At 61.4% G+C, this 45,806-nt stretch carries 43 protein-coding genes and 1 pseudogene; 28 read left to right on the top strand and 16 right to left on the bottom strand.

What is annotated here, in order from left to right; all coding sequences use genetic code 11:
* The coding region (locus NKH35_RS25140) for a cupin domain-containing protein (protein ID WP_352916747.1) at window positions 1-201 on the top strand (201 nt) is incomplete at its 5' end.
* A 21-nt stretch (window positions 202-222) separates the two neighbouring features.
* Here the strand turns inward: NKH35_RS25140 and NKH35_RS25135 are convergent.
* From NKH35_RS25135 to NKH35_RS25125, 3 genes are all read right to left on the bottom strand, one after another.
* Window positions 223-960, bottom strand: a complete 738-nt coding sequence (locus NKH35_RS25135) for a transporter substrate-binding domain-containing protein (RefSeq protein WP_352916745.1) — start codon at window positions 958-960, stop codon at window positions 223-225.
* Window positions 957-2,204 (bottom strand): cytochrome P450, encoded by a 1,248-nt coding sequence (locus tag NKH35_RS25130; RefSeq protein WP_352916744.1) that lies wholly within the window; start codon window positions 2,202-2,204, stop codon window positions 957-959. Before NKH35_RS25130 ends, NKH35_RS25135 begins: the two co-directional genes overlap by 4 nt.
* Before the next feature lie 107 nt (window positions 2,205-2,311).
* Window positions 2,312-2,902 carry a hypothetical protein gene (locus NKH35_RS25125; RefSeq protein WP_352916742.1) on the bottom strand — a complete coding sequence of 197 codons (591 nt, stop codon included), beginning with the start codon at window positions 2,900-2,902 and terminating at the stop codon, window positions 2,312-2,314.
* A 310-nt stretch (window positions 2,903-3,212) separates the two neighbouring features.
* Between NKH35_RS25125 and clpP the strand changes: the two genes are divergently transcribed.
* The 4 genes from clpP (at window position 3,213) to NKH35_RS25105 (ending at window position 8,566) form a co-directional block, all read left to right on the top strand.
* Window positions 3,213-3,842: an ATP-dependent Clp endopeptidase proteolytic subunit ClpP gene (gene clpP / locus NKH35_RS25120; protein ID WP_023682306.1), complete on the top strand. Its 630-nt coding sequence runs from the start codon at window positions 3,213-3,215 to the stop codon at window positions 3,840-3,842.
* 295 nt (window positions 3,843-4,137) lie between these two features.
* Complete coding sequence (gene clpX / locus NKH35_RS25115; RefSeq protein WP_023682305.1) at window positions 4,138-5,412, top strand: ATP-dependent Clp protease ATP-binding subunit ClpX; 1,275 nt, start codon at window positions 4,138-4,140, stop codon at window positions 5,410-5,412.
* 273 nt (window positions 5,413-5,685) lie between these two features.
* Window positions 5,686-8,097 (top strand): endopeptidase La, encoded by a 2,412-nt coding sequence (gene lon, locus NKH35_RS25110; RefSeq protein ID WP_023682304.1) that lies wholly within the window; start codon window positions 5,686-5,688, stop codon window positions 8,095-8,097.
* Window positions 8,098-8,293: 196 nt separating this feature from the next.
* On the top strand, window positions 8,294-8,566 hold the full coding sequence (locus tag NKH35_RS25105) for an HU family DNA-binding protein (protein ID WP_023669423.1): 273 nt from the start codon (window positions 8,294-8,296) through the stop codon (window positions 8,564-8,566).
* Window positions 8,567-8,656: 90 nt separating this feature from the next.
* On the opposite strand, the gene NKH35_RS25100 is transcribed toward NKH35_RS25105, so the two are convergent.
* Window positions 8,657-9,679 carry an aldo/keto reductase gene (locus NKH35_RS25100; protein ID WP_352511337.1) on the bottom strand — a complete coding sequence of 341 codons (1,023 nt, stop codon included), beginning with the start codon at window positions 9,677-9,679 and terminating at the stop codon, window positions 8,657-8,659.
* Between the two features lie 184 nt (window positions 9,680-9,863).
* On the opposite strand from NKH35_RS25100, the gene NKH35_RS25095 reads away from it, so the two are divergent.
* Together NKH35_RS25095 and NKH35_RS25090 are read left to right on the top strand one after the other, a co-directional pair.
* Window positions 9,864-10,430: an SIS domain-containing protein gene (locus NKH35_RS25095; protein ID WP_023689464.1), complete on the top strand. Its 567-nt coding sequence runs from the start codon at window positions 9,864-9,866 to the stop codon at window positions 10,428-10,430.
* 3 nt (window positions 10,431-10,433) lie between these two features.
* Window positions 10,434-11,177 carry a creatininase family protein gene (locus tag NKH35_RS25090; protein ID WP_023689463.1) on the top strand — a complete coding sequence of 248 codons (744 nt, stop codon included), beginning with the start codon at window positions 10,434-10,436 and terminating at the stop codon, window positions 11,175-11,177.
* A gap of 233 nt (window positions 11,178-11,410) precedes the next feature.
* On the opposite strand, the gene NKH35_RS25085 is transcribed toward NKH35_RS25090, so the two are convergent.
* The 3 genes from NKH35_RS25085 to NKH35_RS25075 all read right to left on the bottom strand — a co-directional run bounded on the left by NKH35_RS25085 (window position 11,411) and on the right by NKH35_RS25075 (window position 15,216).
* The gene (locus NKH35_RS25085) at window positions 11,411-12,328 is read right to left on the bottom strand and encodes a carbohydrate ABC transporter permease (RefSeq protein WP_023669427.1); all 918 of its coding nucleotides are present in this window, start codon (window positions 12,326-12,328) and stop codon (window positions 11,411-11,413) included.
* A 9-nt stretch (window positions 12,329-12,337) separates the two neighbouring features.
* Window positions 12,338-13,453: a carbohydrate ABC transporter permease gene (locus NKH35_RS25080; protein WP_023689462.1), complete on the bottom strand. Its 1,116-nt coding sequence runs from the start codon at window positions 13,451-13,453 to the stop codon at window positions 12,338-12,340.
* Between the two features lie 98 nt (window positions 13,454-13,551).
* Window positions 13,552-15,216, bottom strand: coding sequence for an ABC transporter substrate-binding protein (locus NKH35_RS25075; protein ID WP_023669429.1), 1,665 nt, complete (start codon window positions 15,214-15,216; stop codon window positions 13,552-13,554).
* A gap of 273 nt (window positions 15,217-15,489) precedes the next feature.
* Here NKH35_RS25075 and NKH35_RS25070 point away from each other — a divergent pair, with 273 nt between their 5' ends.
* The 5 genes from NKH35_RS25070 (at window position 15,490) to NKH35_RS25050 (ending at window position 19,813) form a co-directional block, all read left to right on the top strand.
* A complete protein-coding gene (locus NKH35_RS25070) occupies window positions 15,490-16,542 on the top strand; it encodes an ABC transporter ATP-binding protein (protein ID WP_023711517.1) in 1,053 nt (350 codons plus the stop codon).
* A 42-nt stretch (window positions 16,543-16,584) separates the two neighbouring features.
* The gene (locus NKH35_RS25065; RefSeq protein ID WP_023711516.1) at window positions 16,585-17,037 is read left to right on the top strand and encodes an RbsD/FucU family protein; all 453 of its coding nucleotides are present in this window, start codon (window positions 16,585-16,587) and stop codon (window positions 17,035-17,037) included.
* Window positions 17,038-17,041: 4 nt separating this feature from the next.
* Window positions 17,042-17,971, top strand: coding sequence for a ribokinase (gene rbsK, locus NKH35_RS25060; protein ID WP_352916738.1), 930 nt, complete (start codon window positions 17,042-17,044; stop codon window positions 17,969-17,971).
* Window positions 17,972-18,202: 231 nt separating this feature from the next.
* On the top strand, window positions 18,203-19,048 hold the full coding sequence (locus NKH35_RS25055) for an alpha/beta fold hydrolase (protein WP_245262720.1): 846 nt from the start codon (window positions 18,203-18,205) through the stop codon (window positions 19,046-19,048).
* Between the two features lie 129 nt (window positions 19,049-19,177).
* Window positions 19,178-19,813 (top strand): SGNH/GDSL hydrolase family protein, encoded by a 636-nt coding sequence (locus NKH35_RS25050; protein ID WP_023689458.1) that lies wholly within the window; start codon window positions 19,178-19,180, stop codon window positions 19,811-19,813.
* Window positions 19,814-19,873: 60 nt separating this feature from the next.
* Here NKH35_RS25050 and NKH35_RS25045 read toward each other — a convergent pair whose 3' ends face one another.
* Window positions 19,874-20,887: an NADP-dependent oxidoreductase gene (locus NKH35_RS25045; RefSeq protein ID WP_023689457.1), complete on the bottom strand. Its 1,014-nt coding sequence runs from the start codon at window positions 20,885-20,887 to the stop codon at window positions 19,874-19,876.
* A gap of 92 nt (window positions 20,888-20,979) precedes the next feature.
* Between NKH35_RS25045 and NKH35_RS25040 the strand changes: the two genes are divergently transcribed.
* From NKH35_RS25040 to NKH35_RS25020, 5 genes are all read left to right on the top strand, one after another.
* A complete protein-coding gene (locus NKH35_RS25040) occupies window positions 20,980-21,912 on the top strand; it encodes a LysR family transcriptional regulator (RefSeq protein ID WP_023689456.1) in 933 nt (310 codons plus the stop codon).
* A 195-nt stretch (window positions 21,913-22,107) separates the two neighbouring features.
* Entirely contained in the window at window positions 22,108-22,503 is a 396-nt protein-coding gene (locus tag NKH35_RS25035) for an MAPEG family protein (RefSeq protein ID WP_023689455.1), read from the top strand.
* 656 nt (window positions 22,504-23,159) lie between these two features.
* Entirely contained in the window at window positions 23,160-24,065 is a 906-nt protein-coding gene (locus tag NKH35_RS25030; protein WP_023689454.1) for an SMP-30/gluconolactonase/LRE family protein, read from the top strand.
* Window positions 24,066-24,133: 68 nt separating this feature from the next.
* Window positions 24,134-25,306 carry an alpha-hydroxy acid oxidase gene (locus NKH35_RS25025; RefSeq protein WP_352916734.1) on the top strand — a complete coding sequence of 391 codons (1,173 nt, stop codon included), beginning with the start codon at window positions 24,134-24,136 and terminating at the stop codon, window positions 25,304-25,306.
* Complete coding sequence (locus NKH35_RS25020) at window positions 25,299-25,988, top strand: RraA family protein (RefSeq protein ID WP_023689452.1); 690 nt, start codon at window positions 25,299-25,301, stop codon at window positions 25,986-25,988. Before NKH35_RS25025 ends, NKH35_RS25020 begins: the two co-directional genes overlap by 8 nt.
* 13 nt (window positions 25,989-26,001) lie before the next feature.
* Here the strand turns inward: NKH35_RS25020 and NKH35_RS25015 are convergent, their stop codons facing one another.
* From NKH35_RS25015 to NKH35_RS24980, 8 genes are all read right to left on the bottom strand, one after another.
* Complete coding sequence (locus NKH35_RS25015; protein WP_023669440.1) at window positions 26,002-26,955, bottom strand: response regulator; 954 nt, start codon at window positions 26,953-26,955, stop codon at window positions 26,002-26,004.
* 64 nt (window positions 26,956-27,019) lie between these two features.
* A complete protein-coding gene (locus tag NKH35_RS25010) occupies window positions 27,020-28,039 on the bottom strand; it encodes a chemotaxis response regulator protein-glutamate methylesterase (RefSeq protein WP_023669441.1) in 1,020 nt (339 codons plus the stop codon).
* A gap of 22 nt (window positions 28,040-28,061) precedes the next feature.
* Window positions 28,062-30,335, bottom strand: coding sequence for a hybrid sensor histidine kinase/response regulator (locus NKH35_RS25005; RefSeq protein WP_023689451.1), 2,274 nt, complete (start codon window positions 30,333-30,335; stop codon window positions 28,062-28,064).
* The gene (locus tag NKH35_RS25000) at window positions 30,332-31,036 is read right to left on the bottom strand and encodes a chemotaxis protein CheW (RefSeq protein ID WP_084012982.1); all 705 of its coding nucleotides are present in this window, start codon (window positions 31,034-31,036) and stop codon (window positions 30,332-30,334) included. The genes NKH35_RS25005 and NKH35_RS25000 overlap by 4 nt, the downstream gene beginning before the upstream one ends.
* Entirely contained in the window at window positions 31,036-32,277 is a 1,242-nt protein-coding gene (locus NKH35_RS24995; protein ID WP_023689449.1) for a CheR family methyltransferase, read from the bottom strand. The genes NKH35_RS25000 and NKH35_RS24995 overlap by 1 nt, the downstream gene beginning before the upstream one ends.
* On the bottom strand, window positions 32,274-32,741 hold the full coding sequence (locus NKH35_RS24990) for a chemotaxis protein CheW (protein ID WP_023689448.1): 468 nt from the start codon (window positions 32,739-32,741) through the stop codon (window positions 32,274-32,276). Before NKH35_RS24990 ends, NKH35_RS24995 begins: the two co-directional genes overlap by 4 nt.
* A 23-nt stretch (window positions 32,742-32,764) precedes the next feature.
* The gene (locus NKH35_RS24985; protein ID WP_023689447.1) at window positions 32,765-34,402 is read right to left on the bottom strand and encodes a methyl-accepting chemotaxis protein; all 1,638 of its coding nucleotides are present in this window, start codon (window positions 34,400-34,402) and stop codon (window positions 32,765-32,767) included.
* 353 nt (window positions 34,403-34,755) lie between these two features.
* Window positions 34,756-34,938: a hypothetical protein gene (locus NKH35_RS24980; protein ID WP_156936023.1), complete on the bottom strand. Its 183-nt coding sequence runs from the start codon at window positions 34,936-34,938 to the stop codon at window positions 34,756-34,758.
* Window positions 34,939-35,513: 575 nt separating this feature from the next.
* Between NKH35_RS24980 and nanR the strand changes: the two genes are divergently transcribed.
* From nanR to NKH35_RS24925, 11 genes and pseudogenes are all read left to right on the top strand, one after another.
* Window positions 35,514-36,221 (top strand): transcriptional regulator NanR, encoded by a 708-nt coding sequence (gene nanR / locus NKH35_RS24975; protein WP_023682279.1) that lies wholly within the window; start codon window positions 35,514-35,516, stop codon window positions 36,219-36,221.
* On the top strand, window positions 36,221-36,526 hold the full coding sequence (locus NKH35_RS24970; RefSeq protein WP_023669450.1) for a putative quinol monooxygenase: 306 nt from the start codon (window positions 36,221-36,223) through the stop codon (window positions 36,524-36,526). Before nanR ends, NKH35_RS24970 begins: the two co-directional genes overlap by 1 nt.
* Window positions 36,527-36,573: 47 nt before the next feature.
* A complete protein-coding gene (locus NKH35_RS24965; RefSeq protein WP_023807875.1) occupies window positions 36,574-37,350 on the top strand; it encodes an HpcH/HpaI aldolase family protein in 777 nt (258 codons plus the stop codon).
* 14 nt (window positions 37,351-37,364) lie between these two features.
* Window positions 37,365-38,417 carry an NAD(P)-dependent oxidoreductase gene (locus NKH35_RS24960; RefSeq protein ID WP_023689444.1) on the top strand — a complete coding sequence of 351 codons (1,053 nt, stop codon included), beginning with the start codon at window positions 37,365-37,367 and terminating at the stop codon, window positions 38,415-38,417.
* 120 nt (window positions 38,418-38,537) lie between these two features.
* A complete protein-coding gene (locus NKH35_RS24955; RefSeq protein WP_023689443.1) occupies window positions 38,538-40,193 on the top strand; it encodes an extracellular solute-binding protein in 1,656 nt (551 codons plus the stop codon).
* Window positions 40,194-40,276: 83 nt separating this feature from the next.
* The gene (locus NKH35_RS24950) at window positions 40,277-41,218 is read left to right on the top strand and encodes a carbohydrate ABC transporter permease (protein ID WP_023669455.1); all 942 of its coding nucleotides are present in this window, start codon (window positions 40,277-40,279) and stop codon (window positions 41,216-41,218) included.
* Window positions 41,218-42,066: a carbohydrate ABC transporter permease gene (locus NKH35_RS24945; protein WP_023827582.1), complete on the top strand. Its 849-nt coding sequence runs from the start codon at window positions 41,218-41,220 to the stop codon at window positions 42,064-42,066. The genes NKH35_RS24950 and NKH35_RS24945 overlap by 1 nt, the downstream gene beginning before the upstream one ends.
* 12 nt (window positions 42,067-42,078) lie before the next feature.
* The gene (locus NKH35_RS24940; protein ID WP_023669457.1) at window positions 42,079-43,173 is read left to right on the top strand and encodes an ABC transporter ATP-binding protein; all 1,095 of its coding nucleotides are present in this window, start codon (window positions 42,079-42,081) and stop codon (window positions 43,171-43,173) included.
* On the top strand, window positions 43,170-45,143 hold the full coding sequence (locus NKH35_RS24935; RefSeq protein ID WP_023689442.1) for a D-apionate lactonase family protein: 1,974 nt from the start codon (window positions 43,170-43,172) through the stop codon (window positions 45,141-45,143). The genes NKH35_RS24940 and NKH35_RS24935 overlap by 4 nt, the downstream gene beginning before the upstream one ends.
* A gap of 97 nt (window positions 45,144-45,240) precedes the next feature.
* Window positions 45,241-45,546 carry a DUF6894 family protein gene (locus NKH35_RS24930; protein WP_023689441.1) on the top strand — a complete coding sequence of 102 codons (306 nt, stop codon included), beginning with the start codon at window positions 45,241-45,243 and terminating at the stop codon, window positions 45,544-45,546.
* Window positions 45,547-45,582: 36 nt separating this feature from the next.
* Window positions 45,583-45,806: pseudogene (locus NKH35_RS24925) on the top strand (YidB family protein); the annotation flags it as partial.

The following is a 45,806-nucleotide window of genomic DNA, read 5'->3' as shown; positions in this document are numbered from 1 at the left end:
CCACCACTCGTTGCGCGCTTGTCTGGTGGGCTGGGTTTTGTGTATAAGAGACAGAGCCTGTCGGGGGGCGGGGGGGTGGCGGTGGATGGCGGCGCGGCGCGCAGGGGGCGCGCCGGCGACAGCTTCGTGCTCAGGCCAGGCTTCAGGGGCAGTTGGGAAGTGCTTGAAACGACCCGCAAGGAGTATGTGATCAAGCTCTGACCGCTCGGTCGCGCTTGGACTTCACAAAAGCCGATCGATGTCAGTGTCGGAAAAGCCGTATCCGCTCATCATCTCCCTGTGCCAGGGACTTCCAAGCAAATCACTGAGACATAAATCGACGCGCTGGAGCAGGGTGGCACTGCCTTTGGCGAGAGCGAAAGCGCCGGGCGCTGGCTGTTTTTCGACTGCCGGGACGTCGACGACGTCGAGAGGCGCGTCGGGTCGCCGGCTCAGATAGCCGCGATGCGCGAGCGCTGCACTCGCATAGGCATGCACCACGCCGGCCGCGACGGCGTTAGCTGCTTCGGCCTGAGTGGCAAATATCCTTAGCCGTTCGGGCTGAATAGCGTTTTGCAGGGCCGTCCGGTGCTGGATCTGGCCCGATATGACGCCGATCAGCGCCGTCCGATCATTGGCGACGGACCGATAGCCATCGAAGGCGCGGGGATTGTCTTTCGCGACCAGCAATCCATTCGCCAGCATCCAGATCGGCCTTGTGAAGTCGACCAGCTTCCGGCGGTCGTCGGAAATGAACAGGCCGGTGGTTATGTCCCACCGATCTTCGGCAAACCCAGGCAGCAGCTCGGCAAACTCGGTCTCGATGGGCAAAAGTTCCAGCCCGAGCGTCAGGCAGGCCCTCTTGGCCAGTGGGCATCGCTGCCGCCCAGACGTCCCGATCCGTCGATAAAGCAGAAGGGTGGTTCCTGTAGAAAGGCGAATCTCATTTTCTCGGGCATGCGTCGGCTCCGCCGTCCTCACAAGCTCACAATGAGCTTTTCCAGCCCATGGAAATGATAGGTGTCGCGGAAGCGCGGCTGCTCCGCAAGATGGAGTTGCGGCTGCCGCTCGAACAGGGTTTTCAGCGACACCTGCAATTCGAGCCGCGCCAGCGGTGCACCGATGCAGAAATGGATACCGGCGCCGAACGAGACATTCTTCTGGTCCAGTCGGCCGGGCCGGAAGGCGCCGGGTTCGGCAAGGGCAAGCGGATCATGATTGGCCATGCCGAGCAGCAGGCCGACCGTCTCGCCCGGTTGTACGACAACCCCTGATGCCACCTCGACCTCCTGATAGGCGTAGCGGGTGAACATGTGCAGCGGCGCGTCGAAGCGCAGGCACTCCTCGACCGTCGCAGCGGTTGCTTCCGGCGAGGTGAAGAAACGGCCGGGGTCGCCGCCTTGCGCCAGCAACGTGCGCACGGCGTTGCCGGTTTGATGGACGGTCGCCTCGTGGCCGGCATTGAGCAAAAGGACGGCGGACGACACCAGTTCGTCCTCAGAAAGCTTCTGGCCATCCTCCTGCGCCGCGATCAGCAGCGACAGCAGGTCGTCGCCAGGCTTCTTGCGCCGCTCGGTGACATAGCCGCGCAAAAAGTCGGAAAAATCGCGCGCGGCGCGATTGGCCGCTTGCTCGGTCTCGCGCGTGCGGCCATGCATGTACATGGCCACCATCCGGTGCGACCAGTCGAGCAGTTGCGGCCCCATTTCGACCGGCACACCGAGCATTTCGGCGATGATGGTGATCGGCAAAGGCGCGGCGAAGCTGGGCAATAGATCGACCTGGCGCGGTTCGAAACGGTCGATCAGTTCATTGGCCAGCGCTTCGACGCGCGGTCTCAGCTGCTCTACCTGGCGCGAGACGAAGGCGCGGTTGACCAGGGTTCTGAGCCTGGTGTGCACCGGCGGCTCCAGCTCCAGCATCGAATTGGTCTCGATGCCGTCGAAGGCGATGAGGTGCGAGCGATCCTCGCCGATGCCGCGGCTGTCGGGAATGCCGGCCGGGTTCTGGCGGCCGAAGCGGCGGTCGCGCAACAGCCGGTTGACGTCGTCGAAGCCGCCAAAGCACCAAAAGCCGAATTCCTCCCAGAAGAAGGCATTCGATGCGCCATGCAGGAAGGCATAGGCGTCGTAGGGGTTCTGGAAAAACGCCGGTTCGTGCGGATCAAGCCGCAGGCGGCGCGTGGCTGGATCAAAGGCGAGGTAGGGCGGCATGGATGTGGTCATGCCAGACCATTAGCGCGGCTTGCCAGCTTGGTGCCAGACCGGATGTTGGCCCCCGACGGGCCTATGAATTGAGCCAACCGAGACGGACCTCGGCGAAGTACCGAAGTCTAATCCTGGCAATGCCTGGCAATATGCACGCGGCGCCAGCTGGTCGAGCCTTCCTGCACCACCACCCGGCGCGCCACCCTCTGGTATGACGGCGCTATCTGGGTGACGTGCCGCCGCTCGGGCCGCACCAGCACTTCATGGGCGACGCTTTCATATTCGGCCGGCAGCACAACCCGGCGTGTGCGCTCCGGTTCAAGCATCACCGTTTCGGCGACACGCGCGTAGCGGGCCTTGCGCCACACCTTGCACAGCACCTTGCGGCCCTGGATGACGCGCCATTCCCAGGCATAGCCGCCATCGTCGACCTGGACCGTGCGGTAAACGGTGCGGGTTCTCGCCGGTACGATGTCATAGGTGACTCGGGGCGGCGCGATCTGCTCGACGCGCTCCATGGTGCCATAGATCGGCGGATCATAGTCGACCAGCTGCCCGCCGGGACTGACCATGACGTCTTCATAGACGGTGTCATAGAGCGCCGGCCTGTGCACCGGCTCATAGCATTCGGCGGCCCGGCCGTCGGCAACCGCATCGGACACCATGCCGAGACCAGCAAGGCCGGAAATGGCGAGGCAAACAGTTTTCCTGATCATGGCACTCCCCCTGTTTGAACGCGAGAAGGTGAGGTTCAACGTTGAACTGTAGGGGATGGTTCTCCGGGGGAAAGCGGTTTCGCCGCGTTTCGTTAAGCGACGCGGTTAAGGAATTGCTACACCGCAAAAACGCCGTTGGCCGCGTTCGGACTTTCCCTTGCGCGGAAACCTTGATTCGACTTAACCAGATGGCTAGGAGAGGCGGCCTTGCGCTAGGGTGAGCCGGCATCCTATTTACATTCTAACCATCAAGAACCGATTCTGCCCGATTTCCCGGCGCCGGAATCCCCATCTCCAAAAAGGGTAGTCCATGAAGAACCCCGTCGAAACCTACATGAACCTCGTTCCGATGGTGGTCGAGCAGACCAATCGCGGCGAGCGGGCCTACGACATTTTCTCGCGCCTGCTGAAAGAGCGCATCATTTTCATCACCGGCCCGGTCGAAGACGGTATGGCGACGCTGGTTTGTGCACAGCTTTTGTTCCTCGAGGCCGAGAACCCGAAGAAAGAGATCAATCTCTACATCAACTCGCCGGGCGGCGTGGTGACCTCGGGCATGGCGATCTACGACACCATGCAGTTCATCAAGCCGGCAGTGTCGACGCTGTGCATCGGCCAGGCGGCGTCGATGGGCTCGCTGCTTCTGACCGCCGGCCACAAGGACATGCGTTTTGCCACGCCGAACGCCCGTATCATGGTTCACCAGCCTTCCGGCGGTTTCCAGGGCCAGGCCTCCGACATCGAGCGGCACGCGCAGGACATCATCAAGCTGAAGCGCCGCCTCAACGAGGTCTACGTCAAACACACCGGCAAGAGCTACGAAGACATTGAAAAGACGCTTGACCGCGACCATTTCATGACAGCCGACGAAGCCAAGGATTTCGGCCTCATCGACAAGGTCATTTCGTCGCGCGAGCCGGTCGAAGGCGCTGCGGCATAATCGCTGCATGGCAGTTGGGTGGCGGGATAACGCGCTTTTGCTGGGATTTGCGGCATTTCGGCCACAATTGGCTGTTCCCTCGGTGGATGGGATTGCCTACGTTAAGGCTATGTTGATTTTCGACGGCTTAGCTTTGTGCAGGGTTGGCGCGAATCATTGCGACGTTTTCTGATTTGTGTTTCGTACGGAATGCGTTGCGGGAGCCGGGACACTGGCGGCGGCGAATTCCCGCGATAGATAGAATATGCGCCCTTTCAGCCAGACCATCGGCGGGCGGCCATGAAAGGACAGGAAAATGAGCAAAGTCGGCAACAACAGCGGTGATTCGAAGAACACGCTTTATTGCTCGTTTTGCGGCAAAAGCCAGCACGAGGTGCGCAAGCTGATCGCCGGCCCAACGGTGTTCATCTGCGACGAGTGCGTCGAGCTATGCATGGACATCATCCGCGAGGAGAACAAGACCTCGATGGTGAAGTCGCGCGAGGGCGTGCCGACCCCGCAGGAGATCCTGAAGGTTCTTGACGACTATGTCATCGGCCAGCCCTACGCCAAGCGCGTGCTGTCGGTGGCGGTCCACAACCACTACAAGCGCCTCGCGCATGCCGGCAAGAACAACGACGTCGAATTGGCGAAGTCCAACATCCTGCTGATCGGCCCGACCGGCTGCGGCAAGACGCTGCTTGCCCAGACGCTGGCCCGCATCATCGACGTGCCCTTCACCATGGCCGACGCGACGACGCTGACCGAAGCCGGTTACGTCGGCGAGGACGTCGAAAACATCATCCTGAAGCTGCTGCAGTCGGCCGACTACAATGTCGAGCGCGCCCAGCGCGGCATCGTCTACATCGATGAAATCGACAAGATCTCGCGCAAGTCCGACAACCCATCGATCACCCGCGACGTGTCGGGCGAGGGTGTGCAGCAGGCGCTTCTGAAGATCATGGAAGGCACCGTTGCCTCCGTGCCGCCGCAGGGCGGCCGCAAGCATCCGCAGCAGGAGTTCCTGCAGGTCGACACCGCCAACATCCTGTTCATCTGCGGCGGCGCCTTCGCCGGGCTGGACAAGATCATCTCGGATCGCGGCAGGAAGACTTCCATCGGCTTCGGCGCCATCGTCGCTTCGCCCGAGGATCGCCGCACCGGTGACGTGTTCCGCCTGGTCGAGCCCGAGGATCTCTTGAAGTTCGGCCTCATCCCCGAGTTTGTCGGCCGTCTGCCGGTCCTGGCGACGCTGGAAGACCTCGACGAGCCGGCTCTGATCCAGATCCTGACCGAGCCGAAAAACGCGCTGGTCAAGCAGTATCAGCGGCTGTTCGAGATGGAAAGTGTCGACCTGACCTTCCATGAGAATGCGCTGTCGGCGATCGCCAAGCGCGCCATCGAGCGCAAGACCGGCGCCCGTGGCCTCCGCTCGATCATGGAAGCGATCCTGCTCGACACCATGTTCGAACTGCCCGCCCTGGAAGGCGTGCGCGAAGTGGTGATTTCGGAAGAAGTGGTGACCGGCAGCGCCCGGCCGCTCTACATCTATTCCGAGCAGAAGGAAAAGAAGGGCAACGTCAGCGCCTGATCTGGCATCTGGCCTAACCTTTTTATGGAACGGCGCCCGCGGGGCGCCGTTTTGCTGTGGTGAGGTACCGATCCTTGTGACGGAGTGGATGAACGAACGTGTCGACCCTTGATCTTTTCCCCTCGTGCATCCAACTAACATCGGAAGGCCGTGGTGCCGAATTCTGTGCTGTAAAACTCCCGTCACAAACGGTGGTAGGCGGAACGATCCTCGGTCGTTAATATGAGATTCGCGGTTGGCTCGATTAGCGGCCGCGACATGAAAGGTTGGACAATGGCCAAAATATCCAAGGCTCCCAGCGACGGCGTCTTCGCAGTCCTCCCACTGCGCGACATCGTGGTGTTCCCGCACATGATCGTTCCGCTCTTTGTCGGGCGTGAAAAGTCGATCAAGGCGCTGGAAGAGGTTATGGGTCAGGAAAAGCAGATCCTGCTTGCCACCCAGATGAATGCCGCCGATGACGATCCCGAGCCCGATGCGATCTTCGACATCGGCACGCTCGCCAATGTGCTGCAATTGCTGAAGCTGCCCGACGGCACCGTCAAGGTGCTGGTCGAAGGCGCGTCGCGTGCCAAGATCGTCTCGTTCACCGACCGTCCGGACTTCCACGAAGCTACCGCCACGGCGCTGGTCGAGCCGGAGGAGGAAGAGGTCGAGGTCGAGGCGCTCGCCCGTTCGGTCGTCACCGACTTCGAAAACTACGTCAAGCTGAACAAGAAGATCTCGCCTGAAGTGGTGGGCGCCGCCAGCCAGATCGACGACTATTCCAAGCTCGCCGATACGGTTGCTTCGCACCTCGCCATCAAGATCCCCGAGAAGCAGGAGATGCTGGCCACGCTGTCCGTCAAGGAACGGCTGGAAAAGGCGATGGGCTTCATGGAAGCCGAAATCTCCGTCCTGCAGGTGGAGAAGCGCATCCGCTCGCGCGTCAAGCGCCAGATGGAGAAGACGCAGCGCGAATATTACCTCAACGAGCAGATGAAGGCGATCCAGAAGGAGCTCGGCGAAGGCGAGGACGGCCGCGACGAGGCCGCCGAGATCGAGGCGCGCATCAAGAAGACCAAGCTCTCCAAGGAGGCCCGCGAAAAGGCGGAAGCCGAGTTGAAGAAGCTGCGGACGATGTCGCCGATGTCGGCGGAATCGACCGTCGTGCGCAACTACCTCGACTGGATCCTGTCGATCCCGTGGGGCAAGAACTCCAAGGTCAAGCAGGACCTGGCGTTTGCGCAGAACGTGCTCGACACCGATCATTTCGGCCTCGACAAGGTCAAGGACCGCATCGTCGAGTATCTCGCCGTGCAAAGCCGCCAGAAGAAGCTGAAGGGGCCGATCCTGTGCCTCGTCGGCCCTCCCGGCGTCGGCAAGACCTCACTCGGCAAGTCGATCGCCAAGGCGACCGGCCGCGAGTTCATCCGCATGGCGCTTGGCGGCGTGCGTGACGAGGCCGAGATCCGTGGCCACCGCCGCACCTATATCGGCTCGATGCCCGGCAAGGTCATCCAGTCGATGAAGAAGGCCAAGAAGTCCAACCCGCTCTTCCTGCTCGACGAGATCGACAAGATGGGCCAGGACTTCCGCGGCGATCCGTCATCGGCTTTGCTCGAGGTGCTCGATCCCGAGCAGAACTCGACGTTCATGGACCATTACCTCGAGGTCGAATACGACCTGTCGAGCGTGATGTTCGTGACGACGGCGAACACGCTGAACATCCCTGCGCCCCTGATGGACCGCATGGAGATCATCCGTATCGCCGGCTACACCGAGGACGAGAAGATCGAGATCGCCAAGCGTCACCTGATGCCCAAGGTGATCCGCGATCATGCCCTGCAGCCGAAGGAATTCTCCGTCGGCGAGGACGCGATCCGCGGCATCATCCAGACCTACACCCGTGAAGCGGGCGTCAGAAGCCTGGAGCGCGAGCTGATGAAGCTCGGGCGCAAGGCGGTGACCGAGATCCTGAAGACGAAGAAGAAGACGGTGAGCATCACGGCGGCGAACCTCGCCGATTACCTCGGTGTTCCGCGCTTCCGCTTCGGCCAGGTCGAGGCTGACGATCAGGTCGGTGTCGTCACCGGTCTTGCCTGGACGGAAGTCGGCGGCGAGCTGCTGACGGTCGAAGGCGTCATGATGCCCGGCAAGGGCCGCATGACGGTGACCGGCAATCTGCGCGACGTGATGAAGGAATCGATCTCGGCGGCGGCCTCTTATGTCCGCTCGCGGGCCATCGATTTCGGCATCGAGCCGCCGCTGTTCGACAAGCGTGACATCCACGTCCACTTGCCCGAAGGCGCCACGCCGAAGGACGGTCCGTCTGCAGGTGCTGCCATGGCGACGGCCATCGTATCTGTCATGACTGGTATTCCGGTCCGGGCCGATGTGGCGATGACTGGCGAGATAACGCTTCGCGGCCGCATCTTGCCGATCGGCGGCCTCAAGGAGAAACTGCTCGCCGCACTGCGCGGCGGCATCAAGAAGGTGCTGATCCCGGAAGACAACGCCAAGGATCTGGCGGAGATACCGGACAATGTGAAGAACGGTATGGAGATCATTCCGGTCTCACGTGTCGGCGAGGTTCTGAGGCACGCGCTGGTGCGCATGCCGGAGCCAATCGAGTGGGTCGAGCCAGTCAATCCGCCGGCTTCCACCGATACCGTTGACGATGCTGGAAAGTCGCTTGCACATTAGAAACTACTAAAGTTGCAGTGCACAAAGAGAGAGCCGGGCCTTGAGCCCGGCTTTTTCATGTGAAAAACCCACCATTTCCGGGCTTTTTTCAACTTTTTTCCGGCTTTTTGACTTGGGTTTGCGAGCGCTTCTTTCTAAAGTCCCTCTCCTGCCGGATGAGTCGAAAGTTCCGGTTTTCTCATGGAAGGGAATTTTTATGAACAAGAACGAACTGGTTTCCGCTGTCGCTGAATCCGCGAGCATTTCGAAGGGTGACGCACAGTCGGCGGTTGAGGCGGTGTTCTCCGTCATCACTGGCGAACTGAAGAAGGGCGGCGATGTACGGCTCGTCGGCTTCGGAAATTTCACCGTCTCCAAGCGTGCGGCATCGACTGGCCGCAACCCGCAGACTGGCGCGGAAGTGAAGATTCCGGCGCGTACCGTGCCGAAGTTCTCGGCCGGCAAAGGCCTCAAGGACGCGGTCAACTAAAAATTTTTCAGAGAATGTTGAAAAGCCGGGTTCGCCCGGCTTTTCTTTTGCCTCGATGGCGGCAGGCCGTCAGCCCGCTGAGGCGAGCCTTCAGCCCACCGGCGCATCCGCGCGCATCAGGCCTTCCTGCTTGAGGTCCGCCCACAGCGCCGCAGGCAGCTTGGCATCGAGCAGGGCGCGGTTGCTTTCGACTTCACTCGGCCGCTGGCCGCCGGGGATGACCGACACCACGGAAGGGTGCAGCAGCGGAAACTGCAGCGCCGCCTCGATCAGCCTGACGCCATGGCGCTGGCAGACGACCTCGATGCGCCCGACGCGATCCATGATGTCCCTTGGCGCCTCGGAGTAATTGTAATAGGCGCCTGGCTTCGGCCCGGTCGCCAGGATGCCGGAATTGTAAGGACCGCCGAGAACGATGCCGATGCCGCGTTGCTCACAGAGCGGCAGGAAGGTGGCAAGCGCTTCCTGTTCCAGCAGCGTGTAGCGCCCGGCCAGCAGGAACAGGTCGAAGTCGCCACGCTCCGCCAGCGTCTGGCAAACCTCCCATTCGTTGATGCCGCCGCCGAAGGCCTTGATCACGCCCTGGTCGCGCAGCGCAACCAGTCCGTTGTAGCCCGAGGCCATGAATTCCTCGATGCGCTGGTCTGACGCCTCCTTGCTGCCATGGGTGAAGATGTCGAGGTCATGGACGAAAAGGATGTCGATGCGGTCGACGCCAAGCCGTTCCAGCGACGCCTCGAACGAGCGCATGACGCCGTCGTAGCTGTAGTCGTAGACCTCCTTGCGCGTCGGTGTGTCGAAGAACTTGCCGATGCCGGTTCGTTCCTCCGGCGGGCAGGCGCGCAACAGGCGACCGACCTTGCTCGACAGCACATAATCGTCGCGCTTCCTGCCGCGCAGGAAGGCATTGAGCCGTGTTTCGGCAAGGCCCAGGCCATAGAGCGGCGCGGTGTCGTAGTAACGGCAGCCGGTCGCCCACGCCGCCTCCAGCGTGGCGTTGGCATCCGCGTCGGGGACGGCGCGGTAAAGGTTGCCGAGCGGCGCGCTGCCGAAGCCAAGCTCGGTGAAGTCGAGGCCGCCATTGCCGATGCGGTCGAAATGCCGTGTCTTCATGTCGTGCTGATTTCCTGGATTGATTGTCTGACATGACACTATCACGCCGCTGGCTCAGCAAAAGCCGCCATGGCCGTTGGACAGGCATTTTCGCGGTGATAGCATGAACAAAAACAAGCCTTTTTCCGAAAGCGCGCAACCCGAAATCACCGGCCACAAACCCAGCCGGACAGATGGGACTCTCATGACGAATGCCGGCTCGGATATGTTTTCGACCGCCCTGCAAGAGCTGGGCGCCGTACTGGCGCGCGTCGACGAAGCCGGCATCGACACCGCCTGCGAAACCCTGGCCCGCGCGCAAAAGATCGTCGTCTATGGCTGCGGCCGCGAGGCCTTGCAGCTCAAGGGTTTCGCCATGCGCCTCTATCACCTTGGCCTTGAGGTGTCGGTGGTCGGCGACATGAACACGCCACCGCTTCGCCCAGCCGATGTCTTCCTGGTCAGTTCCGGCCCGGGCGAGACGACGACGGTGCTTACCTTGATGCAAGTCGCCCGCCAGGCCGGCGCCACCGTGCTTTTGCTCACCGCCGAGGCAGGCAGTAGTGCGGTCGCGCTTGCCGACTTCACCTTGCTGATCCCGGCGCAGACCATGGCGCGTGACCAGGGGCCACAAAAGACATCGCTGCTGCCGATGGGCTCGGTCTTCGAAGGGGCGCTGTTCCTGCTGTTCGAGGTGATGGTGCTGAAGCTCAAGGCGCTGACCGGCCAGTCGTCCGAGGCCATGCGCACCCGCCACACCAACATGGAATAGATCATGCGCTACGAACTGATGTTGCCGCACCAGATCCGCAAGGCGATCGCCGAGAACTGGCCGGTCGCTCTCCCGCTCGGCGTGCTCGAATATCACGGCGAGCACATGGCTGTCGGCATGGACACGCTGGCCGTCGTCAAGACGCTGGAGCTCTACGAGAAGGAGGCCGACATCGTCATCCTGCCGGCTTTCTACTACGGTGCGGCGAGCTATGTGGTGGCAGCACCCGAAGGCAACGGCTCGGTGCAGGTCGGCGGCAACCAGCTGGCGCCGTTCGCCGAAGAATTGTTCTACAGCCTGCTGCGCATCGGCTTTCGTAACATCAACGCCATCATCCACCACCAGACCGAGAACTTTGCCGCCGGCATGCCGACCGATCTCGCCTTCAAGGCCGCCGGCCGCCAGGCGATTTTCCGCTTCCTCGAGAAGCAGCGCGGCGAGGGCTGGTGGGGCTCAGACGAGATGGCCGATTATTATGCCGGGCACGCCGCCGGCGAGAATTTCTTCAACTGGGTGCAGGTGCACCCGCTAATGTCGGCTGCCATGAACGGGAAGTATCCGTTCGATCACGCCGGTGTTGGCGAGACATCATTGATGCTGGCACTGTGTCCGGAAGCGGTCGATGCCGGGCGTTTTGGCGAGAATACCGCGTGGTATACGGCCAGTGCGCCGGAGGCCTCGGCGGAGCTAGGGCAGAAGGGCGTCGCGATGATCATGGATCACCTGAGGGCGATATTGGGGCGCTAGCAGACAAAGTCGCTCTGTAGCGATCCTTCACACCCCCTCTGTCCTGCCGGACATCTCCCCCGCAAGGGGGGAGATCAGATGTCATTTCCGCTTTCGCCAATCACCTACGTCGCAAGAAAAGCGATGCAGCCAAAGCTGCCGATCTCCCTCCTTGCGGGGGAGATGGCCGGCAGGCCAGAGGGGGGGTGCTGTCCCGCCGAGGTCAACAGTAGAGGGGCACGCCGCCTCTCGCCCTACTTCACCGCGCCCGCCGTCATGCCCATGATCAGATACCGCTCAAGCGCAATCCCGATGACCGCCAGCGGTGCGATCGCGGCGGTGGCAAGCGCCGCCATCGACCACCAGTTGATGCCTTGCGAGCCGGTCTGGCTCGCCACCATGACCGGGATGGTCTTGGCGTCGGTCGAGGTCAGCAGCGCGGCGAAAAAATACTCGTTCCAGCACAGCACCATCGCCAGGATGAAAGCGGCGACCATGCCCGGCAGCGCAATCGGCATGACGATGCGGAAAAAAGCGCCCCAGATCGAGAGGCCGTCGACCAGCGCTGCCTCCTCGAGCTCGACCGGGATCGAGTTGAACTGGTCGCGCATGATCCAGATGACGATCGGCAGCACCATCAGCGTGTAGAGCAGGATCAGGCCGATGCGTGTGTCGAGCAGACCGACTTCCCGGTAGAGCACCAGGAAGGGCAGGGCCAGCACCACCGGCGGCAGGATCAGCTGCGACAGGAAGAAGAAGGAGATGTCCTCGTTCTTGAACCAGGCGAACTGATAGCGGTAGCGGGTCAGCCCATAGGCGGCGAGGCTGCCGATGACGATGGCGAGGCTCGACGCGCCGACCGAGGTGATGACCGAATTCATGAAGCGCTTGAAAAACTCCTCGCGCACCGTCGAGGTCTGGAAGATCGAATCCGGCGACAGGCCGAGCGAGCGCCAGCCCTTCCAGTCCGGCTGGAAGTCGACGAACGGGATGAGGTGTCCTTGCGTGACGTCGACCGCGGTCTTGAACGAGGTGGTGATGGTCCAGTAGATCGGGAACAGGCAGATGAAGGCCCAGAACGCCAGCGCGCCATAGATGAAGATGCGATTGGCCAGAAAACCCAGCGGCGAGCGGATTTCCGAGGCAGCATAGTCGGTGGTCTGGACGCTCATTGTGCCTCGTCAGTTCACGTTGCGCACGAAGCGATTGGCGAATTTCAACAGCCAGGTCACGAACACGACGATGATGACGAGATAGGCCATCGCCAGCATGGTGCCGTAGCCGACATTCGAGCGGTCGCGGTATTCGCGGTAGATGAAGCTCGACACCGAATCGGTGGCGCCGCCAGGCCCGCCGGAGGTCACGGTGATGATGATGTCGGCGAGCTTCAACTTGAAGATGATGCGCAGGATCACCGCCGTGACCGACACCGGCAGCATCAGCGGGAAGGTGACCTGCCAGAAAGTCTGCCAGGGCGTGGCGCCATCGACGCGCGCCGCTTCCAGCACGTCGCGCGACATCGCCTGCAGGCCGGCAAGCAGCATGATCATCATGAACGGGATGAAGGTCCAGGCGTCGAGCACCATGATCGAGATGCGGGCGGTGATCGGGTTGGAGAAGAAGGCGGGGTTCTCCCAGCCGAGATGGCGCGCCAGCGTCGCCGCCGGCCCGAAACGGTACTCCATCAGCGATTTGCCGATCATCCAGGATACCGCGACCGGCGACAGCATCAGCGGCATCAGGAAGACGACTCGGAAGAATTTGCGCGCCCGGATCTGCGCGTTGAGCAGCAGCGCCAGGCCGAAGGCAATCACATACTCAACCAGCACGGCGAGCACATAAAGCACCATGTTGAACAGCGCGTTGCGGTAGTAGGGATCGGCCAGCATCTGCCAGAAATTGTCGAGCCCGTTGAACTTGCGGCCGGAAAAGGACGACAGGTTCCAGTCGGTCAGCGCGATATAGAAGCCGAACAGCGTCGGGAAGATCACCATGGCGATGGTGAACAGCAGCGCCGGCAGCAGGAACAGCGCGCGCTGGCCGTCCTCGCCGCGCGTCAGCACCTGGCCGATGCCGAGCGCCACGCCCCACAGAACATAGGCGTAGACGATCGGACGCCAGGTCTCGAAGCCGAGCGTGGTGATCTCGTTCTTGTAGAGGATCTCAAACGCGATCACCGCCAGCAGGCCAAGCGTGGCGGCCGCCATCAGGGCAAAACCCGCCCGCTTGCGGGCCGGCGAGATCAGATCGGCTGGGCCGGCGTTGGCCGGCCATGCATTGGTGGTCTGGTCTGCCACGCGTCCCCGTCCGTTTAAAAAATCAAGCCTGCGACCGGCCCGAGCCGGTCAGGTCCGGCGGCTTGCACCGCCGGACCTGTTGTCACGATAGGATCAGCCTACACGCCGAGCGAGGCCTTGTAGAGCTTGATCTGGTTTTCGCGGCCGATCTGGTCGGTCAGCTTCTCCCAGGCCGCGGCAATGGCGTCGGCGCCTTCCTGCGCCTTCATCTTGCCGGCGAATGTGTTGGCCAGAATGTCCTCGGCAGCCGAATAATACTGGAAGATGCCGGGGATGCGCGGCTCGATCGCCGCGTTCGGATGGTTGTAGCTGTCGGCTTCCGACTTCAGATACGAGGTGATGAACGCCTCGTCGTAGCCTGCCGCCACCCATTCGGGAATGTCGAAATGCGAGTTGCGGTAGGGCTGGAAGCCGGACGGATACATCGCCGTCCAGATTGACAGGTCCTTGCCGCCGAGATGAGCGGCGGCCGACCATGCCGCTTTTTTCTTCTTTTCGTCAGTATCGACGCGGGCCATGACGTAGACGCCCCAGCCGAGATAGGCGCAGTTCGGCGCATAGTTCGGGCCGCTGGCGAGTTTGTCCCAAGCGCCGGTCTTGGCATTGTAGACGTCGTCGGACCCCGGCAGGATCGAGAAGCCGGTGACGTCGCCGATGACCGAGCTATCATTGGTCTTGACGTTGGAGCCGACGTCGCCCCACCAGGTGACCATCGAACCGGTGCCGGCCAGGAACTGCTGGAAGGCTGTCGTGTTCGGGTCGGCGTTGATCTGGTCGGCGGGCTCCGACGGCAGCGCGTCGATGACGTCCTGGATGGCGCGCACCCAGGCCGGATTGTTGATGCGCGGCTTCATCGTGTCGGCATCGAACAGCCAGGCCTTGTCGTCGGGATGCTTGGCATAGGCGGTGGCGCGGCTGCCGAGGAAGTAGAAGCCGAAACCGCCCCAGGCCTTGGGCGCATCGAGATAGCCGAAGACGTCCTGATCCTTGAACTTCTTGCCCTTGAGGAATTTTGTGACGGCCTGGACTTCCTGCCAGGTCTTCGGCACACCCCATTCGGTGGCCGCGCCGCCGTCCTTCCACGCCTTGGCGAGGTCGGCATCGGCAAAAACGTCGGTGCGGTAATTGAAGTTGTGCGCATCGCCATCGACGGTGATCCGGTACTGCTTGCCGTCCCAGGTGCCGACCGGCGGCTGCAGATAGGCCACGACATCCTTCATGTCGATCTGCTCTTTGACCCAGTCGGGCATCTCGGACGTCAGGCCCTTGCCGCAGACATCGCCTTCGAAGGGCGCGCCCATCTCGATGATGTCGAAGTCGACGGTGCCGGTGGCGATCGACTGCTGCAGGCGGGCATTGTAGTCGGCCTGCGCCAGGTCGATCCAGCTGATCTTGGCGCCGGTATAGGCCTCCCACGGCTTCAGGAAGCCGCGGAACAGCACATTGTGCAGGTTCTGGTTGTTGAGGCCCATGAAGGTGAGCTCGACGCCGGCGAATTCGCCTTCCTTGACGTTGGCCTTGGTGGCTTCCAGGCAGAGTTCGCCGACCTTCTGGAAATCGGCATCCGTCGGCTGACCCTTGCCGACGCCGGGGATCTGCAGAATTTTGGAGCGTAGCTCGCTGGCGGCTTCAGCCGGGCGGGTGAAAGCGCCGAGCCCAGCGCCCGATGCGGCGGCGATCGCGGCCATCGAGGCCGCGCCCTTGAGTATGTCACGCCGGGTGGCACCCGCGCGGACGAGTTTTTCGTACAGACCGACTCTCATCTATTCCTCCCAGAACAACAGTCGTGAATTAAAATGCCAATCCCTCCGACGCCGAAACGTCGGCGGTTCTCCTTTATCATACGGGGACGTGGGACCCCACCCTGCGTCGCCTGGAGCTCCGATTTTCGGATAAAAATCCGACTGCCGGATTGGCAACAGCTAATATTTGCGTAATCGATTACCTTGTCAACACGAATGGCTTTTTATCGATAACATACCGACTTGCCCTTGCCGTTGGCAATGGCTAGCTTCACCGCGAGAAAAGGGGGGACGATGGCTCAAGTCGCGATCAGCAATGTGGCCAAGGCGTTCGGAACCGTCAAGGTCCTGCACGAGGTCAGCGTCGATATCGCCGATGGCCAGTTCGTGGTGTTGGTCGGCCCGTCGGGCTGCGGCAAGTCCACGCTGCTCAGGATGGTGGCCGGGCTGGAGACCGTCTCCGGCGGCACGATCGCCATTGGCGAGCGCATCGTCAACAATCTGCCGCCGGCCAAGCGCGACATCGCCATGGTGTTCCAGAACTACGCGCTCTATCCGCACAAGACGGTGGAGCAGAACATGGCGTTTGCGCTGAAGCTGCGCAAGACCGATCCAGCCGTGGTCGCCGAGCGGGTCAAGCGCGCCGCCGACATTCTCGACCTCAATCCGTACCTGAAACGTTATCCGCGCCAGCTATCCGGCGGCCAGCGCCAGCGCGTCGCCATGGGCCGCGCCATCGTGCGCAATCCGCAGGTCTTCCTGTTCGACGAGCCGCTCTCCAATCTCGACGCCAAGCTGCGCGTGCAGATGCGCACCGAGATCAAGGAACTGCACCAGCGGCTGAAGACCACCACCATCTACGTCACCCACGACCAGATCGAGGCCATGACCATGGCCGACAAGATCGTCGTCATGCGCGATGGCCGTATCGAGCAGGTCGGCGCGCCATTGGAATTGTTCGACCGGCCGGCCAATCTGTTTGTCGCCGGCTTCATCGGCTCGCCGTCGATGAACCTGCTCAAGGGCGTGGTGCGCAAGGGCGACAAGGTCGAGATAGCGGGCACGCTGTTCCCGATCGCGGCCGGCAGCGCCGCCAAGGAGGGCCAGGCCGTGGTCTATGGCGTGCGGCCCGAGCATCTCGAAATCCATGCCGACGGCGTGCCAGCAAAGATCTCGGTGGTCGAGCCGACCGGTTCCGAAACGCTGGTCTTCGTGCGTTTCGGCGAGGGCGAGATGGTGGCGCTGTTTCGCGAGCGCCACGACTTCAAGCCCGGCGACACGCTCAATCTCAAGCCGCGCCTCGACCAGGTCCATCTCTTCGACGCCGAGACCGGCAACCGGCTCTGATTTCCAATCGACTTTGACCAAACCTGTTTGACGAGGACTGCCATGCTCAAAGGGATCAACCCATTGCTCAATGCCGATGTGCTCCAGGCGCTCAGGGCAATGGGACACGGCGACGATCTGGTCATCGCCGACACCAATTTCCCCGCCGATTCGGTGGCAAAGCAGACCGTGCTCGGCAAGCTGCTGCACATCGACGCCTCGGCGGCCGATGTGGTCAAGGCGGTGCTGTCGCTCTATCCGCTGGACACTTTCGTCGACGATGCGGCCGCGCGCATGGAGATCGTCGGCAAGCCGGACGAGATCCCGCCGGTGCAAAAAGAGGTGCAGAAGGAGATCGACAAGGCGGAAGGCAAGGCCTGGCCGATGATCTCGGTCGAGCGCTACGCCTTCTACGAGCGCGCCAAGAAAGCCTATTGCGTCATCCAGACCGGCGAGCGCCGCTTCTATGGCTGCTTCGCCTTTCGCAAGGGCGTCGTGCCGCCGGACGCCGAGTAGGGCCATGGCGTCGGGCAAACCTGTCGTCATTCTGGGCGTTTTCGTCGCCGACACCGCTTACCGGGCCAATCGACAGCCGCGCATGGGTGAAACCATTCTTGGTAATTCCTTCAAGCTGGGACCTGGCGGCAAGGGCTCGAACCAGGCGGTGGCGGCAGGCAAGCTCGGCGCCGACATCACTTTCCTGACCCGGCTTGGCGTCGATGCTTTCGCCGACATGGCCAAGGCGACCTGGGCAGAGGCGGGCGTGAAATCCGCCGTCATCGACACGCCGCAAAGCTATACCGGCGCGGCCTATATCTTCATCGAGGAGACGACCGGCAACAACGCCATCATCGTCAGCCCGGGTGCGGCGATGCTGATCTCGTCTGAAGACATCGAGGCCAATGCCGGCCTGATCCGTGGAGCCGGCGTCTTCGTCACCCAGCTCGAACAGCCGATCGACGCGGCACTGCGCGCACTCGAAATCGCGCGCGGTGCAGGGGTGACCACCATCCTCAATCCGGCGCCGGCGGCCAAGCTGCCGGACCGCATCTATACGCTTTGCGACTATGTCACCCCCAACGAGACCGAGGCCGAAGAGCTGACCGGCATCAAGGTTTCTTCGATCGACGAGGCTCGCCGCGCCGCCGACAGCCTGCTCAAAAAGGGCGTCGGCTCGGTCATCATCACGCTCGGCGAAAAAGGCGCGCTGCTGCACACGGCCGCTCGGTCCGACCATGTTCCCGTGGTCAGTGCCGGTCCGGTGGTCGAAACCACCGGCGCGGGCGATGCCTTCAATGGCGGCCTGGCCGCCGCACTCGCCAAAGGCGTGGAGCCGCTGCAAGCCGTCCGCTTCGCCTGCGCCGTCGCCGGCATTTCGGTGACAAGGCCGGGTACGGCGCCATCCATGCCGACGCTGCATGAGGTCGAGGCGCTGCTGGCCGAGGGGTGAGGTCGTTGCGGGAGAGATCGAGTTCAGATCCGACCGGATCTGAACTGCCTCATGCAAGACCATGATTCTAGACGATTATGTCACATTTCTCCTGAGGAGAAATGGCGCGAGTGACGGGGCTCGAACCCGCGACCTCCGGCGTGACAGGCCGGCGAAAACGCCTGATTCATCAACGAATGGTTTCAATTCCTCACGCTCTCGAATTTGCGGGAAAAAGCGCGAAATTGAAACTTGCTTATCAGAACTCCTCGTCAACTCCGCGAGATGTTAACTCTGATCGACGCCGCCGCTGCTGCCAGCCTAGCGGCTGGACCGGGACAGACTGCTCCCGGCGACTTCTGGATCGGCTGGAGACGGCAGATCGATGCGCTCGCTTCCGCCGGATTCCGGGTCATCGTCCCCGACCAGAGGGGCTACAACACCAGTGACAAGCCGAAAGCCATCCGTGAATACACGCTCCCCAAGCTCGTCGGCGATGTCGTTGCCATCGCCGACGCGCTCGGCATCGGAAGGTTTCACCTCGTCGGTCATGACTGGGGCGGTATCGTCGCCTGGGCGGCAGGCGCAAAGCTGCCGCACCGTCTGGAAAGGCTCGTCATCCTGAACGCGCCCCATCCCGAGGTGCTGCTTGCCCATTCCTTGCGATCTCCGACCCAGTTCCTGCGGAGCAGCTATGCGGCCTTCTTCCAGTTCCCCTTGCTGCCGGAGGCTGTTCTGGGAGCAGGGCACTCGGCTCTGCTGGCACGGGCGCTCATCAAATCCAGCCGAACAGATGCCTTCACGGCGGAGGAAATCGCAGAGTATCGGCAGGCCTGGGAACGGCCGGGGGCGCTGACCGGCATGCTCAACTGGTATCGGGCGCTGCGCTTCCGCCCAAGCCTGAAGCAGCGGATCAGGACACCGACCCTTGTACTGTGGGGGATGCAGGACCAAGCTCTGGAATATGGCCTGGCCGAGCGCAGTCTGGCCTTTTGCAACGATCGGGGCCTGCAGACGTTCGAGAAGGCAACGCATTGGGTACAGCGCGAAGAGGCCAGCGCGGTGAATGCCGCGCTTCTGGCGTTCCTGGACGGCTGAGATGCCGTTCCGTTCTGCAGGTGGCCTGACTCGCCGTGATCTCCTGACCGTGCTCGCTGCCGCGGTCACAACCCACCACCTTACCTCCTCTGCTGATGCAGCATTGCAGAGGCCTCAACGGAGCATCCGATGCCACACGTCGTCCTTCTCGGGGATTCGATCTTTGACAACGCTGCCTATGTCGCGCACGGGCCCGACGTAGTGCGGCAGCTGCGGGAGCGCTTGCCGGAGGGGTGGCGTGCAACGCTAAACGCCGTCGACGGCGCCGTCACAAGCGGCGTCGAGCGGCAGCTTGAACGGCTCCCCCAGGATGCTAGCCATCTTGTCGTCAGCGTCGGTGGCAATGATGCTCTTCGTCATGCAGGGATTCTGGAGCAGGGGGCCTGTTCTGTGGCCGAGGTTCTGGACAGGATCAGCGATATCCGGGAGGAATTCGAGCACGACTACTGTACGATGCTCGAGGGGGCGCTGGGCCAAAACCTACCCACCGCTGTCTGCACGATCTACGAGGCGCGCTTTCCCGACCCACAGCGTCGTAGACTTGCCGCAACTGCCCTGACGGTCCTCAACGACGTCATCACCCGGGCGGCGTTCTCGCGCGGTTTGCCGCTCGTCGACCTGCGCTTGGTATCGAATGAGGACGCGGACTTCGCCAATCCTATCGAACCGTCAGCGCAAGGCGGCGCGAAGATCGCGGCAGCCATCGCGGCACTTGTAGTCGAGCACGATTTAGCCGGACGTCGGTCGGTGGTCTTCGTCGGCTGAACGGCGTAATCCCGCCCGACCGTCTGCACTCCCGATGGTCGGGCGACTGAAAGCAACAATTCAGACGGCCAGCACGATCTTGCCTTGAATACTGCCGTCGGCGGCGCGCTCATGCGCGCGCGATGCCTCGGCCAGCGGGAATGTGCTGTCGATGACGACGCGCACAATGCCGTCGTCGAGCAGGCGGGCGGCTTTTGCCAACTGCGCGCCATTGGATCGAACCTGTGTGGATGAGACCGTGATCCCCAGCCTCTCTGTCTCCTCGTGACCAGCGAAGCCCAGCGGGTTGACCAGGAACAGTGCGCCGCCCGGCTTCAGAACCTGGAAGAACCGCTCCATGTTCGCGCCGCCCACCGCGTCGAGGACAAGGTCGACGTCTCGGACGACATCTTCCGCCGCGGTTGTCTTGTAGTGGATGAACTGATCCACGCCGAGATCGCGCATCAGCGCCTCGTTCTTGGCCGATGCCACCGCGATGACGCGAGCGCCCCGCCATTTCGCCAACTGGACGGCCAGATGCCCGACACCGCCTCCGGCACCATTGATGAGCACCGTCTTGCCGTCGAGGGGCACCGGCTCATGCGGTAAGGGCTGGAACGGATTCGGCTCGTCGTGGCCAAGTTCGATCAAGAACTGCCATGCCGTCAGAAGCGACATCGGCGCACCAGCCGCATGAATATGGTCGATGCCGGCTGGTTTCAACGCAACATGCGATGCCGGCACACTGACATAATGCGCGTAGGCATTGCTACCCGTCATCAAGTTATCGGGGAAGCGAACCATTGCGTAGACCTCGTCACCGATGCTGAACTCAGCGACGTCAGCGCCAATCGCTTCAATGACGCCCGACACGTCCGTGCCGAGAATCAGTGGGAAGGACGCGTTGGGTCGCCATTCTGGCGGCAGTGCGCGATAGCCATCCCGCAGATACCAGTCGGGCGGATTAAGCCCGGCCGCCTGGACTCGGACAAGCACCTCGCCGGGCTTCACACCCGGCCTAGGCGCGTCTTCGTACACCAGCATCTCGGGACCACCGAATGCGTGCAGACGGACTGCCTTCATCTTATCGCTCATTGGTGAAATCTCCGCTCATCCATGTCATTGGAGCGAATCTAGCGGCATGACCGCCGGTTGATAATCGGTGCCGATGGCGGTTAAGTAATGCCATGGCGGAACATATCACTTTGGATCGGCTCACCGGCATCATCGCCTTCGCGCGTGCGGGATCGCTGGGCAGCTACACGGCAGCGGCGCGCGCGCTGTCGATTTCCCCGTCGGCGGTCAGCAAGAGCGTCCAGCGGCTCGAGCGGCATTTAGGAGTGTCGCTGTTTACCCGTACAACGCGCTCGCTCACCTTCACGCCCGAAGGGCGCGACCTGCATGAGCGCGCGCTGCGTCTGCTACGCGAGGCGGAGGAAATAGAGCAGGCGGCAATGACCGCGCGCTCCGAACCATCGGGCACGTTGCGCGTGGCCGCGTCGCTGCCGATCGGACTCCATCTGATCGCTCCGGCTTTACCGGCTTTCCGTCGGCTCCATCCGAACCTGATCGTCGATCTCAGGCTGGGTGACCAGATGGTGGACATGATCGAGGAAGGGATCGATGTCGCCATACGCATCGGTGATCTGGCTGACACCCGGCTACTATCACGCAAGCTCGCACCCCATCGGCTTTGCTGCTTCGCCTCGCCAGCCTATCTCGAGGAACGCGGCACACCGACCCATCCCGATCACCTGGAAGGGCACGACACCGTCAACCTTCGATATCAGAGCACAGGCCAGGCCTTTCGCTGGCCCTTCCGGATTGGCGACCGTGAAATCGAGATCGTGCCCAATTCCGGTGTGGTCGCCGATGCCAGCGATGCCGTGCTCATCATGCTGGCAGCCGGCGGTGGGATAGGCATAGGCGCCTCCTTCATGGCTGCTCCCTATGTGAAGCGCGGCGAACTGGTCCCAGTGCTGTCCACGTTCGCGGTCGAGCGAAACAATGTCACCGTGCTCTGGCCGGCAAGCCGACGCGCCAACCCCGCCGTGCGCGCCTTTCTGACCATGCTCGACGCCGCTTTCACTCTGCGAATGGCAGCTTCAAGCATCGACTGATCTGGCGCGGAAGGGTCGCTAAAGGGCGAAAGCGGTCAATCACTGCTGATTGGCTGAACGGCAGCTATTCCGGGCACAACGTCCAAAAGCTGCTATTCCGTTTCGGCCCCACTACAGGCCGCCCCTCCTCGTCGAATAGCATTGGACTAGTTGATCGGCTACAACGACCTAGAGTGCTAGCAACGGGGAGGGCACATGTCGGCGAGTGCTTACGCATTGACTGGCTTCATCTCGTGGGCGCTGGCCCTGCTGATCGTGATGGAAGTTATCCGGAGCTACCTGGTGATCTCTGGGCAAGTCCCGGCAAACGGCTTTACGCCAGATAACGGAGCCCTCTCCCCGTTTATGCGGAGGTTAGCCCGTGCCTGCATTGAAGGGCTTCCAATCTTCGGAGGTCTGCTCGGAGTCGCGATCATCATTTCAAAGACAGATGTCACGGATCCCTTGGCCTCCACGATGTTAGGCGCACGTATAGTGCAGTCGGTGATCCACCTCGTCTCAACCAGCCAACTCGCGGTCAGTCTCAGGTTCACCGCGTTCGCTGTGCAAATGGTGATTGGTGCGTATTGGTGCTGGTTGCTGTTGATCTGAAGAGTGGCGGAGCCCCGACGCAAAAGTGGGCCACCTCGATTCCGGGAGCCTTGGCAAACCCACTCCGGATCGTGACCCGAAAGACTGTCCCTTTTGACAGGCGAGCGAACCGCAAAACTGGCAGTGGCAAAACCGCCGTTGAGGCATGATATTGCTGTTGGATTTTGGGGCTACTCCCCAGCTTCGGAGAAGGATCGGCGTTCAGAGAGCAATTTGCACGCCTGGGCGCTGCGGCGCTCCCCAGCTTTTGGCCACACGCACGCCCTGCAAACGCTCGGGCTCCAGAGCGCCTGGCAGCGGAGCAGAGAATTGTTGGACTTTGTGAGTGGTAGAGGGAGAGGAACTGAGATTCAACCTTCTCCACCTGCACTTGTTCCTTGCACGCTGGCCTCAGCAGCACCTAATCCTGCCACGCAACCTGGAGGAGCAAGCCAGTGCTACCGAGCTGTGTAGACACCGATCGGCTCGCGCTGTAGCCATAGGCCTCCGCCCGTCGGGGTTCACCGGCGCCGGGGTGGGGGCCGGCCTAGGGGGGGCCCAGCAACGCGCACGTCAGCCTGGCTATCTTTCGAGTCGCCGGGTCCGGTGACCGCCAGATCGTCAGGCTGGATTATACCCGACAAATCTTGATAGGCTGCCGTTCTGGGGGTCGCACGATGAACGAGGTTGAAAAGCTGGCCGTCGAGGTTGTCGCGACCGGCCTTGGCTGGCCCGAGGGCCCGACGGTGCTGCCCGATGGCCGAATTGTCATCGTCGAAAGCTATCGCAGCCAGCTGACGGCCATAGATCGCGACGGAAGTGCTCGCCAGTTCGCGTATGTTGCCGGAGCGCCCAACGCCTGCGTTCTCGGATCGGATGACCTGCTCTATGTCTGCCAGAACGGCGGCACGACCGGACCTTGGCGGGCCGCGGACATGACGACGCCATCGATCCAGCGGGTTGCCGATGGCGGAAAGCCGGAAATCCTGCTGAGCGAAGTCGCGGGCATTCGGCTCAATGGGCCAAACGATCTTGTATTTGCTGCTGACGGCCGGCTCATCTTCAGCGATCCCGGCACATACAACCCGGGGAATCCGGACCCAAGCTACATCTTTGCCGTCAACCCCGACGGCAGTGCGTACCTTGCTCTCGGCTTCGACAAGCCGACCTTCCCCAATGGTGTGGCGATCGAAGCCGACGGCTCGATCATTTGGGGGGAGTCCTATACGGGGCGCGTCAAGCGGCAGCGTCCGGATGGTTGCGTCGAAGACCTGGGCCGCTTGCCTGGGCCCAATCCGATCCCGGACGGGCTGAAGGTCGGAGCCGATGGCCGCCTTTATGTCACGGATATTGCCGCCAACGGCATTCACGTTCTGAAGCCCAACGGCACAGCGGAAGGTTTCTTCGTCTGCGGCAAGGCAACGACCAACTGCGTCTTCTCGGGCGAGATGCTTTGGGTGACAAATGCCGGCGTGCTGGCGACCGGCAGCGATCCCTCCTTTGAGGGAACACTCTCCTGCGTGCGTGTTCCGGGAGGCGGTGGACCGACGCATCATGGTCGCATCGGCGGAAAGCAACCGTGAGTAGCTCCTCGTCCGCCTCAAACACAGGCGATGACCCCGGCGCCCGCGGTGCGGCATCGTCTGCTTCGATGGCGGCGTTGAAGCGCCTGTACAGCGTGGCCGCGGTCCGCATCGCCGCGCGGCGGACTTTGCCACGCCCGGTGTTCGACTTCGCCGATGGCGGTGCTGAGGATGAGCGAACGCTGCGCCGGAACGAGCAAGCTTTCAACGAGGTTGCCATTCTGCCGCGACCGCTCAACGGTGCAACGACGCGAGACCTTTCCCTTGACCTCTTCGGCGCGAAACTTGCCATCCCGCTGGGCATCGCGCCAACCGGCCTGGCTGGGCTGTTCTGGCCCGACGGCGAGCGCGCAGCCGCCCGAGCCGCAGCGGCCGCAGGGACATTCTACTGCGCCAGCCACGGATCCGTCTGCACGCTGGAGGACATAGCAGCCACCGGAAGTACCCCACGGTGGATGCAGGTGTTCGTCTACACCGATCGCGGCTTCACCCGAGAAATGGTGCATCGGGCGCGTGCCTCAAGCTACGACGCGCTGGTGCTCACCATCGACAACCAGATGCTTGGCAACCGTGAACGCGACATCCGCAACGGTTTTGCCATCCCGCCGCGCTTCGGTTTGGCCGGAACCCTCGCGGCCGCCACCAAGGCGGCGTGGCTTCTTCGTATGCGCACCCGACTCCCGAAACTGACCTTCGGCAACTACGCGCGCCCCAGGGATACGGCGACGGTCGGTGCATTGGCGGGCCGCATGGCCGCAATGCTCGATCCCGGACTCTCCTGGGCCGATGTCGACTGGCTGCGCACTGTCTGGTCCGGACCGTTGTTGCTGAAAGGCGTCCTGCATCCCAGCGAAGCCGCCGAGGCTGTAGCGCGGGGAATCGACGGCATCATCGTATCCAATCATGGGGGCCGTCAGCTTGACGGCGCCGCCGCATCGCTGGACGCGTTGACGGCGGTTGTCGCGGCTGTCGCAGGCCGCATACCGGTGCTTATCGATGGCGGCATCAGGCGAGGCTCCGACGTCGTCAAGGCGCTGGCGCTCGGCGCCTCGTGCTGTCTGATCGGGCGGCCGCAGTTGTGGGGGCTCGCGGTCGCCGGCGAGGAGGGGGTACGCCACGTGCTCGAACTCTACCGCAAGGAGATCGACCGCGTCATGGGACTGATGGGCGCGCGGAGCCTGCGCGACCTCGGGCCGGACTGTATTTCGTTCGTTCAGGGAATGGGGCCGCTACATGATTGAAGACCCACCACTGCTCACCATCAAGCGCCGTTTCGAACGGCCCGCAGCAGAAATCATCAGTGCTTTTGCGGGCGTGCCGGTTAGCCAGGTCGTAGACGCGATGGGGGGACGCGGCGCCTTGCATTATGCGATCAAGCCACTGTCGCCAGCTACTGCGACGATGGTCGGCGTCGCCGTGACCTGTCACTGCGGCCCCGCCGACAACCTCGCCCTGTTTGGAGCACTGGATGCCGCAGCAAGTGGCGATGTCATCGTCGCGGCCACCGACAGCTTTGCCGGTACGGCGGTAACTGGCGATCTCGTGCTCGGCATGGCGCGCAACAAGGGGGTCGCCGGCTTCATCACTGACGGCCTCGTGCGCGACGTTGTCGGGATCGAGGCGGTCGGGTTGCCGGTTTACTGTGCCGGGATCATTGCGAACTCGCCTGCGCGCAATGGTCCAGGCACGGTCGGATTCCCGGTGGTGGTGGGAGGAGTGACTATCTCGCCGGGAGACATACTGGTCGGCGACCGCGACGGTCTCGCCGTGGTGCCTCGCCTGGAGGCTGAGACGGTGCTGGCCCGGCTCTCCGCCATCAGGGCGGCTGAGAAAACTCTTGATGGCCTGGTGCGGCAAGGTCTCGAGATGCCCGACTTCGCCAAGGTCGTCCTCAAATCGAACAGGGCGCGCTTCGTTGACTGAGATGTGAGCTTCTCTAGCTGCGGGACATATGAAGCGCAACACGATTTCGTCCTTCCGATTTGGCACGAAACAGAGCCAAATCGGCGGCATTGACGAAATCGTTTGGCGTCTCGTTCTCGGTGGGCACCGCTGTTGCGACGCCGACGCTGATGGTCACGCGATCCGGGCCGTGGGGTATGTTCAACTCTCGCACGCTCTGGACGAGCCGCTCGGCGATCGCACTGGATTGTTCCAGTATAGTGTCGACCAGCACGATGACGAACTCTTCGCCTCCGTACCGCGCAGCGAGATCGGTGGAACGGCCGGAACCGCTCTGGATTACGCGGGCGATTTGCTTGAGCACATCGTCGCCGGCCATATGGCCATAGGTATCGTTGTATCGTTTGAAGTTGTCGGCATCGATCATCAACAGCGACAGTGGGGACTGTGCGCGAAAAGCGCGTTTCCATTCAGCCGCCAGATATTCGTCAAAATAGCGCCTGTTACCGAGACCTGTCAGGCCATCGATCCGCGTCAGACGTTCAAGCTCTAGATTTGCACTGATCAGCTGTCGCTGGCTTTCCCTCAGCGCTCGGTGTGCCGAGTCTCGCTGGACGTGATCCAGATAGGCCCGCGTGTGATATCGAATGCGTGCAATCAACTCGATACGATCCGGCAGTTTGACGAGATAGTCGTTCGCGCCCGCAGCGAAGGCTTCGCCCTTGGTGGCTGGATCTTCCTTGCTCGACAGCACAATGACTGGAACCGCGCGTGTCGACGCATGCTTCCTGTATTCTCGCACCAGATGTAGCCCATCCACCCCGGGCATGACGAGATCCTGCAGGATGACGGTTGGCTTTACCTCATCCGCGACCGTCATCGCTCTCAACGGGTCGGTGCAGAAGTGTAAGGAAATATCGGGCTCGTTGGCTAGGGCGCGCCTGACCGCCTCGCAAACCATGATCTGATCATCGATGAGCAGAACCATGGATGAATAGTTATCTGCGAGTGGCGGGACCAACTCTGGTTCTTGCGTCATCGGAAGGGGCCTTTCACGTGGAGCGCTCGCAGGCTTCGATTATACGTGAGCCGATCGCACCCAAAGGAAGAATATCAACAGCCGCGCCGATGTCGGCGGCGGCCTTCGGCATGCCATAGACGGCACTGGTTGCTCTATCCTGCGCGATTGTGAGATGTCCCTTGTCACGGAGCTGTCTCAGCCCGCGCGCACCATCCCTGCCCATGCCTGTGAGCAGAACACCAATCACCGAGCCAGGCCACCATTGCGCCGCACTTTCGAAGAACACATCTACCGACGGCCGATAAACATTGTCCTTGGGGCTGGGCGTATAGCCAAGTTGCTGAGCTGACTTGAAAACCAGATGATCCGCAGAACTGGCAACGAGAACGGTGCCCGCTTGTGGACTATCCCTTTCCCCCGCCGGACGGATCGGGAGACGCGTATGCTGCCCTAGCCAATCAACAAGGCCTGGAACGAACTGAGCATCGAGATGCTGGACGAGCACAATCGCGCCGCGAAAATCAACGGGAAACGCGCTCAGGACTGCGGCAACGGCAGCCGGCCCGCCCGCAGAGGCGCCGATTGCTATCACGTGTCGAGTTGACGGCTCAGCCGCACGTGACATCCGCCTTTTTGCCTGGGTAGGCGCATCGCCGATCAACTTGCCTATCGTTCGTATCTTGTTCGTCAAAAGCCGGGCGGATTGCGAGGACGCGTTGCCTTCGATGCCCACTGACGGAATATCGACTGCGTCAAGCGCGCCATGACCCATTGCTTCGTAGACGCCGGCGAGGTTGGCTTCGATACTGGCGGTCACCAGCAAGATTGAGCACGGGGTTTCCGCCATGATTCTGCGGGTCGCTTCCACGCCGTCCATCTCTGGCATCGCTAGATCCATGAGTATCAGATCCGGCAGATCACGTCTGCAGACCTCGACCGCCTCACGCCCATTAGTCGCGATCCACGCGACCTGATGTTCGCCGGTCGACAGAACCAGTCGACGCAGAAGTTCAACCGCCATCGGCATGTCGTTGACTACGCCGATTCTCATTCGCTGGCTTCCAATCTCGATCTCATTCAGCCGCCTCGCCAATCATGTCCACGACGGCATGGATCAGCGCCTCGTCCTGAAAACTACTCTTGGTCAGATAATAGTCCGCACCTGCGTCGAGCCCGCGCGCGCGATCTTCTTCCCGATCCTTGTATGAAACGATCATAATGGGTGTGTTCTTGAGATCAGCGTCCTTTCTAATCAAACTCACCAGCTCGATGCCATCCATGCGAGGCATGTCGATGTCGGTGACGACGAGATCGAAAGGACCAGACCGGACGGCATTCCACCCGTCCATGCCGTCTACCGCCACTTCGACCTCATAACCGTAATTGCCGAGCATCTTGCGCTGGAGTTCGCGAACCGTCAGTGAATCGTCAATCACGAGCACGCGCTTGCGCCTGCTCGCTTCGGGACCGCCCGCGGCGCGCCGAAGAGCTCGAAATCCGCCGGACGATGCAAGCTTTTCCACCGATCGGATCAGATCGTCGACGTCGAAGATCAGAACAGGCGAACCGTCTTCCATCAGGGCCGCTGCGCTGATGTCCTTGATCTTGGCAAACCGTGGATCGAGAGGTCTGATCACTAACTCGCGTTCCCCGAGAAAACGGTCAACGATCAGGCCGTACGCATCGCCCCGACCCGCATCCACGACGACGACCGATAGTTCATTCGGTTCCGATCCGGGCTCACCTCGATCGAGCACCTCGCGAGCGGTGACCAGCCCGATCTGTCGATCGTTCAATCGAAAATGCGGCCGGCCCTGCAGGACGTTGATCTCCGTCCGCTGCAGTTTCAAAGTCTTGGAAATGGCAGCGAGTGGAAAAGCATAGGGCTCTCCATCGACATCGACGAGCAGCGTGCGCAGGACCGACAATGTCAGCGGCAATTGCAGTTGAAATCGGGTTCCGTGGCCAAATTCTGAGGAGACGCTTGCGACTCCCCGGACTTCCTTCGCCATGGCTTGCACTGCATCGAGCCCCACACCGCGACCTGAGACGTCGGTAAGGCCCGCTTTCATGGAAAAGCCTGGCAGAAACAGAAATGCGAGCAATTCGCTTTCGCCGAGTGTTTCAGCACTTTCCCTGGTTGCAAGTTGCCGGGCGACGACGGTCTCGCGCAGCTTCGAGAGCTCTATCCCCCTGCCGTCGTCCACCACGGCTATCTGCAGCAGCCCGGCATTGTGCCTCGCTTCGAGCCTGATGAGCCCCTCTTCGGGTTTGCCCATCGCGAGGCGCTCCTCAGGCGGTTCAAGCCCATGGTCTACAGCGTTGCGCAGAAGGTGCCCCAAAGGGGCATCGAGCTGCTCGAGGATATCGCGGTCGATGCCGGTCGAGCCGCCTACGATCTCCAGTCGCACCCGCTTGCCAAGGGTACGACCGAGGTCGCGGATCATTCTCGCATAGTGTCGCACGCCGTCCTCAAAAGGCCGCATCCGGCTCGCCAACGTTTCGTCGTACAATCTGTTGGCAAGATCGGTCGCTTTCCGATCCACTGAATCCAACTCATCGAAACGCTCCGCCAGGAACGCTTGGCTCAACCGAAGCTTTCGCTGCGCTTCAGCCAGCGCCTCCACCACCGCCGCATCGTTTGAAACCGGCGGCAGCACTGCATGAAGATTGTCGAATGCACTTGCGAGGTCCGATTGAAGTCGCTTCAGCCGTAGCAGCCCGTCAGCGAATGGCCTGAGCCGCCGAGCTTCCATCAGCGACTCGCCAGCCAGCCCGAGCAATCGGTTCAGGCTGTCTGCCGTCACCCGAACCATTCTATCAGAGCTGATGCTGCCGTGGGCTTGCGGCACCGCCCCAACGAGGAGGTTCGCTGAAGAGGTCGTCGCCAGTTGCTCCTGGGCATGATCTGGAGTTGCGAAATCAGCTGCAGAATCTTGGGGACCGGGCTTTGCCTGGGGGAGGGACAACCCCTCGAACTTGGCGAGAAAGGTTTCGACTTCTGAGTTGGCGCTCTCGCTCGATGATCCCGATGCGATCAATTTCAAAAGGTCAGAACCTTGCAGAAGCGCGTCTATATGCTCCCGTCGCACCCTCAGATGCCCGCGTTGCGCTGCGACCAGGCAGTCTTCCATCGCATTTGCAACTTTGACTGCGGGCATCAGGTCGATGATGCGGGCAGCTCCTTTCAGGGAATGCGCGGCACGCATGCATGCTTCCAGGGCGTCGGCGGCGATAGGATCGCGTTCGAGTGCCAGAAGTCCAGAGGTCAGAGCCCGTGACTGCGTCTCCAGTTCGGCCTGGAAGAGGCTGAGCATCGAAACCTGGCTGAAGTCTTCATCTGTCATGCGATGCTCCGATCCAGCATCGTGAGCAGTTGTCGTGGATCGAGACAACCAACGGCTCGTCCTTGCCATGGCAGCACGGCAACCGTAGCGGCAGACAGTGCCTTCCCAATCATGGCCGGAACAGCGAGAGTGTCGCGTTCCTGGTACCGATGTAAGCCGTGGATCTCATCAACCGTAAAAGCAACCCGCTTGTCGCGCTCGCCTACCACGACAAGGCGGCGAAATACCTTGGTTCGTGTGCCCTGTTCCCCTTCCTTGCGCTCGTCTATCCCGAGCAATTCGGCCAGGGAAAGGCAAATGAGCAATTCACCACGGACATTCGCAATGCCGAGCAGTGCACTGTTCCTGCGATGTGGAAGTGAATGAACGCGACGAGATTCAGCCACTTCATGAAAAATACCGACCGGAAGTGCCAGCCATTCCTCCCCCAAACGGAAGAGAACGGCCGTCTGCAGCGCGTCGCTGTCTGCCGAATCGATCCCTGCACGACCAGCGTTGTCAGGCCATTCGTCGCGAGATGCCGAGGGAGCTGCACGGTCGAGGAGGCGTCGTGCGATCTTCTTGTAGGTCGGGCAATTGCGGCAGTGGAGATGCTGCTCTAGTAGCGGACATGACTTGTCACCCCGTACGCCTATTTGCCGCCAGCAGTCGTTGATTTCGATCTCCTCCACCGGCTGAGCGATCCTTGTCGAAGCCGCCATCAACTGCCGCTCCTTTTCTGGACCCGACCCAGCCGGCCGGCCAGCGCCTCGGCGCCGTTATGGTCGCCTTGCTTGCTAAGCAGCAAGGCCAGATGGACAAGAGCTTCTCGATGATTTGGCGCGAGATAGAGCGCCTTGCGATAACTTTGCGCGGCTTCGGGTGCAGAACCATCCGCATCCTGGACGAGGCCCAGCAGGTAGAAGATTTCTGCGGAAGGACCGAACTCCTTGAGATGCGCCAGGGCGACCTCCTGTGCCTCCTTTACGCGTCCTGCATTGGCGATCCGTTCAACCGCGATGAGGCTTTCCGAGGCGTGTGCAAGCGGCTTGGCCGGAGCCTGCCCGCGGCCTTCATTGCCAATTGTCGGTCGGAACGGACGAAGAGGCTCGCTCTTGTTGACCTTAGGGCTTGGCGTCCGCACCGGGACGGCGGCCGAAACTTTCGGCGCCGTGGTCTTGACGGGCTCCGATTTCAGAAAGGCGAAGGCCAATGGCCATTCAGCGGAAATAAAGCCATGCACCCTTGGAAGAGCTGCTTCCGCCGGACCGACCAGAAGAAGTCCGTCTTTGGCCAGCAGGTCCTTCAGGCAGATCAATGCGCGATCCTGCAGCTCTCGATTGAAATAAATCAGCAAATTGCGGCAAAGCAGGATGTCATAGACCTCTTGCCCGAAAGGCGCGTGAGAACCGAACAGGTTTCCTACCATGAACCGAACCTGTTTCAGCACCCCAGCAACAGGCCGCAACCCGCCCTCGGTCGCTTCGAAATAGCGATCCTTGAATTCTAAATGGCTGCCGCGAAACGAATTGCGGCCATAGATGGCGCGTTCAGCCGTCGCGATATTGCGGCTGCTGACGTCCACGCCATCGATCTTGAACTCATGCGCCTCAAAGCCGGCATCGAACATGGCCATGGCGACCGAGTAAGCCTCTTCGCCGGTTGAACATGGCAGGCTCAGGATTCTTATCGGCTGAGCAGGCTTGTGCGCGCGCGCATGCCGCGCCAGCATCGTGAACGCTTCTCGGTCGCGAAAGAACCAGGTCTCTGGGATCACCACCGCATTGATCAGCTCCTGCAGCTCCTGCGAGGAACCGGCCAAGTGTTCCCTATAGGCCTGAGGGTTGGTTATCCGGCATGCTTCCATCCGTTCTCTGACCGCCTGACGAACCACTGTCGGACCAACGCTGGCACTGTCCAGTCCAATGGTTTCCGTCAGGAGCTTTTCTATTGCTCCGGTCATTGATCACCTATTGCCGCCTGGCGGAGCAAAGCGGTACGAATCTCTTCCGAAAGCAGCGCTTCCACTTTGACCCACTGAATGATCTCCGAACCATCGGAAGCCACCGGCCCAAGATAGGGCGGGGTTCCTGGTTCCAGTCCGAACGGCGCGAAATCGGCCGGGTCTCGCTCGATCGTATCCGTCACCCGTTCCGCGATCAGCCCCAGCAGGCGTCGCTCGCCATCATCCGCCGGATAGCGCGTCACAACGATCCGGGTGCTCAACAGGCGCTCCGATGGTCGGCCAATCGCAAGAAGGGTGACATCGATCAGGGGGATGGGTATTCCGTTATAGCTGACCAAACCCACCACACCAGTTGGCGCACCCGGAAGAACTTTCACGTCGATATAGGGCAGCACCTCTTCAATTTTGTGGACATCGATCAAGTAGCGATCCGGACCCATGCTGAAGGCGAGGAATAGCATTGTCACATCCTACTGCCGGCTCGCTATGCTCGTAGCTTGAACCTCGATATGCTACTTCGCATGCCGCCTGAGACTTGATTGAGCTCGTCGATCGCGAGCGTCGATTGCTGAAGGGACTCGACTGTTTGCTGAGCTGCCTCGCTTAGCTGGGTTAGCGTGTCGCTGATCTGCCCCGCGCCGGTCGCCTGTGCTTGCATGCCTTCATTGGCGACTTCGAAACGTGGCACCAGCCCCTGAACCTGCTGAATGATCTCGAAGAGTTGCCCGCCGACCTGCTGGATGTCCTGCATACCCCGACGGACCTGCTCGGAAAACTTGTCCATGCCCATCACCCCGGCCGCGACTGCCGACTGGATGTCCTTGACCATTTGCTCGATATCGTAGGTGGAGACAGCTGTCTGGTCCGCGAGCCTTCGGATTTCCGTCGCCACCACTGCAAAACCCCGGCCATATTGGCCTGCCTTCTCCGCCTCGATGGAAGCGTTGAGCGACAACAGGTTCGTCTGATCGGCCACTTTGGTGATGGTCGTCACCACCTGATTGATGCTGCCGGCTTTCTCGCTCAGGATCGCCAGTTTGGAATTGATCGCGCCAGCCGCTTCCATGACCTGCTGCATGGTTTCTTCCATACGGGTCAGCCCCGCTTGCCCCCCGCCAGCCACGGCAGCGGTTTGTTCGGCAACTGTGGAGACCTCGTTCATCGTGCGGACCAGTTCGTTTGATGTGGCGGAGATTTCCTTGGCTGTCGCTCGGATTTCTGTTGTGGTCGCTGCGATTTCAGTCGCAGTTGCCTGCTGTTGCTTGGAGGTGGCGGCGATCTCAGTTATCGACGTGCCGACCTGTATGCTGGACCTTTGAACCTGACCAATGAGGGTTGTGAGATCGTCCGCCATTGCGTTGAAGCCGTCGGCAAGCACGCTGAATTCGTCTCGGCGCCTCAGATCGAGCCGTTCGCTGAAGTCGCCTTGCCGCATCAATTGAACCGCGTCGACCAAACGGGTGAGCGGACCTGTAATGGCGCGAAACAGCTGGTAACCCAAAAGAAGGGCTAGCCCGAGGGCTATCAACAAGCCAACGCTCAAACCGACTTCGGCCGTTCTGACGATCGAGCTGATCCGCTGCGTCGCGCTGTTTGCCTCGCCTCTGTGATCCTCAACCATGGCCTGCAGAGCGGACTGCAATTTTACAAAGATCGGCTCTACTTCGTTCTTGATAGCTGGGCTTTCATTGGGAGTTTCACCTTTCGACAAGGCAGCCCGGCTTGTTTCCAGCACAGCAGTTTCAGCCAGACGGAATTGGTTGGCGAGTTGTTTGACGGCTGCATAATTCTGCTTGTCGATATCGGAGACGATCGTTGCCTCATAGTCGTCCATCGACCGCTGCACCTGGTTGCGATTGGTCGTGATCGCGTTTTCAACCGTGCTTCTGTCTGACGGGTTGTCCTGAAGGGCATATTCCTGAAGCAGACTATGGGCCGCCATCTGGCCCGTCATGATCTCGGTACTGTGATAAAGGTCCGGAAGGATGCCCTTCTCGACCTCAGTCGCCTCCTCCCCCGCCTGAAGAAACCAGGCGTACGCGATGAGGGCTATCACGGACATGACCACCAGAACGGCTGCGAAACTGACGAGGATGCGGTGGCGTATTGTCAGACTCTTCATGGAACCGGTTCACCAATGGGGGGCATCGTGGGCTGCGCGACAAGCGCTCGTTCCGACATATTCGAAAAGGTGCGTCGAAAAGCGGTAGTCTGATGCTGAATGGTTTCTTTTCCGTTCCATAGCTAATGATGGCGAGGCGGCTCGCCAATCGGCGCCGCCAGAAGCGGTGGTCAAAGGACGACTGCCGTCCACGCACATCAGCCCGAGATCGGCTGGATGGCACGCCGCGTCAGGAGGAGCGTGGATGAGCTGCTTGAGGCCACGAATTGAATGACTGCTTAGGCCAGGTCGAGGCAAGAAAGCCGACGTCCTGCTTGCTGCCCCTAAGCTGCCAGGCGGGAACGCGCCTCATATCAGCCGTCCAGCATGATCGTCGCTACTGAAAGCGGAATCGCCGAAGCCAGATGTCGCAAACTGGCCAGCGCGTAGATTGGCGTCGAGTGCGGGTTCGGCATTTGCAGGTGACGATAACTAAATGGCAAGCGCCCCCGCCTGAGGCCCTCAGGACTAAAAGATCTTGAGAAAACCAGTTTCAAATGCGCATCCTCAAGCGGCGGCCGCCCACCGCACGAGGATGGGCACAACGTGACGAGCGCTCTGGAGCCTAGAGAGAACTGACCCGACACCACCTTCCTTTGCGGCATTGCGGCGGCGCAAAAAGATTACGAGATGGAGCAGGCGTATTGCCAAATGGGTCCACCAGCGAGAGTTCGCGTTTTCCGCCTCGGCTGTGAACCCCACTTCCATTCGCTGGTCTTGCTCAGGTCGAGGTCTACTTTGCCATCGAGGGCTCATGTTGCGGCTCATAAGCAGGCGGTTGGGTAGGTCTCGGCCAGCACACGGCCCGGTGGCACTCACTGCGGTCCACACCGCAGTTGAAACTGACCACCCGACCCAGGGTTCGAAGACGGTCCCCGATCGGAACACCGAGCAGAGTGTGCTCGCGCTCCTCAAGTCACCGATATCCTTGGTGAAGACGTTGAAGGCGTGTGCAAAGGACGCCTCGACATCGGCGGAGTGATTAAACGGCTCGGCTACCGGATGCTTAGACATCGTTGACAAGGGTGCTATGGGATCATAACGTACCTGACTGGTATAACAGGTATGCCACATGATCGGAGTTCTGATCAAGCAGCGGAAGCTTTCGGACGAGGTGGCAGCGCACCTCGAACGGATGATCCGAGAGGGAGAGTTGGCCGAAGCCGACCGTCTCCCATCTGAACGGGAACTCATGCGGCAGTTCGGGGTAGGGCGGCCTTCCATCCGTGAGGCGCTGCTGCATCTGAGCAAAATGGGCCTTGTCGAGGTAAAATCGGGGGAGCGTGCCCGCGTCACTCGACCCACTCCTCAATTCGTGATTGACGCCCTTTCAGGGCCGGCTCGGCACATGATTTCGGCGCCGGGAGGCGTTCACGACTTCCAGAGCGCGCGCTTGTTTTTCGAGGTCGGTCTTGCCCGCAACGCCGCTGTGCATGCTACCCCGGAAGACATTGACAGCCTCAAGGAGGCGCTCGAACTCAACCGGCAGTCGATCGGCGATCTGGCGCGCTTCGAGCGCACGGACGTAGACTTCCATTACGTGCTGGCGGTAATCACCCGCAATCGGATCTTTACAGCTATTCACGCGGCCTTGGCTGAATGGTTGCTCGAACAGCGTCGCACCACATTGGCCAAGGGTGAAGACCGCAAGGCTTACCAGGCTCATCGCGAAATCTTCGAGGCCGTCGCCGCGCGCGATCCAGACGCGTCAGAGACGGCCATGCGCAGCCATCTCGAATATGTGGCCAAGCGGTATCTGCAACTTGCGAGGCCCAAGTGATGACCGGATTTGTCGTCTGGGTCGATTTCCGCCTGAGGCCTGGTGCCCGGGACAGATTCCGAGAACTTGTCGACGCCAATGCGACCGCCTCGATGCGCACCGAGGCCGGCTGTCGCCGCTTTGACGTGACGGAGGCGCGCGGCGAACTGGATCGGGTCCTGCTCTATGAGATTTACGATAGCGAGGCCGCATTCGAGGACCACTGCCGCACCGCTCATTTCGACGAATTCAATACGCAGAGCGCGCCGCTCGTCGTGACCAAGTTGGTGACGACCTGCGACCTCGTTCTTGAAGCCACGCATTGAAGCGAACATAGGCGGATTGGCCCATTGGGGCGAACGGGAGGAAGTGCATGTCGGAGCCAAGTCTCAGGGCGTTAGCTTCTCACAGGCGGGTCAAGCTCGGTACGCTCGTCGCCGAGTTCGCCACGCCGGGAATCGGTCACATCCTGAAGTCCGCTGGCTGCGATTTCGTCTTTTTCGACATGGAGCATTCGGGATTTAGCTTGGAAACGCTGAAGAGTGCGATCCGTTATTTCGAGGCGGCTGATCTGCCGGTCATGGTGCGTGTGCCGTCGCAGGACTACCATTTCCTCGCCCGCGCCATGGACATGGGCGCCGAAGGCCTGATCGCGCCGATGGTGAGCAGCGTCGAACAGGCGCAGCACATCATCAACTCCATGAAATACCACCCTGCCGGCGCCCGCGGCGTGGCGCTGCAGATCGCTCATGACCGTTACCGGCCAGGCTCGGTCGCTGACAAATTCGATGCCGCCAACAAGCGCTCGACGTTCATCTGCCTGATCGAGACCGCCGACGGCGTCAAGAACATTGACGGCATCGCGGGACTGGACGGGGTCGATTGTCTGTGGGTCGGACATTTCGATCTGTCCGTCTCGCTCGGCATTCCTGGCGACTTCGCCCACCCCACTTTCACTGCTGCAATGGCCAAAATCGTTGCCGCCGCCAAGAAGCACAACAAATCGCTTGGACGCTTGGTGCCCAACGTCGCCCAGGGACACGAGTTCTACGCACAGGGCTTCGATTTCATTTGTTATTCAGGCGACGTTTGGGTCCTGCACGACGCGATCGCCGACGCGGTTTCCAAGATCCGGGCCGGGTGCCAATAGGAGCGGAGGAGACGATGGACAGCGTGAAATTCAGGGTGGCGCTTTCCGGTGATTTCCGCAGGCCGGACGGCTCGCCGACCTACCCAGATTTCGATCTGGAGCCGCTGCGCAATGCGACAGCTGTCGAGATGGTGTTCCTGGAGTCAAACAGTCCGCTTCGCGCCGACCAACTTGAGGATTTCGATGCGCTGATCCTCCTCGCCCATCGTTTCGATGCCACGAGTGTCCCCAGGAGCGGCCGCCTGGCCGTCGTTGCCCGCTTCGGGGTCGGCTACGACACTGTCGACGTTGAGGCATGCACCGCAGCCGGTATTGCCTTGGTTATCACGCCCGATGGCGTGCGACGGCCCGTCGCCGTATCCGTCGTCACCTTCATGCTGGCGCTGACCGGCAAGCTGCTGACAAAGGACGCGCTCACCCGCAAAGGGTCTGTTGGTTTTGAGAAGCGCTCCGAACATATGGGGGTCGGCCTCGTCGGGCGTACGCTTGGGTCGCTGGGCATCGGCAACATCGGTGCCGAGGTCTTCCGCTTGGCGAAGCCCTTTGACATGCAATTCATTGCCCATGACCCGTTTGCCGACAAGGGGGTCGCTGCCGACCTGGGCGTCGAGCTGGTAGGGCTGGAGGATCTGTTTCGCCGCGCCGACGTGCTGTCGGTGAGTTGCCCCCTGTCGTCCCAGACCCACCACATCGTCAATGCCGAGCGGATCGCCCTGATGAAGCCGACAGCTTACCTGATCAACACCGCGCGCGGCCCGATCGTCGACCAGAAAGCTCTGACGCAAGCACTGCAGGAGCGCCGCATCGCCGGCGCCGGTCTCGACGTGCTGGAACAAGAGCCTCCCGACGCAGACGATGCGATCCTCAAACTCGACAATGTCATCCTGGCGCCGCACGCGCTTTGCTGGACCGACCAGTGCTTTGCCGGCAACGGTGCCGCGGACGTCAAAGCGGTAATGGAGGTGCAGCGCGGTCGCGAGCCGCGCGGCGTGGTCAATCGCGAGGTGCTTTCGAGCGAGCTGTGGAAGACCAGGCTGTCTGGGCTCGCCGCCCGCTTTGGAACCTAGGAGGACACTGATTTTCGGCGCGCCGCCGCGGCCTGTTTGCGGCGACCTTACGGGAGGAAATGCTTGACCGCTGCGCCGGCGGACGAGTGAAGCAAAAGGAAAATGGGAGGACCAAGCACTATGAACGATCGTGAAAAACGTGACTTTCAGGCAGGTCTCGAAGCAGAGGTCGACGCCTTCATGCGCGGCGAAACCACCCGCCGAACTTTCATCACCCGCTTCGGTCAGATGACCGGCATGTTGGCCGTGTCCGGCCCGCTGCTGGGGATGATGACCGATTGGGCGCTGGCGCAGCAAACATTGGAATTGGCGGACGGCACGTCGCCGCTCGGCCAGGCGCAGGCCGCAGCCCTGAAAGCATCGAAGGAAGGGCCTGCGGACGGTTCCGCCTTTCGCGCGGCGGAGGCGGCCAAGGCGCATTCGGGCGTCACCCTCAACATGACCTACGAGGCTGGCCTGCAGGCACTCGACCCGCGCAATTTCAGCGGGCCGATGTGGGAGCAGCTTACCGGGATGAAGTCGAATGTCGTCGAGCTGTCGAACCCGGACCAGTACTCCAAGGCGGTCGCCGAGCACATCGCCGGCTCGGGTGCCTATGACGTCCTCGACATCTCGCCGGCCTGGACGCCGTCGCTTGCCGATGGCGGCGTCATCGCCCCGCTAGACGACTACATCGCCAAATACATGAACCCGGCAGACCTGGAGGACTATCATCCCCTGTACAAGGCGCTGCCGACCTACAAGGGCAAGATCTGGGGGTTCTTCGACGACGGCGACATGTTCGCTCTCTACTACCGCAAGGACATTTTCGAGGATCCGAAAATGATGGAGGCTTACCAGGCGAAGTTCAACACCAAGCTTGGACCGCCCAAGACATGGGAAGAATATGCCCAGATCGCCCAGTTCATCACCGACCAGATGGCGCCAAAGGTCTATGGCGCGGGACATTTCCGCAAGGCGGGCAGCCCCGGCAATCAGTTCGACTTTCTGCAGCAGTACCGGGCCAACGGCGGAAAACTCTTCGGCGACGACATGAAGGCAGGTTTGGTTTCGGATGCCGGCGTCAAGACGCTGACAAACATGCTCGCCGCAAACAAGGCCTCGATCCCCGGCAACAACGAGCTCGACGCCGTCTCCTTGTGGGCGGCTTTCCTGACCGGCAAAGTCGCGATGATCTATTCCTGGCCTCCTAGCGGCCGTATGGCGGCGAACTATTCGCAGTCGGCCACGGCAATCAACTTCATTCCGCAGTCCCAAATCGCCGGCAAGGTCGGCTATGCCGTGGTTCCGGGAAATCCGGAACATGCCACCGGCTACAACAAGGCACTGTCGGCCGACTCGCCCAACCCTGAGGCGGCGTATCTGTTCATGCAGTGGGTATGCTCGCCACCCGTCTCGCTGGCACGTTGCATGCTGCCCTACGCGCTACGCGACCCGTACCGCATCTCGCACTTCAAGTCCGAGCTCTACGGCGCGCTCTTCCCGAGTGCCAAGGAGTACCTTGCCAACCTCAACAACTCGGCAAACGTCGGTCTGCTCGACCCGATCATGCCAGGCGCGCAGGACTACTTCTTGAGCATCGATCGCATGTGCACGGCGGTGTGGGCTGGTGCGGATCCGAAGGCGTCGCTTGAAACGGCGGCCGCCGAGTGGAACGAGACGACCGACCGACTGGGTGTGGATTCGCAGAAGGGCTTCTACACCGAGTTCTTGAAACTGCCTGGCGCCACCGCCGACAACACGGTGGAAAAACTTGGCATGGCGGTCACCCTCTGAAGGGAGGCGGACTCTCTGGAGCAATTGGTGTTGCGGGCGCTTGGCTCGCAACACCCCCCGCTAAGCGGCGATTGGATACGCCTATGCAGCCCACAGCCACGATCCGCCATTTGAAGGCCGCCGGCGCACCGCCCCGGCTGTCTGCCTTTGCCCAATGGGCTGACCGTCATTTCAAGTGGCTGCTGGTCGCCCCCGCTGTGCTGCTGATATTGGCACTGTCGATCTATCCGCTTCTGTTCTCGCTGGTGGTATCCTTCATCAACTACGACTTCCAGGTGCCGGGCCACGCCTTTGTCGGATTGAAGAACTTCGAGCGGGTCGTGTTCGATCCCGTAGCACGTTGGTCGCTGTTGCTGACAGCATCGCTGTCGGGCATCAGCGTCGCTATAGAGTTCGTTCTCGGCCTCCTGGTGGCGCTGACAATGGTGCGCAGCTTTCCGGGCCGCGGTGTGATCATGTCGATCCTGATCGTGCCGCTGTTCATCAGCCCGGTCATCGTTGGCCAAGCCTGGACGCTGCTCTTACAGCGGCCTTTTGGACCGACCAACTATGTCCTGACGCAACTATTGGGGCAGGAGGTTACGATCGGCTGGATGACGGAGCGCCCGTGGCTCTACGTCTCGCTGATCATCGCCGATGTCTGGCAGTGGACGCCGTTCATGTTCGTCATCCTGCTCGCCGGGCTGACCGCAATCCCACCCAATCTCTATGAGGCGGCAGAACTCGACGGCGTCAACGCCTGGCAGGTTTTTTGGGCGATCACGCTCCCGCATCTCGGGTCGATGATGCTGCTGGCGCTGACCTTCCGTCTGCTCGACGCAATCCGTATGTTCGATACCATTTTCATCATGACAGGGGGTGGCCCAGGAACACAAACCTACACGGCCTCCTATTATCTTTATACCATAGGCTTCACGCAGTTTCATCTGTCGCAGGCAACAGCAGGAAGTTGGCTGTTCCTGATCTTTACGGCGCTCATCGTGACGTTGCTGGTGCGTCGGCTCTTGAAGGTGGAACCGGTCTGATGGCCGCCGTCGCGCCCGCCCGCCGCAGGAAACGCCGGTCGTTGCCGATCGGCCGAATTCTGCTGCTGGGGTTCTTCCTGGTGTTCGTGCTCTGGCCGCTCTACTGGATGTTCAACACCTCCATCAAGCCCAGCGACGACTACCTCACCGTACCGCCTGTCTGGTTCCCCGCCGCTCCGACGCTTGTCCACTACAAAGCTGCGCTGTTCGCCTATCGTGGTCTGGACGGGCTCATCAACAGCCTGATTATTTCGCTTTCGGCCACGGTGCTTTCGGCGCTGCTCGGCACGCTGATGGCCTATAGCCTGGCGCGCTACGACACCGGCGGCAAGCATCTGTCTTTCTGGGTGCTGTCGCAGCGCTTTTTGCCGCCGATCGGGATCGTGCTGCCGGTGTTCCTGATCTATCGCCAGGTCGGGCTCTACGACACTCATGTCGGCCTGATCATCGCCTATACGGTCTTCACGCTGCCGGTCTCGGTGTGGATGATGTTCGCCTATTTCCGCGGCATGCCGAAGTCGATGGAGGAGGCGGCCCTCGTCGATGGCTGCACGAGATGGGAGGCGTTCTGGCGCGTTGCCGTGCCGCTCGCAGCACCGGGCATCGTCGCGGCGGCTGTCTTCGCCTTCATTGCATGCTGGACGGAGTTCTTCTTCGCTCTGATCTTGACCAGCCGAACTGCCTTTACACTGCCAACGGTCTTCCGCGCCTTCATCGGCTTCCAGGGCGCGCAATATGGCGAAGCCGCGGCCCTTGCCATCGTCTCCCTTGTGCCATCGATCGCCCTTGGGGTCCTTGCTCAACGTCATCTGGTGCGCGGGCTGACGCTCGGCGCCGTTCGCGGTTAGGAAAGCTCCCGCATGGCCGAAGTCAAAATTACCGGCTTGCACAAGCGCTACGGCGCGTTCCATGCCGTGCGCGGGATCGACCTGGACATTCGCGACGGCCAGTTCACCGTTCTGGTTGGACCGTCCGGCTGCGGCAAGTCCACGCTGCTCCGGACCATCGCCGGCCTGGAGGAGATATCGGAAGGCACGATCGAGATCGGCGGCGAGGTGGTCAATGATTTCCGGCCGCGCGATCGCGACGTGGCAATGGTGTTTCAAGATTATGCGCTCTATCCGCATATGAGCGTGGCCAAGAACATTGGCTTCGGCCTCAAGGCTCGCAAGATGCCGAAGCCAGAGGTCGAGGTGCGCGTGGCCGAGGCGGCACGCATGCTTGGCATCACTCCCTTGCTGGGGCGTTTTCCGCGCCAATTATCCGGCGGCCAGCGCCAGCGCGTCGCCATCGGCCGCGCCATAGTCCGCAACCCGCGCATCTTTTTGTTCGACGAGCCGCTGTCCAACCTCGACGCACAGCTTCGCGACGAAATGCGCGGCGAAATCAAACGCCTTCACCAGGACATTGCGACAACGATGATCTACGTCACCCATGACCAGATCGAAGCGATGACGTTGGCTGACCGCATCGTGCTGATGCGCGACGGGTTGATAGAGCAGCAGGGCGCGCCACTCGAGTTGTTCGAGCACCCGGCCTCAACGTTCGTCGCTGGGTTCCTGGGTTCGCCGCGGATGAGCTTCCTGCCAGGTACCCTTGCCTTGGACGCAGGCGCCGCTGCCATCCGGCTCGCGGATGCACTGCTGCCTTTAGCGCGCGGCAGGGGGCTGAAGGGCGTCGCGGACGGACAGCAGGTGCTGCTCGGGTTGAGGCCAGAACACCTCACTCGTGCGCACACTGCAACGCCGGAGCAGGGCACGTTTCGCTATGAGGCAACGATCGACCTGCTGCAGCCGACCGGCTCGCGCAGTTACGCGACATTCCGACTGGCCGGCGCGCCGGTGATGGCTGAGCTGCAGGCGCACGATGTCAGCCGTCCGGGCGAGAAGCTTGCGATCGACATCAACATGAACCGGGCCTCGATCTTCGACGCCACGACGGAGCGCGCAATTTGACCTCGGCAGCTTCCCTGGCAGTCCGCTTGTGTGGCACCGAAGAGCTCGAGGCACCGCTGCGCACGCTGCGCGCCGGATCCTTGTCGGTCGCGTTCGACAATGGGGCGTTGCGTTACATCCACGTTGGGACGATCGAGGTCTTGCGCGGAATCTCGTTTCTTGTACGGGACGAAAACTGGGGAACATGTACCACCGTTCTCGATGATCTGCGGATCGACGAGAGGCCGGATGCGTTCGCCATTGAATACCGTGCAACATGTGCTGCAACATCCGGCCGCCTGATTTACCGGGCGCGCGTCTCAGGCCGTGGCGATGGTGCGCTGTCGTTTGTGGCGGAGGCAGAGCCCGAGACCGACCTTTTGACGAATCGGACCGGCTTCGTCGTCCTTCATCCGATCGAGGGCTTAGCCGGCAAGCCGATAAAGGTGCTGCATGAGGATGGTCACGACGAGCTATCGTTCTTGCCGGACCACATCGATCCAAAATGTCCGTTCACCGACATCCGGGCGTTGTCGCACGAGATCGCGCCTGGGATCTGGGCGACATGCACCATGGAGGGTGATGCCTTTGAGATGGAGGACCAACGCAATTGGTCTGACGCCTCGTATAAAACATATGTCCGCCCTCTGCGTCGCCCGTGGCCTTACAGACTGCCCAGGGGCCAGAAATTCACGCAGGCCGTCCGGCTTCACGTGTCAGGAACGCTCCCTGCCGGGACGTCTGAAAATCGCAATCCACTCATCAACCTGACGATCGGCGGACCGGTCGGCCGAGTGCCCCGCACTGGCGTCGGCGTCGCCGCCGACGAGGCAAAGCACGCGCTCGAAACCCCCGAGCTCCTACGACGAATGGCTCCCCAGTGGATGGTCTGCCAGGTCGATCTCCGGATCGCACACGGCCAGGACGAACTAGAAAGCTACGCCGCGCTCGCACGGCTGACCGGCGCTGGAGTGGTCCTCGAGATTATCACCAAGGGCACGCGCGATCCATTCGGCGAATTGGCGCCGGTCGCGGATGCTGTCCACTCACTCGGCCTCAAACTAGAAGCTGTCTCCGTCTTTCCGGCGCAGGACATGACATCCGTACAGCCGGGAGCACCGTGGCCGACTATGCCCAGCTTCCACGAAAGCTACTCCGCCGCTCGCCGGGCTTTCCCGGGCATCGCGCTGGGCGGCGGCATGGCCGCTTACTTCACCGAACTCAACCGCAAGCGTCCGCCAGCCGAAGCGCTCGACTACGTGACCTTCACCACCTGTCCAAGCGTGCACGCCGCAGATGATGTCTCGGTGATGGAGACACTTCAGGCAATCCCCCATCTAATCCGCTCCGCGCATGCTTTCATGGGGGAACGCTTGCCACTGCGTATCGGTCCCATCCAGCTCGGCTGCCGTGAGAACCCATACGGAAAATCCACTGCGCCGAATGAAGCGAACGCTCGCGTCTGTCTATCGCGCATTGATCCTCGTCAGCGCGGGCTGTTCAATGCGGCTTGGACTGTCGGATATTTCGCGGCCTGCGCTCGCGAAGGAATCGAGGCCGTCGCGTTCGGTGACTTCGCCGGCCCCTTTGGCCAAATCCATAGGAAGGCTGATTTCGTGCAGCCATGGTATGACCAGCAGGATGGCCCAACGGTCTATCCCGCTTTCCATGTCTTGGCTGGTCTCTCAAAGCTCGGCGGAGCCACCTTGCTGTCCGTACGAACTTCCGGCGCTGACGGCGTCGCCACGATCGCGGCTGAACAAGATCGCCGCGTGACCCTGTGGGTCGCTAACCTTACCGCCAAGACGCAATCTGTGCGGCTTTCGGATTCGCCGAGCAGCGCCCGCATTGCTCTTCTCGGCGCCGAGCAGTTCGAGCGGGCGGCAACCGATCCCGACTTCATGGAAAGTTCCGCAAGACCGCTGGATGATCAAAGCATCTCGCTTGGCGCCTACGCCGTCGCGCGAGTCGACCTCGATCGATCGTCTTAGGCCTAGCCGATGTTCGCTGTTTGGCCAAACCCCCGTAAAGATGAGGGTGGTAGTTCCATACTCTAAGGCAGCGCGTGGAATCCATCTCGCTTATACGTTGTACTATCGCGACGGCGACCAGGCTCGCCAGGTTCCGCCTGCCGAGACGCCAAGTTTTGAGGCCGCTCGCGCCGAAGCGATCCGTTGCGGAATCGGCCTGTTGGCTGATCTGGGCGATGACGATATGACCGGATGGTTAGTGCGCATGCGCGATCAGGCAGGCAACGAGCTTTGCACGATCAACGTCTGCGAGGCCGAAGCCGCACCGCAAACGGAAACAAGCCGGTTAGGCAGCACCGCTCACGTCTGTGTCGATATGCCGGCCCTTATTCAATTAGATCGTCGCCGGTCGGAACTTTTGTGATGTTGAGCCCTTGTCCATTGAACAGTGGAGGTACCAATGGCTAACCTGGGAAAATTGGCGATCGCGATGCTCGGCGTCTTGGCATACCAAAATCGCGACAAGATCGGCGACATGATCCGTGGAGCGGGCGATCGCAACCCAAATGATCCGCAAGGCGGGATTCTGGATCAGCTTTCAAAAGGCGTTTCGGGGACCGCGCTTGGCGATATTCTCGACCGGTTCAGAGGGGCAGGCGCCGGATCGAAGGTCGATTCGTGGGT

Source organism: Mesorhizobium sp. M1143 (assembly GCF_040318435.1).
In the GTDB taxonomy this organism is placed as follows: Bacteria; Pseudomonadota; Alphaproteobacteria; order Rhizobiales; family Rhizobiaceae; genus Mesorhizobium.
This window is presented reverse-complemented; position numbering and strand designations above follow the sequence as displayed.

What these genes read in the sequence shown, in the direction of transcription:
- NKH35_RS25130 (WP_352916744.1), bottom strand. Translation starts at nt 2,204, where the DNA reads ATGACCACATCCATGCCGCCCTACCTCGCCTTTGATCCAGCCACGCGC.
- NKH35_RS25125 (WP_352916742.1), bottom strand. Translation starts at nt 2,902, where the DNA reads ATGATCAGGAAAACTGTTTGCCTCGCCATTTCCGGCCTTGCTGGTCTC.
- clpP (WP_023682306.1), top strand. Translation starts at nt 3,213, where the DNA reads ATGAAGAACCCCGTCGAAACCTACATGAACCTCGTTCCGATGGTGGTC.
- clpX (WP_023682305.1), top strand. Translation starts at nt 4,138, where the DNA reads ATGAGCAAAGTCGGCAACAACAGCGGTGATTCGAAGAACACGCTTTAT.
- lon (WP_023682304.1), top strand. Translation starts at nt 5,686, where the DNA reads ATGGCCAAAATATCCAAGGCTCCCAGCGACGGCGTCTTCGCAGTCCTC.
- NKH35_RS25105 (WP_023669423.1), top strand. Translation starts at nt 8,294, where the DNA reads ATGAACAAGAACGAACTGGTTTCCGCTGTCGCTGAATCCGCGAGCATT.
- NKH35_RS25100 (WP_352511337.1), bottom strand. Translation starts at nt 9,679, where the DNA reads ATGAAGACACGGCATTTCGACCGCATCGGCAATGGCGGCCTCGACTTC.
- NKH35_RS25095 (WP_023689464.1), top strand. Translation starts at nt 9,864, where the DNA reads ATGACGAATGCCGGCTCGGATATGTTTTCGACCGCCCTGCAAGAGCTG.
- NKH35_RS25090 (WP_023689463.1), top strand. Translation starts at nt 10,434, where the DNA reads ATGCGCTACGAACTGATGTTGCCGCACCAGATCCGCAAGGCGATCGCC.
- NKH35_RS25085 (WP_023669427.1), bottom strand. Translation starts at nt 12,328, where the DNA reads ATGAGCGTCCAGACCACCGACTATGCTGCCTCGGAAATCCGCTCGCCG.
- NKH35_RS25075 (WP_023669429.1), bottom strand. Translation starts at nt 15,216, where the DNA reads ATGAGAGTCGGTCTGTACGAAAAACTCGTCCGCGCGGGTGCCACCCGG.
- NKH35_RS25070 (WP_023711517.1), top strand. Translation starts at nt 15,490, where the DNA reads ATGGCTCAAGTCGCGATCAGCAATGTGGCCAAGGCGTTCGGAACCGTC.
- NKH35_RS25065 (WP_023711516.1), top strand. Translation starts at nt 16,585, where the DNA reads ATGCTCAAAGGGATCAACCCATTGCTCAATGCCGATGTGCTCCAGGCG.
- rbsK (WP_352916738.1), top strand. Translation starts at nt 17,042, where the DNA reads ATGGCGTCGGGCAAACCTGTCGTCATTCTGGGCGTTTTCGTCGCCGAC.
- NKH35_RS25050 (WP_023689458.1), top strand. Translation starts at nt 19,178, where the DNA reads ATGCCACACGTCGTCCTTCTCGGGGATTCGATCTTTGACAACGCTGCC.
- NKH35_RS25045 (WP_023689457.1), bottom strand. Translation starts at nt 20,887, where the DNA reads ATGAGCGATAAGATGAAGGCAGTCCGTCTGCACGCATTCGGTGGTCCC.
- NKH35_RS25040 (WP_023689456.1), top strand. Translation starts at nt 20,980, where the DNA reads ATGGCGGAACATATCACTTTGGATCGGCTCACCGGCATCATCGCCTTC.
- NKH35_RS25035 (WP_023689455.1), top strand. Translation starts at nt 22,108, where the DNA reads ATGTCGGCGAGTGCTTACGCATTGACTGGCTTCATCTCGTGGGCGCTG.
- NKH35_RS25030 (WP_023689454.1), top strand. Translation starts at nt 23,160, where the DNA reads ATGAACGAGGTTGAAAAGCTGGCCGTCGAGGTTGTCGCGACCGGCCTT.
- NKH35_RS25025 (WP_352916734.1), top strand. Translation starts at nt 24,134, where the DNA reads ATGGCGGCGTTGAAGCGCCTGTACAGCGTGGCCGCGGTCCGCATCGCC.
- NKH35_RS25020 (WP_023689452.1), top strand. Translation starts at nt 25,299, where the DNA reads ATGATTGAAGACCCACCACTGCTCACCATCAAGCGCCGTTTCGAACGG.
- NKH35_RS25015 (WP_023669440.1), bottom strand. Translation starts at nt 26,955, where the DNA reads ATGGTTCTGCTCATCGATGATCAGATCATGGTTTGCGAGGCGGTCAGG.
- NKH35_RS25010 (WP_023669441.1), bottom strand. Translation starts at nt 28,039, where the DNA reads ATGAGAATCGGCGTAGTCAACGACATGCCGATGGCGGTTGAACTTCTG.
- NKH35_RS25005 (WP_023689451.1), bottom strand. Translation starts at nt 30,335, where the DNA reads ATGACAGATGAAGACTTCAGCCAGGTTTCGATGCTCAGCCTCTTCCAG.
- NKH35_RS25000 (WP_084012982.1), bottom strand. Translation starts at nt 31,036, where the DNA reads ATGGCGGCTTCGACAAGGATCGCTCAGCCGGTGGAGGAGATCGAAATC.
- NKH35_RS24995 (WP_023689449.1), bottom strand. Translation starts at nt 32,277, where the DNA reads ATGACCGGAGCAATAGAAAAGCTCCTGACGGAAACCATTGGACTGGAC.
- NKH35_RS24990 (WP_023689448.1), bottom strand. Translation starts at nt 32,741, where the DNA reads ATGCTATTCCTCGCCTTCAGCATGGGTCCGGATCGCTACTTGATCGAT.
- NKH35_RS24985 (WP_023689447.1), bottom strand. Translation starts at nt 34,402, where the DNA reads ATGAAGAGTCTGACAATACGCCACCGCATCCTCGTCAGTTTCGCAGCC.
- nanR (WP_023682279.1), top strand. Translation starts at nt 35,514, where the DNA reads ATGATCGGAGTTCTGATCAAGCAGCGGAAGCTTTCGGACGAGGTGGCA.
- NKH35_RS24970 (WP_023669450.1), top strand. Translation starts at nt 36,221, where the DNA reads ATGACCGGATTTGTCGTCTGGGTCGATTTCCGCCTGAGGCCTGGTGCC.
- NKH35_RS24965 (WP_023807875.1), top strand. Translation starts at nt 36,574, where the DNA reads ATGTCGGAGCCAAGTCTCAGGGCGTTAGCTTCTCACAGGCGGGTCAAG.
- NKH35_RS24960 (WP_023689444.1), top strand. Translation starts at nt 37,365, where the DNA reads ATGGACAGCGTGAAATTCAGGGTGGCGCTTTCCGGTGATTTCCGCAGG.
- NKH35_RS24955 (WP_023689443.1), top strand. Translation starts at nt 38,538, where the DNA reads ATGAACGATCGTGAAAAACGTGACTTTCAGGCAGGTCTCGAAGCAGAG.
- NKH35_RS24950 (WP_023669455.1), top strand. Translation starts at nt 40,277, where the DNA reads ATGCAGCCCACAGCCACGATCCGCCATTTGAAGGCCGCCGGCGCACCG.
- NKH35_RS24945 (WP_023827582.1), top strand. Translation starts at nt 41,218, where the DNA reads ATGGCCGCCGTCGCGCCCGCCCGCCGCAGGAAACGCCGGTCGTTGCCG.
- NKH35_RS24940 (WP_023669457.1), top strand. Translation starts at nt 42,079, where the DNA reads ATGGCCGAAGTCAAAATTACCGGCTTGCACAAGCGCTACGGCGCGTTC.